The organism is Microcystis sp. LE19-84.1B, assembly GCF_027531875.1.
Classification (GTDB): Bacteria; Cyanobacteriota; Cyanobacteriia; order Cyanobacteriales; family Microcystaceae; genus Microcystis; species Microcystis panniformis.
In genome coordinates this window covers 1-56,390 of sequence record NZ_JAPZSR010000336.1, presented here as the reverse complement: position 1 = coordinate 56,390, position 56,390 = coordinate 1, and the positions used below count along the sequence as shown (strand labels likewise).

The following is a 56,390-nucleotide window of genomic DNA, read 5'->3' as shown; positions in this document are numbered from 1 at the left end:
CGGCCGTCGAGACGGAATGCCACTGGAAGGGGGTATGGGGTTTAGGGGTAAAATTCGAGATAGTTAGGGTAAAATCGAGGGGTTTCCGCTTCGGTAAACGACATTCCCGACGCAACCAACGCACCGTTTCCGCAATACCGATGACATCCACATCGGTTTCCCCTGGCAAACCGATCATAAAATAGAGTTTGACCTTATCCCAACCCTGTTCGACAGCAGTTTTTATCCCTCTGAGTAATTCTTCGTTGGTTAACCCTTTGTTAATCACATCGCGCATCCGTTGGGTTCCCGCTTCCGGTGCAAAGGTTAAACCCGATTGACGATTGCCCCCAATTATGTTAGCAATATTTTCGTCAAAGCGATCGACTCTTTGACTGGGTAACGATAGAGATATATTCTCATTCTGGAGACGGTTTTTAATCTCCATACCTACGGCAGGTAGAGCTAGATAATCGGAGCAACTGAGAGATAATAAGGAAAATTCATTATATCCCGTCGCTCGCATTCCTTTTTCAATCGATTCGATGACTGCTTCCGGTTGCACATCCCGCGCGGGACGGGTTAACATCCCCGGTTGACAGAAACGACATCCCCTAGTGCAACCGCGACGAATTTCCACCACCAGGCGATCGTGAACCGTTTCCACGAAGGGAACTAAACCGATAGAATAGGCTGGGATAGGAGTGGCTACCCGGCGTAAAATTCTCTTCGGTACATCGTCACGATTGGGGATAACTGCACCGATTGGGGTGACATCGTAGAAACGCGGTACATATACCCCCGGAATTTGGGCTAAATCTAGTAATAGTTCTTCTTTGCTTAGATTAGCTAGTTTACCTTCTTCTAAAATTAAACCGATTTCTGGCAATAATTCTTCGCCATCACCAAGGGCGATAAAATCAAAAAAGTCGGCGTAGGGTTCGGGGTTAGAGGTGGCAGTTTGTCCCCCGGCAAAAATTAGCGGATAGTTACCCGAGTCTCTTTCTCTCCAAGTCAAGGGAATTGCCGCTAGGTCGAGCATTTCTAAAATATTGGTGGCTCCTAGCTCGTAACTAAGACTAAAACCGAGAATATCAAAATCGGTGAGGCAACGACGGGATTCTAGGGCAAATAAGGTGGTTTTTGTCTGTTTGAGTTTTTGGGCTAAATCCGGTGCGGGTAAATAAGTGCGATCGCAGAGTTGGCGAGGTTGTGCATTGAGGATATTGTAGAGGATAATATGGCCGAGGTTAGATGCCCCCACTTCGTACACTTCCGGATAGGTTAACACCCAACGAACCACAGCACTTGCCCATTCTTTATGTTTAGCGCCTAACTCGTTGCCCAAATAACGCGCTGGTCGAAAAATGTCGGGGGTAAGCAGTTGGTCTAAAGCAATAGTCACGGCAATCTACCTCAGATATCGTCAGCAATGGGTGCTTTTCTACTATAGCAGCCAGAATCGAGTCAGTATTCAGGAGTCGGGAGATAGGGTTTTGGGGCGATAGGGTTTTGGGGTGATAGGGTTTTGGGGTGATAGGGTTTTGGGGTGATAGGGTTTTGGGGTGATAGGGTGATAGGGTGATAGGGTGATGAGACAGCTTCCCCACTTCCCCACTTCCCCACTTCCCCACTTCCCCACTTCCCCACTTCCCCACTTCCCCACACCCCACACCCCACTTCCCCACTTCCCTATCTACCCCACTTCCCCATCTCCCTAAAATTCCAGAGGCTATAAGATAATTAAGCGACGATGAAAGAACCGTTAATTGAATTGAGAGGAGTATCGAAAAGATTCGGGGATAATGTTATTCTCGATGGTTTAGATTTAACCATTTATCGAGGGGAGGCCCTGGTAATTATCGGGCCGTCGGGAACGGGAAAATCAACGGTTTTACGGTTAATTGCGGGATTAACGGGGATAAATGCTGGAGAAATTCGTATTAAAGGTCAATTGCGTCAGGGATTGCTAGAAGATGGTCGAGAAGCGATGCGAACTTCCTTAGTTTTTCAACAAACGGCCCTGTTTGATTCTCTCACCGTCGGGGAAAATGTCGGTTTTTATCTTTATGAACAAACTAATTTAAAAAAAGCCATAATTAGGGAATTAGTGGAAAAAAGCCTGGAAATGGTCGGTTTACAGGGAATTAGTGACCTTTATCCTTCGGAACTATCGGGGGGAATGCGTAAACGGGTGGCTTTTGCCCGCGCTATTATCACTAATCCCGATAATCCGGCCGATAATCCTGAATTACTGCTGTATGATGAACCTACCGCCGGATTAGACCCGATAGCTTCCACAATTATCGAGGATCTAGTGCGGACTCTCCATGAAAAATCGGGGTCTGCGAACACTTATGTGATGGTTTCTCACCAACAAAGCACCATCCGACGCACCGCCGATCGAGTAGTATTTCTCTATCAGGGAAAAGTGCAATGGCAGGGATTAGTGGCAGATATCGATCGTACCGATCATCCCATGATCCGGCAATTTTTTAGCGCCAGCATTGAAGGCCCGATTAGGACAATCGTTTAAGCTAGATTAAGCTAAATTAAGAACTATCGAGAATGAGAGAAAAATCATGCAGAGTTCGCGAGCTTTACGGGAAGGAAGACTAGGTTTGTTTGCCCTAGGCGGATTATTGGTCTTTGGGGCGCTCGCTATCTGGGTTCGCGGGGGGGGATTTGGTCAAAGAACCTATCAATTAATCTTCGAGTTTGCCGACGTGGAAGGGTTACAAGTCGGGGCGCCGGTGCGTTTTCGCGGGGTGAGAGTGGGAAGAATTACGAGTTTTATCCCGGGGAGTAATCAAGTGGAGGTTATTGCCGAGATAGCTTCTGCTACTTTAGTTATGCCTAGGAAGGTAACTGTTACTACCAATCTTTCCGGATTAATTGGGGAGGCAGCCATCGATATCACTCCCTTAGTTTCTTTAAGTGCTGAGGCCAAAAATCTCGACCCTCTGGCTCCCGACTGTGATCAACAGTTAATTCTCTGTAATAATACTCGTTTACAGGGGACAACAGGAACACAATTAATGTCTAGTGTTGGTCGTTTAGTGGATACTTTTACCAGTCCTGAATTTGTGGGTAATCTCAATGATGTCACCAAAAATACCGCTATAGCAGCTCAAAAAATCGCCCGTTTATCCGATGATACCTCCCAGACTATCCGTAATGCCCAAAGAGAAATCTCTCGTCTATCTTTGGAATTAGCTACCACCAGTCGCTCGGTCACTAATACGGCTAATAATGCCTCCCGTTTTGTCAATACTTTAGATAATACCGTTCAGGAAAATCGCAGTCAAATCAGCAGGACTTTTCAACAATCTTCCCAATTGGTCGCTAATCTCAATGCTGTTCTCAGCGAAAATCGCGGACAAATTGTTGATACTCTCGGTAATATTAATCAAGCTAGTTTAGGTATTGGTAGTCTCGCTAATAATCTCAATAATACCGCCCTGAGGTTGAATGCAGGTTTAGATGAAATTGATACTAAACAAGTCATGCAAAATATCGAGACTATTTTGAATAATGCGGTGGAAACATCGAATAATTTACGAGAAATTACTAAAACTATTAACGATCCTGCTACAATTGTCGTACTGCAAAAAACTCTCGAATCCGCTAGGGTTACTTTTGAAAATACTCAAAAAATCACCTCCGATATCGATGAGTTAATCGGTGATCCCCAATTTCGCGAGAATTTAAGACGTTTAATCGATGGCTTAAGTAATCTGCTTTCTTCCGGGGAACAATTAGAATATAATTTGCGTATCGCTCAAACTTTAGATACCATGACTCAAGAGTTAGCTAAACAAAAAGTTTTGACCATCTCTCGACCTTTAAATCCTAAGCAAATGCAACTCTATCCCCAATTTATCGTTCAACAACCACCCACGAGTGAAAAATGACAAAACAGCACAATTCAAGCGATTTTCAGTGATCAGTAAACAGTAATCAGTGAACTGATAACTAATAACTGATAGCTGATAACTGATAACTGATAACTGATAACTGATAACTGATAATAATATGTTGAAATCAATTTGTATTACTCTTGGAACTCGTCCTGAAGCGATTAAATTAGCTCCCGTTATTCGTGCTTTTCAAGAATCGGAACAGTTTCAAACCCATGTAATTCTGACGGGACAGCATAAAGAAATGGTAGCGCAGGTGATGGAATTATTTGCTTTAAAAGCAGATGAAAATCTGGATATTATGCAAACCCGTCAAACTTTAACCGATATTACTTGCCGCAGTTTACGGGGTTTAGAAACGGTTTTTGAGCGCATAAAACCAGATTTAATTATTGTGCAAGGTGATACTACCACGGCTTTTGCTGCTGCTTTAGCGGCTTTTTATCAACAAATTCCTATCGCCCATGTAGAGGCAGGATTAAGAACTAATGATATCTATAATCCCTATCCCGAAGAAGCTAATCGCCGCCTAATTTCTCAACTGACTACCCTACATTTTGCTCCCACTACTTTAGCCGTAGAAAATTTACAAAAATCTGGGGTGACGGGAAATATTCACCACACCGGTAATACAGTTATTGATGCTTTATTAAGCGTAGCCAAAACCGCACCAGAATGTCAAATTGCGGGCTTAAATTGGTCAGATTATCGGGTTTTATTAGCTACGGTTCACCGCCGGGAAAATTGGGGCGAACCCTTACAGGATATTATCAAAGGATTCACTTTGTTGTTAGAAAAATATGCCGATACAGCCCTATTATTACCCCTCCATCGCAATCCCACCGTCCGAGAACCAATAAAGTCCGCTTTGGGCAATCATCCCAGGGTATTTTTAACTGAACCTCTCGATTATGCCGAGTTAGTGGGGGCGATTCAACGCTGTTATTTATTATTAACTGATTCTGGGGGCATTCAAGAAGAAGCCCCTAGTTTAGGAAAACCGGTTTTAGTATTGCGAGAAACCACGGAAAGACCGGAAGCAGTACAAGCGGGAACAGCGAAATTAATTGGTACTAATCCAGAGCAAATTTTAGCACAAGCGGGAGAATTATTAGGGGATAAAATCGCCTATGATCGTATGGCTAATGCAATTAATCCTTTTGGAGATGGACAAGCATCCCAAAGAATCCTCCAAATCGTCCAAGATTTTTTGGCTTAATCTATGACTACTTGGTTGGGTATCGACCCCGGATTAGCGATTGTCGGTTGGGCTATTCTCCGGGATAATAGTGAGTTAATGCCGATTTTAGTCGATTACGGCACGATCGAAACTTCTAAAAATCTTTCTACTGCCCAGCGTTTGATTGAAATTGAACGGGATTTAAAGGAGTTAATCGCAGAATATAAACCGGGGGAAATTGCCGTGGAAATGCCCTTTTTTAACCGGCAAATCAAGGCAGCCGGTGGAGTCCTGCAAGCATTGGGAATTATCAATCTAGTTAGCTGTCGCGATGGGGGAATTGAACCGATTTTCCTCCATCAAGCTAGTTGGAAATGTCATCTGGGCCATGGTAGGGCCACTAAAGCGGAGGTGGCCGAACAAATTAAGTATTTATTCGGATTGACAAAAATGCCCATTAATGATGCTGTAGATGCTATAGCGATCGCATACGCTGCTTTCAGTGGCGTTCGCAATCAAATCTCTTGAAGCAATTTGACGAAATTGGCGCAAAAATTTAGCTGACAACTAAAAGCCATCTTTAAGCTTGCACTATCTTAGTTCGATGGGACGGTTGAAGATAATAAGGCCTTCAAATATCTTTGATTAGCGTTGGGTTTCCTTCCTCAACCCAACCTACCATATCAGCGATCGCACCAAAGGGTTTAAGTGTGGAATTGTGATAATTGTCATCGTCAATGCTAATAAAAATATGGTATAGTTCTTAAATGAGTATAAGTTTAAAATAATGAAAATAAATGAAAATAAAAGTTTCTCAAAAAAAGGGATCATCAAACGAAGTTAACCCTCAGTTAAAGCATATTGCCTATTCGATGGACGCACTGATTCCAGGCTTTTATATTTGGTTGGGTTCTTTCTGTTGGCGATTGGGGGGTAGTGATGCAGAAGAAAGTTATCCAGGAACAATACATAGTTTTGCGGGTATCAGCTTAGTTTTACCCGGTTATCAAATTTTTACAACCTATAAAGGGAGTTATGACCCTCGATAAGCATCAAATTGATGGTCTTTCTCCCATTTCATCTAAAACAATGCCAGCAGAAGTTTTTGAACAATTGATGTTCAATGCTGGTTATGCCGTTGTTGGGTCTGCTCCAGCCAAGGGAAATAGAATTAAAGTCTGGTGGAATCATTCTAGTTTTCGTCGTGTTGAAGCAATTTATGGTGACGATAGAAGTCTGGTTATTACGGCTTATCATCCATGAATCATGAGCTTTCTGTTACGAAAATATATTTATTGTTTACCCACAACGGGCCCAACCTACAAGATCAGCGATCGCACTGTAGGTTAAGGGGTTATTATCGGCATCGGTGGCGGTAATTGTGCCTACAGGAGTATTGATGGTGCAAGTTAATGTTGTCTGGCTCAGTGTCTGAACTATAATGGGGAATGACTAGAGTTTTCTCCCTCAAAAAGTATATGGCAAGAAGAACTAATCATCTCATGACTGGTCACTTAAAGACAAAAATGACGATTATAGGTGTTTTTGTCGCTATTTTCTGGATTGTAGAAATTTTAGACCAATTTGTTTTTGATCATCAATTAAATCAATATGAGATTATTTCTTCTTCTTTGCCTTTTGGGTTAAGATGGATTTTATTCGCCCCGTTTCTACATGGTAGTTTTAAATATCTTATTGTCGGTACTATAGGGTTTGTGATTTTAGGCTTGTCAGTCAAGTCCTATAAAATTCGTCATTTTTGGATTGTTACTATCATCACTAGGATTGTTGGAGGATTGGGGATTTGGATCTTCGCCCCGACTAACACTCCTCAGATTGGGTTGAGTAGCCTGATTTTTGGCTATCTAGGATTTTTAGCGTTAGGAGGTCAGAGTAATTTTGATCCAAATTATGATAAGGATGGCTTTCTGGTCAATTTTTTATATGTTTACCTTTCAATTTTTTTAGTTTTTGTTTTTATATATGGGCAACAAATTTCTCACTTGCTATCTGGATTTTTAACTGGCACTTTAGCGGCTGAGTTCATTGCTCAAGAAAAAGGAAGAGCCATGAGAAGTGTGTTTTTTCGTCTATTTTTCTTTATTTTTATCACTTTTTGGTTTGTAAATTGGCTATTGACTGGTGATAATTTCATCAATTTCATATTGGGAGTCATTGGTTTTATCGCTTGTGCAATAGCTGGAGGATCTTCAAGCACATCAGGGGAGCAGAAAGATACAATTCCTCAAGCGGGTCACGCAGAGGCGCGTCATCGTGATCGTGTAGAAGCAGAAGAACGATATCGCCAGTGGAAAGAACAAGAACAGCGCGATTGGGAAGAACAACAACGGCAAAATAATGAAGATCGTTGATGGTGATAAATTATATTATGCTTAAGTCAAACAGATTCAAGGTAAAGGAAGATAATCAATTCGGTCTTGATACTCATTATCAAATGAAGCTTCAGCCGCCAGAATTAACTCATCTATATTTTCCCCAATACTCAAATTAGGATTCAGAATAAAAATACCAGGAATATGACGATTTTTTGCTGTATGGTCAACCAAATGTACTGGCATAGAAGTCCGATTATTTGTTACCAGAATAAAATTATTTTCTTCACACCAGCAGAGAATTTCAGTATCTAATGTTCCTTTATCTGGTGTAACAGGTTCTCCAATCACTCTAATAACTAAATCAGGCTTGAGTCTTCTTAGTTGAGTCGCATAGAGAGGATCAACATTTTCATCTAAGAGATATTTCAGACTCATTTGCTTGTTTGATTGCTTTTTTTTGTTCCCTTAATTTTCTCAATTTTTCCGCAACAGGAGGAGGATTTTGTTTTTGTATTTCTCTCATTCTTTCTCCATGTTCGATCCATTCGGTTAAGTAATTGGTTATTTTTTCTTGCTCATGCAAATAGTACAGAATTGTTGCATAAACTTGTTCTAAGCTCAAAGATGAGTAAGTTTTAGCAATTTCTTCAGGTGTTTTGGCATGATAAATATAGTCATAGAGAATGGTTTCAATACCAATTCTTGTTCCTTTTAACCGAATGTCATTAGGGGCTAGAAAGTTAAAATAGTCTTCGAGTTGCATCATAAAATTTACCGAAGCTGTACTGAATCTAAAGGATAGTGTTAGTTATTTACACCATGCTGTACTTGTGCTTCCATCTAGCCCTGTGTAAGTTGTCCAAGTATGACATCTTACACCATTAAAATTAGCATCTGTAACATCGGCACCTGTAAAATTAGCCTGGCCTATATCAGCATTTATCAAACTTGCTACCTTTAAATTGGCATCCATTAATTTTGTCTCGCCCATATAAGAACTGTTAAGTCTTGCGCTAGATAGATTTGCCCCTATCAACTTGGCACCACCCAAGTTAGATCCCGTCAAAATTGCATTACTTAGATTGGCTTTTGTCAAATCAGAACCGCTTAGATTAACACCACTCAAATCCGCACCTTGTAAATTGGCTTGTCTTAGATTTAATCCCCTCAAATCCGCACCACTCAAATCACATCCTGGGCATTGTTTGGTTTACTTAAGTTTCTTAACATGATCAGGATTTTCTGCACGGCTAGGATTAGCTAAACTAACACAAGATAGGATAAAAATTGAAAAAAGAGTAGTTAATTTCATAACTGTTCCACCTCAATCAACTTGAAAACGGGATAACCAACGGACTATCGTAACACAGAATTTTCCTAAAATATTCAAGATAATGGCAAAATTTTATAATTCCCTGCTACCACCCAAATCTCATTCCCTGCTTGAGCCGCTGCACTAGAGCGCGACAGCATGACTTGAAAGAAGCTGACCGACGGGGTGACGGCTACCCACAACCAAGCTCTCTTGGACTGAGGATTTTGTCCATCGGCATTTCCTTGTGCAAAACCCGTCTCGTCGGCCCCCACTATCGGCGCGGCTTGGATGTAGGCTTCGGCTTCCGCCACAGAGGGCTGATAGTGCCTCACTTCCTTCCTTTCTCAGACGATTGACTGTCCCCAGAGACATCTTCACCCCAAATAAGTCGGACATCGTACAAACCACCATCCGATGGGAATGACGGTACATTCCACTCAAGACTGAGACGATGGATACCGCTCTCTCGGAGTAGCCGCTCTCTTCTACGTCTTTGGGGAGGAGGGATCGGGTTTTTTCGCCGCAGTAACGCACCAAATCCCCAAAATGGCTACTAGTGGACTGTTTCAGCTAAAATAGGGCAATAGCTCGAACAAGCAGAGGACATCAATCATGGGAAGAGGTCGGCGAGATAAAGTCAATCTAACAGGGGAACAAAGAGAAAACCTCGAACAAATCAGTCGTAATGGCTATGCACCAGCTAAAAAAATTCTCCACGCTCGGATTTTGCTGATGTGTGACGAGGGAGAACAGGCGAAAAGGAAATGGACAGATGAAGAAATAGGCGAAGCTTTAGAAGTTCATAGAAATACAGTGGGACGTATTCGTCAAAGATTTCTTCAAAAAGGCGAAAAACCAGCATTAGAACGGAAATCGAGAAAAACTCCCCCCACTCCGGCAAAAGTTGATGGAGCCGCCGCCGCCCAAATCATTGCCCTGTGCTGTTCGGAGCCACCATCTGGCCGAGCCGAGTGGACAATCCGACTATTAACCTCGGAACTCAAACAAAGACAAATTATCACCGAGATTTCCAGTCCAACGGTGTGGCGTACTCTAAAAAAAACCAATTACGCCCTTGGAAAACCCAAAGATACTGTATTCCGGAACAGGATTTAGCCCGATTTGTTGCCCAGATGGAAGTTGTCCTTGACCTGTATGGCACTCAGCCATCGGAAGAAGAACCGTTAATCGCGATGGACGAAGCATCAAAGCAACTACTTGGAGAAGTTTACCCTCCGATACCCATGCAACCTGGACAAGATAAAAAAGAAGACTATCACTATAGTCGTGAAGGGGTTCAAGCCTTGTTCATGTTTTTTGACCCCCATCGAGGATGGAGACGGGTGAGTAACCGAGATAGTCGAACCCGAATAGATTGGGCAGAAGAAATTCGTCAATTATTGGATGTGGACTATCCAAAGGCTCGAAAAGTCAAGCTCGTCTGTGATAATCTCAACACTCATAACATAGCCTCGCTTTATGAAGCATTTCCAGCACCCGTTGCTCATCGTTTAGCTAGAAGACTGGAAATTTATTACACACCTCGTAATGGTAGCTGGTTAAATGTAGCCGAAACTGAACTAAGCGTCTTATCGAGGCAATGTTTAGATAGAAGGATTTCTAGCAAGGAAGAACTGAAAAGGGAGATAGAAACCTGGCAAAAAGAACGTAATCAGACTGCATCTACAGTAATATGGACGTTTACGACCAGCGATGCTAGGGTCAAGCTGAAACATCTTTATCCTGTGTTTGAGGAGGAGGAATCGGGAGAATCTATTGCACCAAATTAGCTGAAACAGTCCACTAGATATTATAAGGCGATCGCCGCTTCGATTGACACAAGCAAAAACTTCAACAGATATAATGGGGCTTGACAGGTGGTATCAGTTATCAAAGCACGGCTCAAGGGATTGAAGGAGGAACTCTCATGAGTGAAGAACAATTTGAACTGGTACAAGGTAGCGGTAATGTGTACCGCGATTTTGGCGATGTAGATGCGGACGTGCGACAAGCGAAAGCACTGCTTGCTGCTGAAATTATCAAGGTTCTGGAGAAGGAAGACTTATCGAAAATTTGGGTTAAAACCCCGTCGTTTTACGACGGCTTTTCCTGATCTTTGATATAAGACTTAAGAACTTCCAGTGGCGCACCTCCTACAGAAGAGACGAAATAACTGGGCGACCAAAGAGCGTCTTTCCCGTACGGTTTAGGATAACCAGCTTGTCCATGCCTGCGACTAGAGACTCCCTTTAAAGAATTGACCATCACGGAAATAGATAATTTCGGTGGATATTCAATCAATGCGTGTACATGATCGGACTCCCCGTTAAATTCCAATATCTGAAAATTCATCTTTTCCGCAACTTCCCTAAAAGATTTTTCAACCAAAGTCAGACTTTTACCAGTAAAAACCTTACTTCTGTATTTTGTCACACAGACCAAATGTATCTTTAAATCGGAAACAGAGTTTCTTTCTCTTCGCAACTGACTTGATATTATTAACAGACCTAGTTAGAATAGAGTACAGACACACACATCTTAACCCAATGAAAGCGAGGTATCAATACCGTATTTACCCAACAGACCAACAAAAGAGGCTTTTGTCTCAGTTGTTCGGGTGTGTGCGTGTTGTCTGGAACGATACCTTAGCTTACTGTCAAGAACTCTATCGACAAGGGGAGAAAAAGCCAAAATATACTGAGTTATCTAAAAGACTAACTCAAGTCAAAAAAACAGAAGAAAAACGGTGGCTAACCGAGGTTTCTTCTATTCCTTTACAACAGTCTTTGAGAGACTTAGAGACTGCTTACTCTAACTTCTTTGCATCTTGTAAGGGAGAGAGAAAAGGAAGAAAAGTCAAACCTCCTAAATTTAAGAAGCGTAAATCTAAACAATCAGCAAGATTTACCGATAATGGTTTTACCGTTAACCAACACTGCGTTACTTTAGCGAAAATCGGTGATCTAAGAATAGTTTGGAGTCGTCCATTACCTTCTAAACCTTCTAGCGTCACCGTGATTAAAGATGCGGCGGATCGCTATTTTCTCAGCTTTGTTGTCGAGATTCAGCCCGAAATACTTCCCAATAATGGGGAGTCAGTGGGAATTGATCTAGGGATTGCTACCTTTGCTACCCTCTCAACAGGGGAAAAGATAGACGCACCGAAACCGTTAAAGAAACGATTAAAACGACTAAGAAAAGCACAGAAAAACCTTTCTAGAAAACAGAAAGGAAGTAAACGACGGGAAAAAGCTAGGAAACGAGTAGCTAAAATCCACGCAAAGATTAAAGACACTCGTACTGATTTCTTGCATAAACTATCCACTAGAGTTGTTCGTGAAAATCAAACGATAATTTTAGAGTATTTAAACACATCGGGAATGGTTAAAAATCGCAAGTTATCCCGTGCTATATCAGACTTAGGATGGCGTTCTTTCCGAGATATGCTATCGGCAAAATCTGATAAATATGGGCGTGATTTTCGGATAATTTCCCGATGGGAGCCAACGTCTCAGAGATGTTCCTGTTGTGGGAATATCGGCGGTAAGAAAGCGTTGAATATCCGTGAGTGGGAATGTCTTTTTTGTGGGACTTTCCATGATAGGGATGTAAACGCCGCAATTAATATCAAGGTCGCCGGTGGGCAATCGGAGACTTTAAACGGACGTGGAGGAAAGTGTAAGACTTCTGTTAAAGAAGCATCGTCCCGTGAAGCGTCAACCCATCCGAAGATCGTTCAATTAAGTTTGTTCGATCTGTAGGGAATCACCGTCCGTTCACGGCGGTGAGGATGTCAACAACCCGCGATGCTCAAGTGCGAACTGGAATTAATCACAGTGAATTTGTCCAGATTCGCCGTGCTAATTTGGGACGCTTTACTATTGACCGTTTGATCTCAATTTTGGGTCGTCTCAATCAACAGGTTGAAATTACTATTACGACCCATCCAAGAACCACTGATTCTTCACCAATGGCATCCTAACTGTAATTGAGTGTGGGTCGATGGGAACGACTGCGCCACCAAGCTAGTAGGGTACTAGCGATAAAAATACTCGAATAGGCCCCGGCTACGAAACCAATAATTAAAGCTGTTGACAGCGATCGATGTGGTATAAACTTGATATGTCCTTCAGAAGTTTAAGGGGAAATTATGGAACCTCGTAAAAGACTCCCTCAGAGTGTTATAGTCGTCGCTGTGATCCAGCTTATCTTTTCTCTGTTTGGTGTCATAGCAGGTTTACTTCTAATGTTTGGTGGAGCGATCCTTGGTGGACTGTTGGCTGGAAATACTTCAGACGCGGCCATATTGTCATTTATCGGATTTTTACTCGCTTTACTACTTTCTTCGCTTAGCATTGTCCAATTTGCCTCCAGTATTGGTTTATTCTCAATTCAGAAGTGGGCTTGGTATGGCACGGTAGTTACTCAAGCAATCGGCTTGCTTTTAAATGTTATTTGGATCTTCACGGGTAATCTCCCGGCTATTTTTGGAGTAGCGATCGGGATTGCCATTCTTTGGGTCATGCTTCAATTTGATACTCGGCGTGTTTTTGGATTAAGGATATGACCTAGTGAAAAGCTTTGAGAATTCTAATAAGGAAGCAATTAACAGATTTTGGGATTTAGGTAGTTTCATGGTTTTGTCCTCTGAGAAAAGTTAATTAAAATGGCACATTTTTGTTGGTAGCTTAGTAGTTGATTTGACGTTAAAAAAAGTAACTGTTGGTTGTGTTGGGTTTCGTTCCTCAACCCAACCTATACGCTAACCTACTATAATGTTACCGATCGACACTATATGAATTATGCACAATGATCAACCCCAGAATCTAGGCGGCAGCCGTTTGGCTAATGGGATTGATGACGATAAATTGTTCGGGATAGAGAATAACATTTTCATAATTATAACCCGTTACTGAACTATCATCAGGAATCCCTAAATCAACGGCGTAACCTTCAGGATTTTCATAGCATTCAATAATACTACCTTCTGTTCCTTTGGGAATAAGACGCTCACCAAAATCAGCACTAATATCTACTAATGTTACAATTCCATCATACAGTTTTGCTTTCATGGTATTTACCCATTGTTTTGATTAATTTTCAGCCAGTTTGTTATTAATCTAGGAATTTGTTTGTTTTTGTCAATTTGCCATTTTGTGACTAATGTTCCTTGAAGGTAATTAATCCCTATTATGGGTATTATAACCGTAAATCGAATTCCATATTCACTAGGTTCATCTAAGGTAGCTGGATTATTTTCTAAGTGTAGTCTGATTTGATTGATAATTGACTGAGCCGCTATTTGACGACCTTGAGAACTTTCTATATTATATCCAAGAATCATAAATGCTTGCCATTTTCCTTGATTGTTAGTATTGAATGGATTCATAGAGTATTCAGTGAATTTACGAGGATCGATCTCAGCTTGTTTTGCCATTGGTAATGGATTCCCCGATTGCCAATTTTGCTCCATGCTTATATCGTTTACCAAAGTGAATAGTAATGTCCATAATCAAGTTTTGTTTTGTTGTCAATACTCTGTTAATATATCTAATACTAAATCCGTTGAGTACAGGCTAGTTATGAGGAGAGGCAAAAGGCAAGAGGCAAAAGGCAAGGGGAATAAATAATCAGTTTTTAATAACTGGATTTAGTATAACCTATCAGCGATCGCATGATCATTATCAAATAGGCGATCAGATTTATTCTGTTAAATATTCTAAGAAAGATTGGCTATTTTTGTCCGCTCACTGGGCTGTAATTGTTGAATGACAGAAATGAGTTGTTCTAGGGTGATAGGTATTGTTATCATGGATTTCATGTCTCTTAGTTGAATAAAAACAGTCTGTAATCTCATTATATCAAGTATGATGAGGATCTTGGTCATGCGAAACTAGACGTTAATTTCAATAGGCAGTAATTGTTGGGTTTCGTACCTTAGCTAAAGCTACACGCCTAGACTTATTATATGCTAAAACTTACTGAATACCGCTATATTTTCATAGGCAGATTGAAACCCTTCAAGGTAATAGTCCGGGTGTCCCAGCAGGAACACACTTATTTAATTTTGTCGTTCCATCAGATTGAATGTAGTAATCTTCACCCCAATCTGATGGATATACACCAAAAGAAACTATAGCGGTATTACCACAATTAGCAACAATTTTATCCGTCCAACTTTTCATTAAAATTTTAGATTCCATAATATTAATAATTATGCTCTCTATTTTTGGGTCAGATCTAGTGGTCACACTCCAATCCACTGAACTTAATGCAATATTCAATACATCAGTTCTATTCGTTGGATTTCCCGTTCTATAACTATTAGCTGTTCCTTTATAAATACTAAACTTAACCCTTCTAACTCCCTTTGAGCGAATTTCTTCAAGGACTTTATTGACAGTAGCTTGACAGCCTAGCTTTGGTTCTGATTGTGCTTTAACCGAAGGATAGGAACCAGCAAAAAGCGTTGACAATCCTAATAAGGAAGCAATTAAGAGATTTTGGGAGTTAAGTCGTTTCATGGTTTTGTCCTCTGAGGAAACTTAATTAAATGAAACATTTTTGTTAGTAGTTGAATTGACGTTAAAAAAGTAACTGTTGATTGTGTTGGGTTTCGTTCCTTAACCCAACCTACACGCCTAGGAACTGTAGGGGCGCAAGGAACCTGCGCCCAGAATGTAACCTCTCTCAATTTATCAAGTCGGGTGAGTCAGCCTCACTTATTTGAATACCGCGATTATGATGTTTTTGAGATAGTTAAAGACTGTTCAATTACTTGAGGTTAACTATTTTGAATTAGGCGTAATAACAAACGTAATCCTTCATTAACGGCTGCTGAATCAGGAAAAATAGTAGCAACGTCGGGGTCTATTTCGACGGTTAAAGTAGTTCTTTTTCGCCCTTGACCTCTTGCTATGACTGGAAGTTTAGTAAAGTCATATTCGGGGCGTAAATCATCATCTAGATCACAGGTCTGATTCATAAGCTTTACGTTCTTGGGTGGTAGCTAAACGGGCACTAATTAAGCGTGTGGTTTCCGTGCGGTCAGTATAAGAAACAACTAGCAATCGTCCTTTGGCTGATTCTCCCATTATAATAAAACGTCGCTCCCCAAGAGAGTGTTCTGGATCGGCAAAGGTTAAAAATAAGGAATCATAGAACACGGATTTAGCTTCATCGAAAGAAACACCATGTTTGGCCAAGCTCCTTTTGGCTTTCTCCTCGTCCCAATCGAATAACATGGGTTACATTTATATGGGTTGGCTGAAAATTATAGCAGAATTTCTGGCTCTCCCGTACTTGTGGTGATAAGAAAAGGTTATCTAAGATAGGGCGTATACCATACGGCGCGACAGAAAACGAATTTGCCCTACTGTAGGGGCGCAAGGAACCTGCACCCAGAATGTAACATACACTAACATTTTACCCCATAATGTCGGGAGAGCCGATTTTCATAGGCAGACTGAAACCCCCCAAGGAAGAGGACTAGGAGCATTTTCTGGTTTAACACACTTATTTAATTTTGTCGTTCCATCAGATTGAATGTAGTAATCTTCACCCCAATCTGATTGATCATTACCAAAACCAACTATCGCTGTATTGCTACAATTAACAACAATTCTATCTGCCCAACTTTTCAATAAACTTTTAGAACCCATGATATTATCAATAATGGATTGACTTCGAGAATCAACAGTAGGTTTTTTAGTGAAATCCCAAGCACTTAAAATTATATGTAACTCGTCTGTTCTGTTAGTTGGATTACCCGTGTTATTTTCATTGGCTCTTTCCTCATAAAGCTTAAACCAAGTCCTTCTAACCCCTTTAGAGCGAATTTCTTGGAGGACTTTATTGACAGTAGCTTGACAGCCTAGTTTTGGTTCTGATTGTGCTTTAACCGAAGGATAGGAACCAGCAAAAAGCGTTGACAATCCTAATAAGGAAGCAATTAAGAGATTTTGGGAGTTAAGTCGTTTCATGGTTTTGTCCTCTAAGGAAACCTGTTATTGTGATTACCTTCTTTGCGTCTTTGCGCCTCTGCTCCACAGCTTGATAATTCCCTCCCCAGCCCCTGCAAGGGTTTGACCATCAGGGCTGTATGCTATAGACCAGACCGCGCCAGAATGACCAGTGAGAGTTTGCAGCAGCTTACCTGTCTGCGGATTCCACAACTTGATAGTATCGTCTCCACTCCCACTGGCAAGGTTTTGACCATCGGGGCTATATGCTATAGACCAGACCCAGCCAGAATGACCAGTGAGAGTTTGCAGCAGCTGACCTGTCTGCGGATTCCACAACTTGATAGTATTGTCTGTAGTCCCACTCCCACTGGCGAGGGTTTGACCATCGGGGCTGTATGCTAAGGACATGACGTAGCCAAAATGACCAGTGAGGTTTCGCAACAGCTTACCCGTCCTAGTATTCCACAGCTTGATAATACTGTTATCACGTCCATTTGCAATGGATTGACCATCGGGGCTATATGCTATGGAGTAAATAACGGCTTTCCGGGTTAGAGAGATTGTTCGCAGTAGCTTACCTGACCGAGGATTCCACAGCTTGATAGTGTTGTCCCCACTTCCACTGGCAAGGATTTGACCATCGGGGCTGTATGCTATGGAGTAAACATAGCCAGAATGACCAGACAGGGTTCGCAGCAGCTTACCTGACCGAGGATTCCACAGCTTGATAGTGTTGTCCGCACTTCCACTAGCAAGGGTTTGACCATCGGGGCTGTATGCTAGAGAATTAACATAGTAAGAATGACCAGTGATGGTTTGCAGCAGCTTACCTGTCTTAGGATTCCATAGTTTGATTGTGTTGTCCAAAATCCCACTGGCAAGGGTTTGACCATCAGGGCTGTATGCTAGGGATTGAACACGCAAATGAGTAGTGATGGTTCGCTGTAATTGGTAGGGTTCTGTAGTATTTTTAACAGCAATTCCATTAATTGCATTCAAAACTTGTTCAATTATTGCCTGATGAACCACATTAGAATCATCAATACTACCGTGATTTAGTGGATAACTATTGCTACTAATTAATTCATTTTTAAAGACACGATTTACATCTAAATTAGTAGAATTAATGACTTCTTGTTGTACCTTAAATCGTCCCAAAGATATAGGATTATCATCTGCTTGATAATAATTAATGCCTTTAGCAACATTACGGGGAAGAACATCATCACTACTACCTACCGAATCAACTTGAATAAGTAAGTCAACTCTTCTATTACGCTTTTTCAGTTCCTTGGCGAAGAGAATAGCTGTATCACCACCATAACTATGACCAATCACAATCAATTTATCATTATTATTTAGACCCAAGCTATTTAGATAACTGATAGCATCTTTTTTTTCATCCCAAGCAAAAATTGGTATCTTCAAATCTAATTGATCGAGTTTTGCTTCTTTGCGAAAAGCATCAACAAGTTTTTGCATTCCTGTTATTTCATTTAAGGTTTGACTGGCAAATCCAGTAAATACAATAATAACAACTCGGTTTTGCCGAGAAGGGATATTTGTTTCTTGCTTTTGAGCGATAAAGTTTGTTGGAGTTGCTTGAACTTGATGCTCAGTCTTACTGTCTAGTTGTTGGCTAGTTATCAAAGCTAATAAGCTGAAAGTACAGAAAATTTTGGTTAGCTTAGATTTGATGTCCATAATAACTAAGTCTCCTTATGATTTTTTCACGCTCCTTATAGGCATTGTTGTCCCCATATCTTACCCCACGGAAGAATAGATGGTGGTGTACTCACCTTAAGGCACTCCATTAATTTTGTCGTTCCATCAGATTGAACATAGTAACTTTCAGTCCAATCTGTTTGATCTACACCAAAAGAAACTATCGCTGTATTATTACAATTGACAACAATTTTATCCGCCCAACTTTTCATTAAAATTTGGGATGCCATAATATTCTCAATGATCTGATTATTTTTGGGGTCAGGAATCCAATTAATTCCATTGTATGGACTCAAAATAATATGTAGCTCGTCAGTTCTGTTTGTAGGATTTCCTATTCTACCTTCATTAGCAGTTCCTTTAGAAAGACGATAAATCCAAACCCTTCTAACCCCCTTTGAACGAATCTCTTGCATTACCTTATCAACAGTCGCTTGACAGCTTGCTTGAGGAGTAGGATTTTTAACCGCAATTGTATTCAAAACTTGTTGAATAATCGCTTGATGAATCACATTAGAATCATCAATACTACCGTGATTGAGTGGATAACTATTATTACTAATTAATTCATTTCTAAAGACACTATTTACATCTAAGTTAGTAGAATTAATGACTTCTTGTTGTACCTTAAATCGTCCCAAAGATATAGGATTATCATCTGCTTGATAATAATTAATACCTTTAGCAACATTACTGGGAAGAACATCATCACTACTACCTACCGAATCAACTTGAACAAGTAAGTCAACTCGTCTATTACGCTTTTTCAATTCTTTTGCCAAGAGAATGGCTGTATCACCACCATAACTATGACCGATCACAATCAATTTATCATTATTATTTAGCCTCAAGTTACTTAGATAATTGATAGCATCTTTTTTTTCATTCCAAGCAAAAATTGGTATCTTCAAATCTAATCGATCAAGTTTTGCTTCTTGACGCAAAGCATCCACAAGTTTTTGCATTCCTGTTATTTCATTTAAGGTTTGACTGGCAAATCCAGTAAATACAATAATAACAACTCGGTTTTGCCGAGAAGGGATATTCGTTTCTTGCGTTTGAGCGATAAAGTTTGTGGGAGTTGCTTGAACTTGGTTGTCAGTTTTGGTATTTAGTTGCTGGCTAGTTATCAAAGCTAGTAAGCTGAAAGTATAGAGGATTTCAGTTGGGTTAAATTTGATTGTCATAATAGTAAATTTCTCATTTTTTACTGTATAAGTACAAGTATATTTCAATATCCACAGCTAGGCTGATTTCTTAATACTCCCCATGAAAAAGGGGTGACGATATTATCATTTGTTAGAATACACCTCTCCCTTTTAGTTTTCTCATTTGATTGAATATAAAAGCTTTCCCACCAAACATGATAACCAGTCACTTCAATAGAACTGCTTACATCAAAAGTAACTATGGCTGTATTATCACAATTTTTAACAATTTGATTTGCCCAACTATTCAATAATCTTAGAGAGTTCATAATGTTATAAATTGGAGGACCAGGTTTGTTACGATTAGTATCAATTAGCCTAATAGTTAATTCGTCAGTTCTGTTTGTTGGGTTGCCAGTCATATCATTATTGGCAGTTCCTCTAGATATACTAAAATTGACTCTTTGAACTCCCTTAGAACGAATTTCTTGCATGATATTATTAACAGTAGCTTGACAGCTTGTTTGAGGTTGTTGAGTAGAAGTAGGTTTATTATTTGGAGAAGCAGAAGGTTGAGGTTTTGGACTCTCTATTGGCGTAATATTTGCTGTTACCTTAACATCCGACTGAACATAAGCAGACACATTAGCAAAAGAGCGATCGCCTGTCACCAACACATCAAACATACAGGATTCCAACATAGCAGAAGCAGTCACCCCCGCGCTACGACAAACCCGTTCCGCTTCTTGTTTTTGTTGCGTCGTAAAATCCGCTAAAGTCAACACCTTTTTCGGGAAATTCAAATTCGTAAAAGTTGTGGTAGTTTCGCCGACTTCATAGGCAAATAAAGACTCTTGCTGAGGAATACGCCAACTATTGCCATACTCCTTATACAACTGATCATAATTAAGCGCGATGCCAACAGCCTTTCCTTGGCGAGTTTTCAAATCATCGTTTGGGTTATTATTGTAGTTTCCGAGGAGACCATACATCTTTGAGAGTCGAGATTTGGGGACTGTCACCTTAATCGTTAAGACCGAACTTCCCGAAACTTCTACCCATTCCCCTGTCGGTGCAATAACTCTATATTCACCCCCTTCCTTATATACCCTTGCACCACCTTCAAGCACAATTGGCAAACTAGCCTCATTAACATTTCTATCATTAATTTTGAGCTTTCCTTGATAAATTCCGATTCGTTCACCACCCGCTTTGATCGCTACTGCTGAGGGTAAAGAAGCATTATCTCCCACCCCTTTAAAACGACCTTGTACTTCAAAATCTCCCCCTTCAGATTTCGCCATAATAAACTCGCCTACCGCTTGAAAACTATTGCGTAAGCCATCAAAGGTGACAATATGAGGGTCTCCATAAATAACGCCTGTATTTCCGTCCGGTTTACGGGGAATATCGGGGGTGGGTTCTGGTTTCAGTTCTTCTTGGGGTGGTGGACAACCTTCTTTAATTTTATCAGCGCCAGCAAAAGTTGCTGACCATTTCCAAGGGTTTAACCAACGTTGTCCTAATCCAAAACTTTCCCAGGTTATTCCCGCTATTTTAGAAATAGGTTGAGAAATTCCACTAATTTTCTTTAAATCTAAAAATGCAGGCCCACGAGGTGCGCTAGGACAACCTATATCTAGCCGTAATTTCGTAGTACAATTTTTGGGATTTCCCCATGTACCTGGATACAGCAACCAACTTTTATCACCTAAGTCTTCAATTTTCTCAACTCCGACACGGGGTAAATATTCCACTACTTCTCTTGATTTAGGGTCGGAAGATGAAATTAAAGATAAATTATCATGGAGGTTGTATATCTTCCCCCCTCGATGTTTTTCTTCACAACGAGGATCAATAGATGTGGGAATCGTAAATTTAGTACAGATACTTAATTCACTAATGTCCGACTTAGGATAACTCGCATGACCACCCAAACCGACAAAAACATTAGGTTGAGCAAGAATATCATTGCGGCTACCTAAGTTAGTTGAAAATAGAATATTGTTATCCTTAACTAATTCTGTCCATTCAAAAATTTCTCCTCCTTCGGAAATAAACTCACTCACCAAGAAAATGTGTTCGCCAAAAGCAACTCGACAAGGATAGTAGTATCCATCCCGATCCTTCTGTAAAAAGACCGTTATTCCTTCCCAATCTCCTTCATGATTATTAAATCCTTCGTGATCGTACCAATTGCTATGGGGATAGTGAAAATAATAGTTAATTGCTAATTCTTTAATTCCTGTTTTTTTGTTATCTATTTCTAAATTATCATTTTCAACGATTGAGGCATAAATTTTAGCAGGAGTTTTTTTACTTCGACTGTAAGCACCTTTGATATCGGTTTTAAATTGACTAAGATCTAAGTAATCATCTGCATTTCCTCTATCCTTAATAGTGGCTTTAGTTTCGGCTTTCCAAGTATTCTTGTTAACATCAAAAGGAACTTGATATTCTTCCTCTGGCTCAAAATTCAAAATCGGAGTAAAATAGTTAATTAAACCTTGTTTCGTCAGTTCTCTACTGTCGATCACTTTGTTTTGACTGTCAGGAACTTTGATCCTAAAATTTTTGATAGTAACTTCAGGACGGTCAGCAATAAAAAGAGTTTTTAGATAAATATCTTCGCCTAATTCACCCTTGTGTAATTTATTTAACTTAAACTCAATTTCTTCAACAACAGCTTCTCGAGGGACAACAAATTTGTCGATGGTGATCTGGTAAATACCTGGTTCTCGAAAACGAATCGATATTTTATCATCATATCCTGATGCTTCATAGCTAGAAACAGGTCTATTATAATCATCTGAAATCTTAATGGAAACCTTATCACTGAGCTTCCACTTTCTAAATCTTTTGATTACATCAAAATTTTCTAAATCTACACCTAGACGGAGATAATATTCGCCTTTTTCCTTAACTTCTACCGTCCAATTAACTGTAATTTCCTTATCTACTCCTGCGGTTGCCCACCAGCGATCGATCCCTAATTTGGGTGTACCATCTGGTTGAATGGGGCTAAAATAATTATCAATTTTCTGCTCTGTTTGAGATTGCCTAATAGCCGGTTGTGGAGTTTGAGCCACGACAGAAGCGCTATATTTAGCATCAGGCAGACAGTAACTCAACAGAAAAACGCCACAGAGAGAGAGTGCCAGCAGCTTTCTCAAGAATTCCTCGCCAATAATGGCAAGAAATGCCCCTAAAGCCACCCAAAACCAACGCAACCGAGTTTTCACGCTTCGACCTCCTGACAATTTGGCTCTCCATGCCACCGAGAGATAGCTAGTTAACGGCTCATTGTATCACCAAAGCCCTCGAAGCAATCTTAAAGCTCCCCTAGCCATAACAATTTTTTAACACTCCCCTGCCTAAAGTCTTGGGGATTCTTGGTTCACCGAGATTACTTGCTTAGACAGAATTTCTCCTGAGAAAGTAGAGGCATTCTCGACAAGTGCGCGCGGTTTTAGCCAACTGTACTTAGGGGCAAGTGTCATAAATCCACTGATCTATTAGTTATGATTGAGATAAACTTCTTAAAGTAGAGTTATTATTCACCTTATGTCTGAACCGCAGTATCCTGACTTTACCGCGCATGGCTACCAAGTGATTGAGCAACTTGGTCGCAACCCTTCTGCTGGCAGAGTATCATACAAAGCATTAAGTATTAATACTGGACAAATTGTGGTGATTAAGCAATTTCAGTGGGTAGGAGGAAGTAGCACTCTTGATGGGGAGAGACAAATTGAGAGGGAGATTCAAACTTTGCGGAGTCTCCATCATCCAAAAATTCCTAGTTATTTAGATGACTTTAAGACTGAATCTGCTAGTTTTTGTATCGTCCAAGAATTTATTGATGCACAAACTCTATCAGAAAATAATGATTTTACACCACAAGAGATTAAAAGTGTTGCTATTCAACTTTTAGAGATTCTTGTCTATCTTCAGAGTTTACTTCCTCCGATTATTCATCGAGATATTAAGCCCGAAAATATCCTAGTTGACGATAACTTAAATGTCTATTTAATTGATTTTGGATTCGCCAAAATTGGAGAAGGAAGGGCAACCGCATTAAGCAGTATTGCTTTAGGAACTCCTGGTTTTATGTCTCCTGAACAAGTAAAAAATCTTCCTCTCACCGAAGCAACGGATTTATATGGATTAGGTGCTACCTTAATTTGTCTTTTGTGCAAGATTAAATCTACAGATTTTGTGGATATAGTAGATTATAATTTTCAGATAAATTTTAAAACTCGTGTCTCTCATCTAGCTTTCTCTTTTATTGAGTGGCTAGATAAGCTTGTAAGACTTAACCCAGATCAAAGATTTCCTAACGCACAAGAAGCTTTAAATGCGCTTCTTCCCTTGGAGTTAATTCGGATTCCCGAGCTTCACTTGAGTCAAAGTAGTTTTACCTGTGAAGCTGGGCACTTAGGAGAAAAAATAAGAAAAAATATTAAAATTAATAATCCAATTCCTGAGACAGTTTTAGAAGGTTCGATTATATCTTATCGGCAAAATGAATCTCACCGCATTAATCGTCATGATTGGTTAACTATTTATCCGAAAAGGTTTAAGAGTAATCAAACCTCATGTACTTTGACAATAGATACCAGTAAGTTAACCGCTAATAAGGTTTATCAGCGTGAAATTATTTTTAAAAGCAATGCTCGTCAAAATAACACACCATTTAATATTAGTATTAAAACTGCCCCGCTGCCAAAGCCTATATTACCTCCCTATTTACTTTTAGCTGGAATCTATCTCATTTTTACAATTGGCTCTAAATTTGTTTGGATACAGGACAATCTTATCCTTCAGTTGAGCATTACAATTTTAGCAGCATTAGCCGTTCTTGGCATGGATTATTGTCTGGTGGTAATTAGTCTCAGTTTAATAATGTGGATAGCAGGAACATTGGGAACTATAATAGTATTATTCTTGCCTTATTTGTTAGTATTTGATACTGTTTGTTATACATCTCCAGAAGTTTTAGTTCTTCAAAAAATTCTTGGTTTTATAGCCTGTATATATATGGCTATTTCTTCGTATAAAAAAACCGACAAAAATACTAATCAAAATTCTAATGACAGCCATAAAGAAGATAATATATGGGCAAGTGGGGTGATAAGTGGGATAGTCGGTTGTTCCAGCTATTTTATATTGTCTGAGCCTATGATTGACTTTTTTAAGCCAATTGATGAGTATTGTAAACCCGCACCAGGGTTGATTCTTAACTATGGTTATGATTTTCTTATATTTCTTATAATTGTAATATTGTTGGGATTTTCATTTCCTGCTTTTATGTTTTTTCTATCCTTTCATTTGTCACCTTTAATATCAAAAATATCAAAATTTTTCTTACTTCCAATGGTTAATCTCAGCTTTGCAAAAAAAGGTTACACCAACAAAATAGTAATTCTTCTATATTTATATCTAACAATTGGATTTGCTATTGCTTCAGGTATTGGCTCACAAATTGGTTGGCATAATGTTTATATTCTAACAACTTTGCTAATGACTGGTATTCCTTTGTTAATACTATTGCTATTTCCGCCTATTTATTATACTCGAATAATCACTAAATACAGCAACAATATGTACTAAACTTAACACCAATAACCAAGAGGTCATCAAGCTATGGAAAACAACTATTATCATACCAACTTGCCGAATTTTCAGGACTATGGCTATCAAGTTGTCAGAGAGTTAGGAATAAATAGTTTAGGAGGAAGAATCACTTACCAAGCTATAATGACTAGAACTCAGACTCCCGTTGTTATCAAACAGTTTAGATTTTGTAATTCCAACGCAAATTGGACAGAATATAGGGCAATTGAGCGAGAGATTGATGTTTTAAAACAATTAAATCATCCACAAATTCCTCGTTATCTCGACCATTTTGACTCAGGGAATGGATTGTGTTTAGTCCAAGAGTTTAAAAATGCTCAACCTTTATCTAATCCTCGTAGTTATAATCCAGAACAAATCAAAAAAATAGCTATACAATTGTTAAATATATTAATTTATTTACAGGACAAAACAGGATACCCTGAACCAATTTATCATCGAGATATTAAACCAGATAATATTTTGCTAGATGATCAATTAAAAGTTTATTTGATTGATTTTGGCTTGGCAAAGATGGGCAGTAGAGAGGTAAATAATAGCAGTATTTTTGCAGGTACGCCCATTTTTATAGCACCGGAGCAATTTTTAAGAAAAAAATTAACAAAAGCCTCTGATTTATATGGATTAGGCTTAACTTTAATTTGCCTAGTAACGGGCATAAATTCTGATAGAATCAGTGAATTACAGGATCAATATAATGATTGCAAAATTCGCTTTAAACATCTCGTTCCCAAATTGAGTTTACAGTTTATTAGCTGGCTAGAAAAAATGGTAGAGCGAAACGTGGAAAAACGCTTTCAAAATGCTCAAGAAGCATTAGAAGCATTGAAACCACTCTACTTAATTCGCTCTCCAATAGTCCAGCTTAGTGCATCAAAATTAGAGTTAACCGCCAACGAAATAAATGAGAATATTACGTCATCCATTACAGTAATTAATGATATTCCTAACACTATTTTACAAGGAGAGTGGTCAATTGTATCTCATAAAAATGACGTTTCTTCAAGAAATAGTCATTCTTGGATTACAATTACACCTCATGCTTTTACAGGAAATCATCATGAATTTATTGTCACTGTTGATACTAGCCATTTGATGGCAGACAAAATATATGAACATGAGCTTATTTTAAGCAGTAATGCTGACCAAAAATCTAAAAAATTAAAGGTTATTATTAACACGGCTTCTCTACCTATTGAAAAAGTAAAACATCCTCCTTATTTACTTTTAGCTTCAGTGTTACTTTGGTTTGTATTTTGTGTAAAAGTTCCACTTGCGAATGACATTCTGAAAACTATTACATCTGAAGAATTATTGATTCCATTCAAATCTGACATAGATGTAATTAACATTCATGCTATTGCTTTTACATCAGGTAGTATTGGAGCCTTCTTGCCATTATTTAAAACTTGGAAATCAAAATTATTTTTCTTGCCATTTCTATCGTATTTTGTCTTTTGGTTAACTTATATTTCTTTTATTATCGTTGTTATTGTGTCTTCTATGGTTTCCATCAGTAACCAAGAAATTCTTTTTTGGGTTTACTTGCTTGTGGGTTATCGTCATGTAACAATTCTTGTATTACTAACATTCGGCTGGCTTTTTCTGGAGGTAGGTATATTTCCATTTATAGGAGGATTACTAGGAGAACTTTATACTTTAGTTATGATTGTAGCAGCGTCTAATTTTAACGAAGGAGCTATAGGATTCGCCAAAGGTACTATTATCGCTTCAATTACAAGTATATTGCTTTATTCAACAGAATCAAAATTCAAGAATAAGCAAATTGACAAAGGCTACATCTTTATCCTGTTAACGATAGGATTAGGTATTGCTATTGGTGCTGGTTCAGTGGTTGGATGGTTTAATCCTTATGTCCTATTAGCATTAGCTTTGACGAGTTTTTTATTGATTTTTATGATACTATATCCACATATCAACAGGGCTAGATTAGTTAATCAATATCGTCACTGGGAAAAGCGAAATGCCAATAAAAAATGAAGTGCATCAACTGGAAAGCTTGACGAAGGAAAGCTGATCATTTAAAGTCCGAGGTTGAAGAACGAGGCAAATATATTAAAACCGATATTTGACGAAATTGGCCAAAAAATTTAGCTGACAACTAAAAGCCATTTTTAAGCTTGCACAGCCTTGCTTCGATGGGAACGACCGCGCCACCAAGCTAGTAGGGTACTAGCGATAAAAATACTCGAATAGGCCCCGGCTACGAAGCCAATAATTAAAGCTAGGGCAAAATATTTTAAGGTACTGCCACCAAAGAGAAAAATCGCCACCAGAGGCAATAAAGTGGTCAGGGTGGTATTAATCGAACGACTTAGGGTTTGACTCACCGCATTATCGACAATTTCATCCACGGATAATTCGGGGGTATTGACAAAATTTTCCCGGACGCGATCATAAATTACCACTGTGTCATTAACAGAAAAACCCACAATTGTCAAGAGGGAAACCAAAAATAAACTATCCACTTCTACCCCCGCAATTAAGCCTAAAACCGCAAAGACCCCTAAAGTGATCAAAACGTCGTGCAGCAGGGCGACAATGGCAAAAAAAGCGTAATCCCGTTGAAAACGGAAGCTGAGATAGACAGCAATGCCAAAAAATGACACTAATAAAGCTAAAAACCCCGACCTAAATAATTCTTGACCAATGGTCGGCCCGACGGTATCGATTTGACTGGTTTCGGGGTCAAAGGTGCCAATTTTCTGGTTTAAGGTGTCGAGTAATTTCGTTCTCTGTTCTTCTACGAGGGTTTTCGTCCGCACCGATAAAGTATATTTATCCAACACCTGCACACTACTGTTACCCAATCCCTCCTCGTCTAAAATTGCTTGCACTTCGGCAGTAGTTAAGGGTTTCTCACAGTTATTCTTTTTGGCACAGGCTAATTCTATCTGAATTCTCGTGCCACCAACAAAATCTAAACTCGGTCGCAAAGGCGCTTGAATAGTGAACCAAGAAATTACCATGGCCAAAATACTACCAATCGTCAGCAGGGCCGAGACTGTCCACCAAAAATTACGCTGTTTTGTAACGCTAAATGCCATATTGATTAAGTAAAAAGTAAAAAGGAAAAAGGAATTTGGGGAGTAGGGAGTGGCAATCGGTGGGTTACGGCGAATATGAAATTATTGGTTAACAGCATAACTTGTCGTCGCCTAACCCACCCTACTGATTTACCGGTAAATTGGGGCAGAAAAGTTGGGGTTTTTGGCGAATGCTAGGGACGTTTAACACGGTGATTAACAGGAGAGTGCGACTACAGGTTAAAGCGGTAAACATACTCACAGCTACCCCAATGGCTAAAGTTAAAGCAAAACCTTTGACTAATCCTGAACCCAACCAAAATAAGGCAGCACAGGCGATTAAAGTAGTGACATTACTATCAAGAATACTGGAAAAAGCCCGATAAAATCCCGACTCTACTGCCCGAAATAGGGATTTTCCGGCCCTTAATTCCTCCCGGGTACGCTCAAAAATTAGTACATTTGCATCAACTGCCATGCCGATACTGAGGATAAATCCAGCAATACCGGGTAACGTCATGGTGACTCCCACTAAGGCAAAAGCCCCCAGAGAGAGAATAGTATAGATAATCAGGGAAATATCGGCGATAATCCCGGGTAAACGGTAATAGACCGCCATAAAGATTAAAACTAACAGTAAACCCACTAAACCAGCGTAGATACTGCGACGGATGCTATCCTGGCCTAAAGTTGCCCCGACGGTGCGAATTTCTTCCACTTTGACAGGGAAAGGTAGGGAACCACCGCGCAATTGAATCGCTAGATCGTTGGCAGTTTCGGCGGTAAAATTACCAGTAATCACGGCCCGGCCTCCTGTAATTCCCGTTTGGGCAAACTGCACATCGACTACAGGGGCGCTAATTAATTCATTATCGAGGAAAATCCCAATACTGCGACCAGTACCCGCGATCGCTTTAGTCAGTTCGGCAAATTTACTGCCCCCTTCCGAGTCGAAAGTAATGGCCACTTCCCAGTTAGTGCCTTGGGTGGAACTAATAGTGGCATTTTGCAGATTTTTTCCGGTTAAGTCCACCGATTCAAATAAATTTAAAATTGCCTCTTTAGATTTCTGGAGAGATTGTTCTAGTTCGGCAATTTTAGCGGCATTTTCGGGTTTATTCTCGGCTTTAAGGGCGGCTAATTCCACTTTTTTTTGTTGAAAAATTGAATATTCAGCCCGAAATTCTCCTTCTGTACCTTGTTTTTGCTGACGAAATTCTAATTGGGCCTGAACATTTAAGTTTCTCTCAGCTTCTTTGGGATCTGTGACACCGGGTAGTTGCACGATTACCTGATTTTTACTGTCCACAGTCTGCACTAATGATTCAGAAACACCGAGGGCATTAACGCGATTTTCAATCACATTTTGTACGGCTTTTAAATCATTAGGTTGAATGGTTGTCACGGTTTCAGTGGGTTTAACCTGAATGGTTAATTGACTACCACCGCGCAGGTCTAAACCTAATTGTAGGGGTAACTTAATCAGGATAAAGATCGAGGCAACAACTAGGCCGATGATCAGTAACAATAACCAATTTTGTCTCTGCATAACTTCAGTATCAAAAGGAGAATTTGTTAAATGCGATCGCCGACCATTTTTTGGACAGCTTCGACAATTTGATTAGGTTGAATAATCGTCAATCTTTCTAGATTACCGTTATAAGGTGTGGGGATATCTTGGGAAGATAATCTTAACACAGGGGCATCTAATTCATCGAATAACTGCTCGTTAATTAAAGCAATTAACTCAGAAGCAATTCCCGCCGTTTTCATACATTCTTCCACGATAATCACCCTATGAGTCTTGCGAATCGAAGCGGCAATCGCCTCCATATCAAAGGGTTTCAGGGAAATTAAATCGATAATTTCTGGATCATAGCCATCTTTTTCTAACTGTTTTAATGCCTGTAAACAGTGATGACGCATCCGCGAATAGGTGAGAATAGTTATATCTTCTCCCTTGCGAACGATTTCCGCTTTATCGAGGGGTAAAAGATACTCGCTATCAGGTAAATTTTCCTTGAGATTATAGAGAAGAACGTGTTCAAAGAAAAGCACGGGGTTATTATCTCTAATCGCCGATTTTAATAAACCTTTGGCATTGTAGGGAGTGGAACAAGCGACAATTTTTAGACCGGGTACCGCGTGAAAATAGGCCTCTAAACGTTGGGAATGTTCCGCACCTAATTGTCTCCCCACACCCCCCGGACCGCGGATAACCATGGGGATTTTAAAATTACCGCCGGAAGTATAACGTAACATCCCGGCATTGTTGGCAATTTGGTTAAAGGCAAGCAGAAGAAAACCCATATTCATGCCTTCAATAATCGGACGCAATCCCGTCATGGCTGCCCCCACTGCCATGCCCGTAAAACTATTTTCAGCGATGGGGGTATCTAAAACCCTTAAATCGCCATATTTTTTGTAGAGATCTTTGGTAACTTTGTAGGAACCACCGTAATGACCCACATCTTCACCTAAAACAAATACTGTCTGGTCGCGGCCCATTTCCTCATCGATCGCCTGTCGCAAAGCATTAAATAATAGGGTTTCTGCCATATCAAGTCCCCGCTTACAATTCGGTCATCTTATCACTAAACTTATTATCTTACCCCTTTTCTGGCCCGAAGGAGGTGGGGAAGTGGGGGAGTGGGGAAGTGGGGGAGTGGGGAAGTGGGGGAGTGGGGAGAGGGAATTATGAATTATGAATTATGAAGTGGGTAGATAGGGAGTAGGTAGGTGGAGGACGTAGGTTGGGTTGAAGCATGAAACCCAACGCTCGCATGGGTTACGCTACTGCTCCTATAAATAATTGTGCCTCCCTACTTCATAGATAATAGTCTATTCTAGTTCCCGACAATCGGCCGGCAAAGAACTAAGATCAAGATTAAGCAATCCCCTACCGTTAAAGCTGATGAAATTACCCCGTCTTGCCGCTTTAATCATTGGTCTGAGCTTTATTTTCGGATTAATGTTGTGGTTAGTCAACTCTATCTATCGTCTTTACATCCAGATCGCCTTTACCGCTCCTATCTTAGCTAATATTCTGCTTTTGCTGATTATCGGACTGCTGGGCTTGCTGATATACGTTCTTCTGTACTACTTTTATCTGCTGCCCCAGCAGCAAAAAAGTCGCCGCGGGTTGCGTTCTTCCTCCCGTCCACCCCTAAAATTACCAGTAGAAAAAACCGAGGCCGCCGGGGAAACCTTAAAAGCTATCCGGCAACAAGTGGAGCAAATTCAAGATAAAGTAACCCAACAGGTTTTTATTAAGCGTTCCCAAGAAATTGAGCGAAGTTTAGTTAGAAAAGAAGTTAAAATCATTGTTTTCGGCACAGGATCGGCGGGAAAAACCTCCCTAATTAACGCCCTCATCGGTCAAATGGTGGGCAATGTGGAGGCAACCATGGGAACCACGGAAAAAGGGGAAACCTATAATTTAAAAATGAAAGGTGTGAATCGGGAAATTCAAATTACCGATACCCCCGGCATTCTCGAAATTGGTGCAGCCGGAGGTCAAAGGGAACAGTTAGCGCGACAATTAGCCACGGAAGCAGATTTACTTTTATTTGTCATTGATAACGATATTCGACAATCGGAATACAGCCCTTTATTGCGTTTAATTGATATTGGTAAACGTTCTCTCTTAGTCTTTAATAAAATCGATCTCTATAGCGATGAAGATCGAGACATTATTTTAAAACAATTACGAGAACGTCTAAAAGGAGTGATTCTTTCCGCGGATATTATTGCCGTTACCGCTAATCCCCAACCAGTACAGTTAACCAGTGGACAAATCATCACACCAGAACCAGATATTTTAGCTTTAATTAAACGTTTAGCTTCAGTTTTACGGGCCGAAGGGGAGGATTTGGTGGCGGATAATATCCTCTTACAGTCCCAAAGATTAGGAGAAGAAGCTAGGAAAATTATTGATCGCCAACGTCGTCGCCAAGCTGATAAAATTATCGATCGCTATCAGTGGATCGGTGCGGGAGTGATTGCAGTGACTCCCTTACCAGTGTTCGATCTGTTAGCAACGGCGGCGGTTAATGCTCAAATGGTCAGGGAAATTGGTCAAGTTTATGGCTGTGAAATTAACAGCGATCGAGGCAAGGAATTGGCTCTATCTTTGGGCAAAACTCTAGTTAGTTTAGGAGTGGTAAAAGGAGCGGTAGAATTATTAGCCAGAATCCTACAATTAAATTTTACTACCTATATAGTCGGTAAGGCAATTCAAGGGGTCAGTGCCGCCTATTTAACCCGCATTGCTGGTAAAAGTTTTATTGAATATTTCCGTCATGATCAAGACTGGGGTGATGGTGGTATGACGGAAGTGGTGCAAAGACAATTTCAACTTAGTCGCAAGGAAGAATTTATTAAGTCTTTTGTGGCCGATGCGATCGGTAAAGTGGTACAACCTTTTCAGGATGATTGGCAGCAAGAAGAAGTTTTAGAAGCTAGTCGCGAGGATGATTGGTAAAGATCGAACCCGGGAGCGATAGGCAAAATTGTATAGTAATTGTTACAATCGTTTTGGGGTTCCACAAGGGCAAAAAAAAGATGCGACAGCAAGTTATCGACTGGTTAAAAGAAAACGTCAACGAACACCGTCTGCGACATATTCTCGGTGTAGAGACCATGTGTATTGATTTAGCTCGTCATCACGATCTCGATCCCGTCCAAGCAGGGCAAGCGGGGCTGCTACACGATCTCGCTAAATTTTTCAAGCCCAAAAAACTGCTAAAAATGGCAGAATCGGCGGGAATAGAGGTGGATAATATCTGTTTATCCCATCCCCACTTACTCCACGCCGACGTGAGTGCAATTGTCGCCCAAAAAGAATTTAACGTTACCGATGAGGAAATTCTCGAAGCGATTCGCAATCATACCCTCGGTCAACCCAATATGAGCGATCTTAGCTGTATAGTCTTTATTGCCGATGCCTTGGAACCCAATCGCGGCGATACACCCGAATTAAACGCCCTAAGACAACTCAGCTATCAAAATCTCCATAAAAGCGTTCAACAAACCTGCGATTATTCCCTAAAATATCTTTTAAGTAGCCATTGTCCCATTCATCCCCGCACCGTGCTAACCCGCAACTGGGCGTTACAAATTGTTAAAGAACAACCAACAAAAACTAAACCCATTGATTAACATAATCTCAAGACTCGCTTAAAACCACCTCAGTCAAAGGATAACCACAACCTGAATGACCAATCCCACTGGAATTATTACCCCTGTCGCCGAAAATCTCAAGACCGAAAAATTTCTGGAGACAATTGTTACCGCTGCCGAGGACAAGAAAGCGGGGGACATCGCCATCCTGAAGGTCGCCGATATCTGTTATTTGACCGATTATTTTCTGATTATTACCGGCTATTCTACCACCCAAGTGCGAGCGATCGAGGATGCGATCGAAGGTGCCATGGAACTAGAATGGCAACAATCCCCCCGACAAGTGGAAGGAAAAAGCGAAGGTAGCTGGATCCTGATGGATTATGGCGATATCATTGTCCATATCTTTTTACCAAAAGAGCGAGAATTTTATAATTTAGAAGCTTTTTGGGGTCATGCCCAACGTATTCCTCTGCCTAGCGACCATTTAGAGGAGTAGAATCCATGAAATCCTCCCTTGATTTCTGTCCCGTCCCGGAAGAACAGCAACCGGTTAACGAGTACGAACAATTAAAAGAATCTTGGTTTTTCCGTTGGGCGACGCTAGATGTAGCCTCTTATACAAAAAAAATTCTCTGGTTATGGTTATGGACATGGTTAATTGTCGGACCGATTGCCGCTGCTAGTTTTCCCCTCAAAAAAGCCCCTTTTCTCTTCTTCTGTGCGGGGATTTTTGGCTCGACAATTTTGGTAGGATTGGTGTTATTGCGCTTGTATCTAGGCTGGATCTACGTCTATGACCGCTTGCAATCAGAGAAAGTATTTTATGAGGAGTCCGGCTGGTATGATGGCCAAATCTGGACAAAAACCGCCGCTATTTTAACCCGCGATCGTTTAATCGTCTCCTATCAAATCCAGCCCATTCTCCAGCGTTTACAAAAAACCGCCCTGATTCTAGGGGCAATTATCGCTATCAGTGGTCTTTTCTGGCTATTTTTCACTCACTAACTGCAACCAATCTGAATGAATAGGGTAAAACGTTCACCAACCCACCGCTTAGAAATTCATCTCCTCCGGGAAGGTATCATTGAATCGGTCCATAATGTCGAGGCCGCTATTTGCGATGACCGCGGCAGGGTATTATCCACCGCCGGCAGCGCCGAAACTAGCGCCTTTATTCGTTCGGCCCTAAAACCTTTTCAAGCACTGGCTGTCATCAGTACCGGCACCCTCGAACGCTACGATCTCAACGATAAGGATCTAGCCATTATCTGTAGTTCTCACCAAGGCACAGTGGAACAGGCCCGTCAAGTCTTTAATATTCTCTGGCGCGCCGATATCGATCCCAACGCCCTGCAATGTCCCCTCCCGTCCGGTAAACCCAGTCGCTTGCAGTACAATTGTTCTGGTAAACACGCCGGGATGTTAGCGGTGTGTCAACAGCGCGGCTGGCCATTAAATACCTATCTGCGGCGTTCTAGTCCGATACAGAAGCTAATTTTAAGCAAAATTGCCGAATTATTGGGAATGCCGGGGGATGAATTAATCAGCGCCCACGATGACTGCGGTGCGCCCACCTATTCAATGCAGTTGGGGCAAATGGCCCATCTCTACGCCCAATTAGCCTCTGGCAACCGTTTAGACTTAGAAAGAATCGTCCGAGCTATGACCTATCATCCCCGCATGGTAGCAGGAGAAGGGGCTTTTGATACGGAATTAATGCAGATTAGCCAAGGGGAAATCGTCAGTAAAGCCGGGGCCGAAGGGATTCAATGTATCGGGCGCGTCGGTGAGGGTTTAGGATTAGCAATAAAAGCTTTAGATGGTTCCAAACGGGCTAAATATGCGGCCGCTTTGCAAATTCTTAAACAGTTAGGCTGGATTACTCCCAATGTGGCCGAATCTCTCTCGGAAAAATTCCTCAAAATCGGCAGTTATACCCGCTTGGAAGTGGTGGGAGAAATGGCTTTGTTATAAACAGTGGGTTGAGCAAGGGTAACACATCAAAAACTTTTTTTTGGTGTGTTAGGGCAGTATTTATAAGTAGCTGGTTATAATTAAATTAAAAATGGATTTTAGGTTCGATCCCCCCTGCCCCCCTTGATAAGGGGGGTGCCGATAGGCGGGGGGATATCCCCTTGATAAGGTAGGGTTGATTCATGAATCAACCCTACCCTTGATAACGGGGGTGTCTGATAATTTTTAACGCCTACCTACTTATCTTGATTTTTTTCCTCAAAAACCGAACTTCGGAGTACAATACAGATGACTAAATTAATTCAAGAAACTTTCGAGCAGATTGCACTGCTTTCTGAAGAACAACAAGATAGCCTGGCAACCTATCTAAAAAAACACCTAGCTGAATTTTTAGAAGAAGCGGAAAAAGAACGACGAATTGCAGAAGGGACTTATAACATAAGTGATTTTAACGAAGAAACTCAACAAGCTATTCAGAATATTGAAGAGCAAAAAAACTTAACTGTTTGCCAAGATCAAGTTGAACTGTATCAGCAGCTAGGAATTTAATGTTATTACCCATTTTTGAAAATCGCTTTAAGAAAGATATTAAACGACTGCAAAAACGGGGAAAAGATATGACCAAACTGAAAAATGTCATTGATAAATTACTTCAAAAGCAAGAACTAGAACCTAAATACAAAGATCACGCTTTGATGGGAAACTGGAATGGATATAGGGATTGTCACCTAGAACCAGACTGGCTTTTAATTTATAAAATCACAGACACCCATCTTTTTTTAGTGCGCTCTGGTTCCCATGGGGATTTATTTTAATATTCGGTCAATCGTTTAATTAGAGCTTGCTGAATACAAATGTAAGCTCTGCTAGAAAAGGGTTTTGAGCTTTTTTTCCAAAAAAGTGCCAGGAACAAACGTTGAGAAATCGCTCCGAGAGACTCAAAACCCTTGTACTTTTTTCGGCGAACGCAAAGCGATCGAAGAGCGATAACACCAGTTAACGGGCGATTTAACCTATTTTTGTGGTTTCTTTTTCGATAGAATGATTGCGTTTTACTTGGCGTTTTATGGTTGCACCAGCACCGAGTATTCCTAGAGACAGGAGGCCTAAAGTTGATGTGGGTTCGGGAGTTGTCACATCAGAAACACCGATAAACCCATTTCCATTAAAAATAATACCTGACGATATGGTAAGGTGAGTCTGCGCTATCTAGTCTCGTCGGTGGTCTTGGCTACTGGGGTTGAGATAAACTAGATTTAATAACTAAAAATCTGGGGTAATCACTCATGTTACAATCCCTAAAAATTGAAGGCTTTCGCGGTTTTCAAAATTTTGAGATGACCAATCTTGGTCAAATTAATCTCTTAGTGGGTAAAAATAATAGCGGCAAAACTTCTATTTTAGAAGCGATTCAGTTTTTATATGTTCAAAATAATCTAGATATATTTCTTGAAACTATTAGCTATAGAGGCGAGTTCGCTTGGTTGGAAAATAAGTTAGCTGGTCGCACTAAAGTTTTTGAAATTTGTCATTTATTTCCTGGGCATGAAATCCTCCCAAGTCAGGAAATTATCATCATTGGTTCTAGGGAATCACATCAGGAAAGTGTTACTATTTCTGTTAAAAGTATTCCTATACAACTATCTCCATTTTCAGACAAAAATGATGATTTAAATAATGATAATATTTTCGACGATGAGGAATGGAATAAACTTCTTTTAAGTATTAGATGGAGTCAATCACAAAAACCTATTGAACTGGAACTTCTTGCCAACGGTACTCTTGCCAGAGATTCCACAAGAAGAATGGCTAGTTTAAGCAGAATTTCCCATAAAATAGGTATTGATAATAAAATTGAATTGAAGTTCTTAACACCATTTTCTCTAACAAGTTCTGATATGGCAGCACTTTTTGACAACATTGTTCTCTCTCCTTTAGAAGATTTAATTATTGAATCTTTGAAAATTATTGAGCCAAAAATTGAAAGGATAGCTAGTATTGGTTCTGGCAAGTATTCAACTTCAAATAACCTAGGTGTTAGAGGTGGGTTTTTAATCAAAATTAAAAATCATGATCAACCTATACCTATTGGCAGTTTAGGTGATGGATTTTGGCGAATGTTAGGATTAGTTTTAGCGATGGTTAATCTTGAAAATGGAATTTTATTAGTTGATGAAATTGATAGCGGATTGCATTTTACTGTCATGACTGATATGTGGAAAGTAGTCTGGGAAACCGCAAAAAAACTCAATATTCAGGTATTTGCCACCACTCACAGCCGCGATTGTTGGCAAAGTTTAGGCGAATTAATTACCGAAGAAAAAATTACCGATAACGAGATTACTATTCAAAGGATAGATAGGGAAAAAAGCCAATCGGGAGCATCTCACCTTTGTAACCCCTAAATCAGGTTTTTATGTCAAGCTATTTTGAAAGCCTTGCTAGAAACCAGTTTTGGGGATAAGTATAATTACTCACTTGCATAAATGAGATGCTCCCAGCCAATCTGTAATCTTTGATCCAGAAGAAATTGTTATTGCCGCTACAAGTAATCTTGAGGTGCGGTAACAATGCCTAAAATAGAGACAAAAAAGTTATTAGTGGAAGGTGCGGAGGAATTGAGAGTTATTCCCCAATTAATGGCAGCAAATGGAGTTACTTGGAATAGAGGGGAAGAACCATTGAATATCATAAATTGTGATGGTGTTGAAAATTTACTAAAACCTAAATACATCTCTGCACAACTAAAAACTCCTAACGGACTAACTCATTTAGGAATTATTATGGATGCAGACGAAGAACCTGATAATCGTTGGCAAAGTTTATATAATGCCTGTTTACCAAATATCCCTAATTTACCTCAAAATTTACCAGCAGAGGGATTAATTATAACTCTAGAATCGGGGTTAAAATTCGGTGTGTGGATGATGCCCGATAATCAATCTAGAGGGATGTTAGAGACTTTTTTAGCCTATTTAGTTCCCGATAATAATCTTTGGCAATATACACAAAACAAGGTGATAGAGGCAAAACAACAAGGGGCAACCTATAGGGATTATCATCTAGATAAGGCTAATATTCATACCTATTTAGCTTGGCAAGATCCGCCGGGGAAACAACTTCACGATGCAGTCAAACAAAGAATACTTAATCAATCCCATCCCCAATCAGCCAATTTTTTGAGATGGTTACAGCAGTTATACGAGATTTGATAGAAGTATGGATCGAAATGGGAATGACAGCCCCATAATATTTCTCTGTGCTTTGTTAGATAAAACCTCTTGCAAAAAGACTTAAATTAATCGTGCCGCGGGGGTTTATTGGTCGCAGAACCCGCCGGAGCGACCTTGGATGTGGGGGGGATACCCTTGAGGGAAATGAGCGTATTCATCACCGTTTTGGCCACCGGAGCGGCCACAGTGGAGCCAAAAGTATTGGCACCCTTGGGTTCATCCACCACCACCAAAACCACATAACGGGGCGATTCGATTGGTAAAATCGCCACAAAACTGGTAATTTTGGCGTTAGGTAGATAACCCCCCGTCGGACTAGCTTTTTGTGCGGTTCCCGTTTTACCCCCGATGCGATAACCGGGGATTTGGGCTGCTACCCCCGTCCCCTTGCTGACGACGGTTTCCATCATTTCCACCACTTGCCGGGCTACGGTGGGAGAAAAGACTTTTTTGCTGGGATAATCGGGCTGCCAATGCAAACGGCCGCGGTCGTCGGCTAATCCTTTGATCACATGGGGAGTCACTAGGGTACCACCATTGGCCAGCGCACCGTGCAATTGTACTAATTTTAAAGGCGTTAGGGATAAACCTTGACCAAAAGAAGCGGTGGCCGATTCAATGGCATTATCCAGAAATTGTTGTTCGGGTTTGAGATATCCTGACACTTCTCCGGGTAAATCTACACCAACCCTTTGATTTATGTCCAATCCTAATAAACTTTTATAGAAATCAACTCGCCCCATTTTTTGGGCAATTTGCACCATGGCCACGTTACTAGAGGTTTGCAGAACTCGGGCCATATCTAGCGCCCCATAACCCTGTTTAGAGGCATTTTTAATGGTCCAGGGACCGACAGTAATTGCCCCCGGATCATTGACTACTGTACTAGCTTGAACTGCCCCTGCTTTCATGGCCAGGGCGATAATAATTGGTTTAAAAGTTGACCCCGGTTCGTACTGATCGGCTACAGTCCAATTTTTAAATAGAGCCACATTGGCTTTGTAGTATTCATTGGGGTTAAAAGTTGGCTCACAAACTAGGGCTAAAAGAGAACCATCAAGGGAGTCCATGACGATGACCGCTCCCCGTTTAGCATTAAATTTTTTTAGCTGTTCTCGTAGGGCCGTGCGGGCGGCTCTTTGTAGTTTTAAATCGAGGGTTACTTCTAACTGTAATTCATCAAATTGAAAGATACCATCGGGAACAAAAGCTGGTAAAATTCGCCCGTCTCCCATGCGTCTTGTATTGACAGAAAAGGGATCTCTTTCTAATAACTGACTGGAACCTCGTTCTAATCCTGCTTGACCACGATGTTCTTTATCTACATAGCCAATCACGTCGGCTGCCACATCGTCTTGGGGATAATAACGAGCGTATTTTTCCTCTAATTCTACACCGTCAAGAGATAATTGTTTTAAGCCCCTAGCCACGGATTCGGTTAATTGATTGGCTAAACGAATTCCTGTTTCTTTTTCTTTAAATCTTTGCATCAGTTGATTAGTAGGAATATTTAATAAAGGAGCTAATTTATCAGCCACTTCTGCTGGGGGAATAGCAAACAGTTTTGGGTGTACATAAAGAGTATAAATCAAGCGATCGGTCGCCAAAACATTACCATTACTATCGACGATCGCCCGCCGGGGAATATAGGGTCTAATACTGGTAGTTTGCTGTTGTCTGGCTCTTTTTTGCAATTCCTGCGCTTGTACTATTTGTAACTGGTACAATCGCCAAGCTAAACCCAAAATACCCATGACTAAAACCAACCACACCGCCACCAATCGCCCGTTACTCACAGGCATTTTTTTTAACTGTTGTTGCCGTTTTTTGGCGGTTAAATAGGACTTTCTGTCCCGGATCCTGCCCGAGGGCGATCGAGTTTCTTTACCTCTAAATCTGGGTCTTTTTGTGTCAGTCATGAGCAGTATCTTTCAGTGATCAGTGATCAGTAAACAGTAATCAGTAATCAGTGATCAGTAAACAGTAAACAGTGATCAGTAAACAGACAGTAGGAAACTTCTATTTAATACTGCACACTTAAAAACTCACATCTGATAACTGATAAGTGGGTGGGTGGAATTAAATATAAGATGAACGTAGGTTGGGTTGAAGCATGAAACCCAACGGCCGCATGGGTTACGCTACCGCTAACCCATCCTACACATAATTGTGCCTCCCCACTTAACTGATAACTGATAACTGCTAACTGTTAACTTACCCACTGATAACTGATAACTGCTAACCGATAACTTTTAATAGGCACTTCTGGGTCGAGAATTGACGGTAGATTGGGGTTGAGAAGTGGGTTCTGGTTTCAGGTTAGGAGCAGATTTACGCTGTAAAAAGATAGTTTGGAAGGGTTGGGGATGAGTTAAGCCAGTTTCGGGTTTTTCTGCTTGTTGAGCTAGTTGATGTTTAAGAGTTTCATTGGTGGCCAAAAGATTGCGCTCGTGACGTTGCAGTGTTTCCAGTTTACCAAATTCTTTGTCCCAAACCTTGGGAATATATACCGTCCAAGCATATATTCCCAGAGTCGAACCCAACAGACAAAAAGTAATCACAGCCACTATTCTTTCTAGGAGGCAAAGGGAACGTAATTGACGCGAGGCTAATTGTTTTTGTGTCGGGGTCACGGGAACTCTCACCACTGATTTAGTCGTCGGTTTGACGGTGGGAGTCGGGGAGGATTGAGTAACTGGTTTAGTAGTGGGGTTGGGGGAAGTTACCCGCAACTGGGGACGACGTTGAGTCGGTTGGCTTTTTTGGCGAGAAACGGGAACGGGAATATAGGACTTATGGGCAGCAGACATGATTTTCTCTCAATATTTCTAGCTAGTGGTCGTTGTCAAAAATTAAGTTTCTAAAATTAGGAGTCGGTCATTAGGAGTCGGTCGTCAGTGGTTCGTGTTAGGCAATGGACGGGTTGATAAGGGATGAAACCATTATAGAGAAAGACATTACTGCGATTTTTGTCAATTGTTTTCGCTCTAGAACGAACTAATCAATTAACTCTCTTGCCAGATAACAATTTAGTCGATTTATGCCATCCGCTCAAACCAGACCAAGTAACGAAGAACCATATTTAATTGATCACTGTTGCCTTTTTTCCTGTTTCCTTTTTCCTTTTTACTTTAAAATCACTGTTCTAGCTCTAGACGTAAACGATATAAGATAGTTTGCGGATGAACTTGGGCGAGAATTTGATTAATCACCGTACTCGGTCCAGATGCCCCCCAACTACAACCGCGTTCTAGATAGATTTTAGCGGCTTTCCCGATGATATAGGTTCCATAAGCAGCAATTCCTCCCTGTAGGAGGGCGGTGCTACCGTAGAGAGTTAAAGAGGTGGGATTTTCAAAAATACTCGCCGCTGCCGCTGCCGTTTTGCCCAAACCGATAATCACAGTGCTGAGGATTTCCCCCACCAGCAACCCCCCACTGCTCAAAAGTAGAGTCCGCCAGAGTTGACCGGCTTGGTGACTGGTAATTGGCAGGCCGTACAAACGAGCTAAAGCCCGAACTAGAGTTAAATCGACGATTGAAGCCCCTAGGAGGTCTAAAATAGCGATCGGATTGGCCGCAATCGCTAAAGCCTTATATTTCGCGTATTGCCAGATAATTTCCTCCGCTTGACTGTCCCGCAGTTCTAGGGTTTTTCTGGCGATATTTTCCTCCGCTTCTTGTCCTTGTACTAAAGCATTTAAGGCCAGCAGCGATCGCCCTTCCCGATTTAAAATCGTTAAGAGTTTATCTTGCAGCTCCTCAATTTGGGGGGGAGGGGTTTCCCACTCAGTCACCACGCGCCCATCGGGGTATTCCACCCGGACGGGAATCGGTTGCGGTTCGGCGGCTACCATAACTATCTCATCGCTAGTTAACAAATCTTCTAACGTTTTTTCGTCCCGATTGGTTCCTAATCTCTGTAACTGCTGAAAAATCTGACGGCGATCGGCTTCTGGATAGAGATCAATCTTATTAAACACCAAAATAATCGGTTTTTTCGCCTGGCGCAATTCTCCTAAGGCCTCGTATTCGGTGCGGGTAATATCCCCCGCAACGATAAATAAAATCAAATCGGCACTTTTAGCGACTTCTCTGGCCATATTCGCCCGCGCTTCCCCTTCAATCTCATCCAATCCAGGGGTATCGATTAATTCTATCTGAATTTTACCCGTGGCTGGTGTCCAACGCACCGATCGCGGCCAGCGTGTCACCCCGTGCAGGGGGCCGGTTGCCAGGACTTTTTGACCGACTAAAGCGTTTACCACCGAGGATTTACCGCGACTGACTAACCCGAAGGCCGCCACCCGAATCACTGTTTCATCCAGTTTATCTAAGGCCGATTTTAAGGACTGCAAATCCTGTTTAACGGCGGACTGAAGTTGGGGATCGGGGGGATAATTCCAATGACGGCGAAAACTGGCATACCAAGTTAAGGCCTGTTGTAAACTAGCTTTAGCCTGATTGTAATGAGTTTCCTCGAGGGATGGGGTCTTGGTCACGGTTGATTTTCTTTACTGTTTATTAACGCTGCTGCCTTTATTGTAGAGTTTCGGGGCGGTAACTGAGACGCGGTTATCTGGGGTTAGGGGAGATGGGGAAGTGGGGAAGTGGGGTAGTGGGGAAGTGGGGACGTGGGGAAGTGGGGACGTGGGGACGTGGGGACGTGGGGAAGTGGGGACGTGGGGACGTGGGGACGTGGGGAGCAGGAGAGATGGGGGAATTTCAACTAAAACCCTAAAACCTTAACACCTAACATCCTACTCCGCCAATCCCAATTGGCCCAATAGCTGAAGGATAGTTTTTCCGGTTACGGGATCTCGCCAATCGGGGGCAATTTCTGCCAGGGGAAGCAGCACAAAGGCCCGTTCTCGGCAGCGGGGATGGGGTATCTGTAATTCGGGCGTTTCTAAGATCAGGTCCTCATAAAATATTAAGTCTAAATCGAGGGTACGCGGTCCCCATCTTTCCCGTCGGACTCTCCCGAATAACTGCTCGATTTCTAATAATTTATGCAGTAAATCTAGGGGCGATAAATCCACTTGCACAATGGCGCAACCGTTGAGATAATCGGGCTGAGGCGGCCCGATGGCTGCGGTTTGATGCCATTGGGAATGAGCTTCTAGTTTAATTCCTTTGACTCGCTCTAATTCCCCTAAAGCTTGCCCTAAAATTGTCGCTGAATCTCCTAAATTACTGCCTAGAGCGATCGCTGCCCGCTTCATCTACATCCTTCCTCAACAATAATTTGGGCTAATTCCCCCGTCGCTCCCAAAGATTTACCTAAAAATATATTGACATTTGGATGCTTTTGTGCTAGTTCAAAAACTTGGGCTTTGATCGCATCCGTAATTCCACCAGCAAAGAGGAAATAGGGCAGTATAGCGATTTTTTGGCTACCTTGAGCGATTAAACTCTCGATTTGTTGGGGTAAACTCGGTTCTATTGACCAATAGGCTGTAATTGCTCCAAAAAACGCCGCTAGATTCTCCACCTCCCGATTACCCCCGGGGCGACGACTACCGTGGGACAGTAAAATGCGGTTTTGGGGGCTTAAATCGGCAAATTGTCGGGATAACAGCGATTTTATGCCCTGATAACTGCCTAAATGGGGCTTTAACTCTAGCTTAATCGGCGATCGCACTTTGTCCACGGCCGCGGGAATATCTTCTTTAACGTGAACCCCCGACAGGAGAAACAGGGGGATAATCTGCAACTGGTTACATCCTTGGCTTTGTGCTTGTTGGGCAAAAGCTTCTATTTGTTGATGGAGTGGTGTTATCGCTAATTCTAGGGCGGCAGTCCCTACTAATACCCGATTATCTGCTTCTAGAACCGCTAGAGATGGGCTAAACTCCGATTTACTCGCTAATCTTTCGGCAGGTTGACTAATTTTTTCCTGAACCAAGGCTGCTAATTGCGTCACCGCCATGGCTGGACGCGGATCGCGACTACCGTGGAAAACCAATAAGTAGGCTGAGGAGGTCTTCAAAGAAATCTGGCCAAAATAGTTTAGTTTTTAGCCTAATACATTTTCTCTCCCTTTAGGCATCAATGCCCCTGATATTCTCAATTTAGCTGGTAAGCGGAAAAACGTCCCCATTAGCCCCAAGTGCTACCATTTTAGGCAATGTAAAGTGTGAGCCAATCAGCCCGCCGGCTTTAGTTAGTCTAGGTATTGAGGTATAATTGCTATTGACAGAAACTGCCAGAGGTATATTTGTATTATGCGGGTAATTAGCCGTCGAATACTTCGCGATTTCTGTATCACTAATGCTAATTCCTGCGAGTCTCTCTATGATTGGTATAGAGTCGCTAGTAAAGCGGCATGGCAAAATCTAATCGATGTGCAAGCCACTTATAAAAGTGCTGAATCTGTTGGTAATTTCACTGTTTTTAACATTAAAGGAAATCACTTTCGTCTAATTGTAGATATAGTTTATAGCCGACAGACTATCTATATTAAATACATTCTTACCCATGCCGAGTACGATAAAGGAAATTGGAAAAATGATGCTTACTTTTAATTCTAAAACCTATGGAGAATTACTCGCTCACTATCAACCAAAAGCAATCACCACAGAGGTGGAAAACGAGCGAGCGATCGCAATTGCCCAAGAGTTAGAACATCGCTCGGAACTTAGTTTAGAGGAGGAGGCTTTACTGGAGTTATTGATTAGTTTGATCGAAAGATTCGAGGCGGATAATTATCCAATTCCTGATAGAAATCCTTTAGCAACCTTACAGCATCTGATAGAAGCTAACGAGATAGAATATCCAGAGCTAATTACTATTTTGGGTTCCCCTGATGCGGTGGAGCAAATAATTAATGGACAACGCAGCATCAATCAGTCAGAAGCTAGGTCTTTGGGGGCATATTTTCGGGTTGATGCCAGTTTATTTACTTAATAAGTACCTAAGCAAAATTAATTACACATCTCAAGGGAAATTAATTTGACACGACTACTTAACAAATTATTGCGATAGCTTGCCATTAACTAATTTTCAGCGATAATCTAAAGTCAGAGTCCATCGGGAGATAAGATCATGAACTTTCGTCTAGTTCTATTTTCAGGCCTAGTAACGGCTTTAGTTGGTGCTGGTATCGGTTATGGCATTAGCCGCATTGAACGCAATCCCAGCCAAGTCAACTATAGAAATCCCCATCACTATCAAATCATCTATGGACGTTATTTTGCCGGTGCCGGGGCAGCCCTAGGCTTCTGTGTGGGTGCGGGTTTACAAATGGTCAAAGAACTCAAAGAAGAAAGAGATAGAGAAATGGGCATCCTAGATGATGGCTCAGAATTCTAGTCTTTTGGGGCTAATTCCTCAAGAATGATAAATTGAACGTGATTAATCGCTAAATCGCCGATGGGAACTTGGGTTTTTAACACCGGTTGTCCTTGACTGAGCATTCGTTCAAAGGGGATATCTTTGGCAATTTCCGTGTGATACCAAGCTAAACCCATAAAGAAACGATTGGGATAGGGACCGCCTTCAAAAATATCATCGGGATTGGACTCCATGGGAACCCAACCGATAGAGGGCAGATAAAATTCCATCCAGACGTGATTGTAATCCGGTTCGAGGGGTAAATTACGTTCGAGGGGATGGGGGGGGCATTTATAGCGTCCTACCGTGCGACAGGCAATACCATTGAGACGACACAAAGCCAATAATAAACCCACATATTCCCCACAGGAACCCACTCCGCGTCGCAGGGCAATATCAGGGGTGTCGATGTTGGGTTTGATACCGTAGGAAAGCTGATCATAGACGTAATTACGAATACTATAAACTTTTCTGAGGAGATTGGTTTCCCGACCGATCGCTTCTTCGGCAGCATTGAGGATAATTTCTGTATTCATGGCCAGATCATCATTATCGATCAAATAGCGATCGGGAAAATCGGCGGGTAAGGGGGGTAAATCTTCGCAATCTTGGGGAGTAATTTGGTATTTAATACCCCATACTTCTAAGACTACTTTCCACCCAAAAATATGACGTTGTTTGCTGGTTATTTGCTCGAACTTAAATACTGCCACCCGCTGCCCGTCCTGAATTTCTTCAATAAAAGGCAATCCCACCGCTTCGACGCTGCGAATTTTTTGCCGTGGTGTTTCTAAGGGTAAAGCGATGCGCCATTCCACATTTTTAAGTTCGATATTATAGAGAGGTTCTAATTCCTCGACGTAGGATAATTCAATCAGATAACCGTTAGAAAGGGCGTATTTTTTAGCGGGATCGTAGTGAAAATATAGAGGATGGACAAAAGTACGCGGACGATAACTAAGTTCGTGAACCTGTTCGGAATTGGGATTATCGCGGATACAGGGTTCTTGGAAAGTATATGCTACATATAGGATATCCTTGCCACTGTTAGCATCGCGATAAAATGCTAATCCCGTCGGTGATTCAAAAGGAGTTATCATGCTAAAAAGCTGTTCTCCCGTGGCGCGATCAAGACAGTAAACCGTTTGTTCTAGGGTATCCGTTAGCCAAAGTTCTTCCCCGCGAATGGTGATATTTTCGATGCCGATACCCGGCGCGTATAAACGAGTAATTTCCTGTCCCGATTGGCGATCAAATATAAAGATTTGTCCAGAACGTTGACAAGTGACATAAATTGTGTTACCAGTTACGGCGACTCCGTTAGCGGTGTAGGGAAGACGGGTGAAAAATTTCGGGGTAAAATCTTCGAGAGTGCAGCAGTAGAGATTTTCGCGAGTAGTAAACCAGAGGTTATTTTGATCATCGATTGCCAATCCCGTCGTCCCGACGAATTCCTGCCAGCGATGGGAATTAAGTACGCTTGTATGACCAGTATCGAGGGCAATTTGGTATAAATAGCCGTTTTTTGCGTCGATGGCGATTAATTTGTCATCTTGAAATACAATTCCGTGCAGAGCCGTGGCACTAATCGGACGAATCGTTTGACGATGGGAGGGAAGACTGGCAGGATCGAAAATCATAGGAGGAAACGAAAAGGGAGAGCGTTTTTAGGTGAATAAAACAGCAATTCTCCCCACGATAGCAAATTTTCTCGCCCTTGAATGCTCGTAATGAACTGCAATCCCGAAAAAAATGTCAAGAATTGTCACCTATAGTCCCTCTCATACCCTTGTACCTACCTACGAGTGTTTCAATCGTTGCAGTTATTGTAATTTTCGCAGGGATTTAGGCACTGATGGCTGGTTAAGTTTGGAAAAAGCCAAAGAGATTTTAACTGCTTTGCAGGGTTCGGAAATTACGGAAATTTTAATTCTTAGCGGCGAAGTTCATCCTTTAGCAGCCAATCGAGAGTTATGGTTTCGGCATATTTATAATTTGGGAGAATTGGCTTTAAATATGGGTTTTTATCCCCATACCAATGCGGGGATTTTAACTTTTGCTGAGATGGAAAACCTGAAAAATGTCAATCTATCTATGGGCATAATGTTAGAACAAATGACGGTGAATTTATTAAATACTGTCCATCGTCAGGCTCCCAGTAAAGTGCCATCCCTGCGCTTAGAACAGTTACAATGGGCGGGAGAACTAGCAATTCCTTTTACCACGGGGTTATTATTAGGAATTGGTGAAACAGAATGCGATCGCTTAGTGACCTTAGAAACTATTGCCACTATTCATCAACGTTGGGGACATATTCAAGAAGTAATCCTACAACCCTACAATCCGGGTAAAAGAGAACAGTGGCAAAATAATCCTTTTGATCTGCAAAAATTACCCGCTCTAGTTAGACAAGCTAGGGAAATTTTGCCCCCAGATATTGTCATTCAAATTCCCCCGAATCTAGTACCCGATCCTCTTTTTCTCTTGGATTGTTTAGCGGCAGGAGCGCGGGATTTAGGCGGTATTGGCCCTATCGATGAAGTTAATCCCGATTACCTTCATTTACACCCCGATAAATTAAAGGAATTTTTAGCAGTTTATGGCTGGGAATTAAAGCCGCGTCTGCCGGTTTATCAGTAAACATTAATCAGGTAAAAGATAGCACTGTTAATGCCATTTAACACTCCTTACTTAATACCCCTTAATTGATTAGGGACTTGCGTGGGAATAATATCCCAATCGATCGGAGGGCGCAAGCTTTGCGCCCCTACAGTAACGGATTTTGTCCACAATGTAGGGGCGAACTGCGTTCGCCCAAAAGGTACATTATCAAAGCGCAAGTCCCTTATTATTCATTTTTAATTCTCCTGACGACCGACGACCGAGGCTGCATCTCATTTTTGTCAATCTACCAATTGGAGTTTTTACGAGGAAACTTTCGGCTAAGATTGGGCATTACTTCCGATTTTATCACTCAATCCAAGCTTTTGGGGGGTAGAACCCCCCAAACCCCGGAGCGCATTAGTTTTTCGGTGGGATGCTTACACGCAGCTGCTGATACATTTGTAATCATCTAAGAGTTACTGATAATTGCTGATTGTCGGTATTCCTGCAAATGTGAGATGCACCGACGACCGACTCCTAACCCTCACAACAATTTTTGATTTTTACCAGAGGTCTTATGATTCCCTCAAGCGAGCGCTACTGGCTCAAAAATGCCCATATTCCCATTTCCCTCCTAGAAAATGAGAGTTTTTCTCCCCAAACCTCCGAGGGATTAACCTTAGTTAATCTGGAAATTAATGACGGTAACATTAATCGCATTACCTCAACCATCCCCCCCGAAGATAATATTCCCGTCATCGACCTCAAAAAAAAGATTATTTTGCCTTGTTTTATCGATATGCACACCCATCTCGATAAAGGTCATAGTTGGCAGCGTTGTCCTAACCATGATGGCACTTTTGACAGTGCCTTAAAAATGGTCCTAGAGGATTCCCGACGGGAGTGGCGCTTAGAGGATGTGTATCGTCGCATGGAATTCGGCGTTAAATGCAGTTATGCCCACGGAACCGCCGCTATTCGCACCCATATCGACTCTTTTGGTCAACAGGCACAGATTAGCTTAACCGCTTTGGGAGAATTGCAACGACAATGGGCCGGTAAAATCACCCTGCAAGCGGTTTCCCTAGTTTCCCTTGACTACTATCAAACCTCCGAGGGAGCGGCCTTAGCCGATAAAATTGCCGAATTTGGAGGCATATTAGGGGGAGTAGCCTACACAAATCCTGATTTACAGGCACAAATTGATATTACCTTCAAATTAGCCCAAGAAAGGGGCTTAAATCTCGATTTTCATCTAGATGAAAACGGCGACCCCGATTCTACCTGTTTAGCAGCGATCGCCCGTACTGCTATCAAAGAGCAATTTTCTGGACAAATCATCTGTGGTCACTGTTGCAGTTTAGCGGTACAATCCCCTGAAATAATCCAAGAAACCCTAAATTTAGTCAAAAATGCGGGCATTGCTATCGTTAGCTTGCCGATGTGCAATCTCTACCTACAGGATCGTCAAGAGGAAAAAACCCCCTTTTGGCGCGGGACAACTAAGATAAAAGAGATGAAAAAAGCGGGAATTCCGGTTGCTTTTGCCAGTGATAACTGTCGCGATCCCTTTTATGGTTTTGGGGATCACGATGGTTTAGAAGTCTTTACCCAAGCGGTGCGGATTGCTCACCTCGATACACCCTACGCTGACTGGGTAAATAGTGTCACCCTCACCCCAGCAAATCTGCTCGGATTGCCCCATTTAGGGCGCATTAAGACGGGTCTAGAGGCAAATTTGTTAATTTTCAAGGCTCGCTACTTTAGCGAGCTATTATCGCGACCACAGTGGGATCGCCTCGTGATTCGGCGCGGGTTGAGCATCGATACTACTCTCCCCGATTACCAAGAGTTAGATGATTTAGTTCTAGGAATTGAGCAACTCCTCTAGGGGTTTGACAAAAACTACCGATTCTAGGTTGATAGCACCGTAAATATGGGGAAAGGTCTCTTTTTCTAGATGAAAGTAGGTTGGGTTGAAGCATGAAACCCAACGCCCGATCATGTTACGCTACCGCTAACCCATCCTACAAATAATTGTGCATCCCTACTTAGGAATTGAGCAACTCCTGTAAAGGTTTGACAAAAACCACCGATTCTAGGTTGATAGCACCGTAAATATGGGGAAAGGTCTCTTTTTCTAGCTCTAAAGTGGCATTTTCTGGGTTAGGATGCTGGGGCTGCTCCCATTTGACCGGGGCCTGCAATTGTTCAGGAGAAATGGCTAAAACCAGCAAATCTGGCTGATTTTGATAAAAAGCGGCGACAACTTTCGGAATTTGTTCTAAGGTGGAACAATGGATAAATCCCTCATTTTTTAGGGAATGCGCCCGATATTCCCCCATTTCACGAGCTATTCGCCAACCTCTTTCCGTGGTGATGTGATAGATCATCGGTTCGCCTCCTAGTGTTACCTTATTCCTAATTTCAGGATATAGCCTGAAGCTGTCAGCGGCCCTCAATTCTCTTAAACTAGAGGTCAGGGAATAAAGACAAGGAATTTGTCCGACCACTTACCGGAAAAAAATTGCCGGTAACGTCCTCAAAATCTCTTTATAGTCTCCTTTTACCTGATATTAACCATTCCCCCTTAAAATGAGCTTACCGAGCCAGTAACTGCAAAAATCTATGCTAGATAAAATATTTACTCCCAATCCCTACGCTGAAAAACCCGCTCCTCTGCGTCCTCGCAAGGGGGTAATTATCGGTGTTGGTCAGGTGGGGATGGCCTGCGCTTACTCGATGTTAATTCAAGACTGTTTTGATGAATTAATTCTCCAGGATATCGCCACCGATAAAGTCGAGGGGGAAGTGATGGATTTAAGGCACGGAATGCCTTTTATTGAACCCACGGACTTGAAAATGGGAACCGTGGCCGATGTGGGACAAAATGCCGATGTGGTGATTATTACTGCTGGGGCCGCCCAAAAAGAGGGAGAAACCCGATTACATCTCCTTGGACGAAATGTGGCGATTTTTCGCCGTATTCTTGCGGATGTGGCTGTTTACTGCCCCAGTGCTTTAATTTTGGTGGTGAGTAATCCCGTCGATATCATGACCTATATTACCCTGAAAATAACCCATTTTCCGCCTTCTAGGGTGATTGGTTCGGGTACGGTGCTAGATTCTGCCCGTTTACGCTCTCTTTTATCCACCCAACTCCATGTAGATGCGCGTAACGTCCACGCTTATATTATCGGTGAACACGGGGATAGTGAGCTTGCTGTCTGGAGTTCGGCTAATATCGGAGGAGCAAGGTTACTCGAAGGAGATTGGCAGGATTTAAGCGCAACTGACCAAGAAAGCTTAACAGAAATTTTTCTTCAGGTTAAAAACGCCGCCTATGAAATTATCAAACGCAAGGGTTATACTAGCTATGCGATCGGTTTAGCTACCACGGATATCGTTAAAGCGATTTTACGTTCCCAAGAAAGAATTCTCACTATTAGCACTCTCCTCGATGGTCAATACGGTCTCAAAGATGTGTGTTTAAGTATTCCCTCGGTGGTTAACGAGAAAGGAGTCATAAAAACCCTGAATCTTGCTCTCAGTCCCAGAGAAACCCAACAGTTACATAATTCGGCCAAAATCATGCGCGATTTAATCGATCAACTCGAAATTTAACTTAGGGTTGGTTGCATAAATCTAAAAACATTGTTGGCTAAGATTTTTAGATTTTTTTGCCCTGAAAAAGTGCCGAACATAAGAGCGATCAAGGGGGAAATTTTAGGCACTTTTTCCCCGAAAATTAGGTAATTGTGGGGTGAACTGAAGCAATTAGTCCTAGACTTCCCGAAAAGTCTATTTTATTTCAGCTTGTTGTTAGGAATCTACTTAAAAGAGTTTGTTTAATCTGGCTAATACGCTTTTGGGCGTGATATAGGGAAAAGTTCTGGCGATCACGCCCAAATGGGGTGATATGCTGAAAGTTGACCCATATCGTTACTCTCAGAAGTGTTATACAGAAGGTTTCTGTATAATCAATGGTTAGACTTATTTATAATTGAGATGGAAGAAAGAAAATTATGGGATGGCTAATTCTATTAATTGTCATAACGGCACTTACTTTAACTATTATTGTTTTTATTAGTCCTCACTTTGTTGCTAGTAAAGGTTCCGATGTATCAAAGCAAAAATACTCTTATCAAATTCGTGGAACATTACTAACTCCATCTGAAATTAAGTTCTATCATGCTCTAAAGCAGGCAGTAGGGGATGAGTTCATCATTTTTAGCAAGGTTCGTGTTGCCGATGTTCTTACCCCTGAAAATGGTTTAAACAAAAGTCATTGGCAGCGTGCTTTCAATAAAATTTCAGCGAAACATTTTGATTTTGTTTTATGTAATCTAGAAGACTTAACAGTTGAAGCTGTTATCGAACTAGACGATAAGACTCATCAAAAGTCTGGTCGTACTGATCGAGATAACTTCTTGAATCAGGCAGCTCAATCATCAGCACTAAAAATGTTGCGATTTGCAGTCAAGCCCTCATATTCTATCTCGGAGATAAAATCTAAAATCCTCTGATTTTATCACGAATGGAAGTCTATCAACTCACGTTTCAAGTATTTGAAGAAGGCAGCGTAGCCGCTCTGGTAGAGTGTGTTAATGAAATCTAACACACCTCTTTTTTCTCTAGTCAAACTATTTTTGACTAATCTCGAATGCTAAGTCGTATCTGTAAAAACAAACATCAAAGGCAAGAAAAAAATTCATCTGTCCTAAGATTTGCAGAAAAGGTTTTTAGATTTATCCAGCAAACCCTAATTAGCGATAAAATGGCTGTGATCTTCAAATTTGACCTGTTATATGACTAATCACTCAGAAGTTGAGTCGGCTATTAAGCAACTGCCAGAGAGTGAAGTCCGCGCTCTGGCAAACTGGCTTCAAGACTATCTTGATGAGATGTGGGATAGACAAATTGAAGCGGACCTAGCATCGGGAAAATTAGCTCCCCTCATCGCTCAGGCAGAAGAGGATATGGCAACCAACAACGTCAGAGATATTGATGAAGTCCTTCGCAACACCCCAGCCAAATTCCAAGTAACTTCTCCTCCTTTTCGTTGGGATGAAGCGGGAGGTATCCGTATAGGTTCGAGCCGAGTGACTCTCGATAGCATACTTGCCTCATACCACAACGGCTCCACTCCTGAAGAAATCGCTATTCAGTTTTCAGTTCTTCGTTTGGAAGATATATACAGTGCCATTGCTTATTATTTAAATCACCGTCAGGAAATTGACAGTTATTTGGAACAACGCGACCAACAAGCTCAACAACTAAGACAACAACTAACTCAAAAACACAACTTAGTCGATTTAAGACAGCGCTTGCTTGCTCGTTATCAGTCAAAAGGAGAGTCGAGGCAAAGTGCGCCTTCTAACTGACGAAAATTTTAATGGAGCCATCTTGCGTGGACTGGTGAGGCGTTTACCTGAATTAGATATAATTCGCGTCCAAGATGTAGGACTGATGAACACTGACGATCCAGATATTTTAGAATGGGCAGCTAATGAGGGACGCATCCTGCTCACCCATGATGTAGCCACTATTACGATGTATGCCTACAATCGTGTCAATCAAGGACTACCTATGACTGGAGTTGTTGAGGTGATCTCAAAAGCACCCATTGGTAAGATTCTTGATGATTTAGAACTATTTATTTGTTGTAGTGAACCTGAAGAATATGAAGGTCGGGTTCTTTTTATTCCTTTCGCTTGATGCAATCTCTATCATTTTCTACTCCAGAAATCTAAGTGACCTAACCGTTAGACCGCAAGACCGAAACTAAGTCAGTGTCGAGAGGAACATTTATGAAAATTAGATTTCTTTACCGCGTAGTTTCCATCAGAGTCTTAGGTTAGGTTGCCGAAAAAACATCTAGCCTACGATTCCTCTAGCCACTAGATGCCATGATCAAGTCATGTCTGTCCCTTACTAAAATAGAATCAGCGATTTCCCTAAGAGACTTAATTCCATGACGATTATCACTCTTTCACGTTATGTCACCAGAAACAATGAGATTTTAGGTGGAGAGCCAATTATTGAAGGCACTCGCACATCCATTCGCGCAATCGTAGGTCTGTGGCGATTAGGTGTGATGCCAGAGGAAATTCCAACTCATTTACCTCATTTGACCTTAGCACAAGTGTTCGATGCCTTGAGTTTTTATTTGGATCATCAAGCGGAAATTAACGAGTACATTGAGCGTAACCAAGTCCCCGATGAGTTGGTGCATCCTTCTGTAAAGGCGGCTTTGGGTGAGCTATGAGCATATTTGCTTCCCTTTACATGGACGAAGATATGTCGGCGTTAGTTGCAACACTTCTGCGTTCTCGTGGTTTAGATGTCACCACTGTTCCTGAGCAGTCAACTTTAGGCAAAACTGACAGCGAACAATTAGAATTTGCAGCTTCTTTAGGTAGATGCCTTGTAACCCACAACCGGGTTGATTTTGAACGATTGCATCTTCAATTCATAGAGGAAGGCAGAGAACATTGTGGAATTATTGTTGTCCCTCAGAAAACTGCCTACGAGGTCGTGCAACGGGTTGGTATTTTAGTTAACACTTTGACTGTTGATAGTATTAATAATCAGTTACTATACGCATGATTTCTCCGCAAACTTACACTCTAAGCAGAAGCCAGCTAACAAGTCGATGAAGCGGCAATGTTCTAGTTCATCCATCGCCGCTCTGGTAGAGTGTGTTAATGAAATCTAACACACCTCTTTTTTCTCTAGTCAAACTATTTTTGACTAATCTCGAATGCTAAATCGTATCTGTAAAAACAGACATCAAAGGCAAGAAAGAAGTTCATCTGTCCTAGTATTAGCGGCGCATATTTATCTTGTGTCCAAGCAAAGGCTAAATCTACGGTGGGGAATTGCTCAACAGTAGCTTTAACAACCAATGCACGAGCTTCAAATCTAGCTAAATTACCTCCTAATGGCAGAGATAGCCTTTGGTTTTCCCAGACTGCACCTAAAGCTAAACCCATTTCATAAGGCAACACATTAACACTAGAACCAGTATCCAAGAGACCCGAAACATTCAAGGATTGACTTTGATAAGTTAATGTCAATGGTAAATAAGGAAGCGCACTTAATGCACCAAGACTGGGATCTACCTCAGTGAAAGCAAATCTTACCTTATTAGCCATGAGTCAATTCTTGTTTCTCTTTTAATGCTTGAGCAAGAATGGCGGCAGCCTCAAAAGAGTCATGTAAACCTTGTCTAGAGAGATCATCTTGAATAGACATCGGTACAATACCAGAATCCTTGAGCAACTCGGCTACAAGAAAGTTAAGTAATAAGAGCTTATCGGAGTAAGACAATTGCTTTAGTAGGGGCGCAAATTGAGTAGTTGTCAGCATGGATTCAAGAAAGTTACGGATTTTGACTTTCTGCACTTTGTCTGAGTATAACACCACCTTTGCGCTAATCCCTGCCCCAAAAGCAGGCTAACTTTGCCCTTGGACAGAAATTACAGCGATCGCTGTAGGGTGAGTTCCCTAATGTGGCTCCTACTGCTCCACTAATAGATTTTTGGGGAACGCACCATGCACATTTATACTAAATCCGGTTATTGAAAACTGATTATTTATTCCCCTTTGCCTTTTGCCTCTTGCATGAGCAGAAAACGGGTTTCTCGGAGAAACCCGTTTTCTGTGCCTTACTCAACGGATTTAGTATGAGATATTATAGAGAGGTCTCCAGAAGTCAAATCGCCATCGGGAGTTAGTATATGCAAGCAATCCTTTTAAGCCGTGAAGAAGTTGCTCAACGTGCAGAGAAACTGTACGAAAGCAGAATCCGCCAAGAGGTGGAAGTTGAAGAAAACATTGGCAAGATGGTCATCATTGACATTGAAACAG

General features: G+C 41.3%; 64 protein-coding genes and 2 pseudogenes (1 of these 66 running past the window's edge). 35 read left to right on the top strand and 31 right to left on the bottom strand.

The genetic code is table 11. From position 1 onward, the window contains the following. Positions 1-1,384: part of a TIGR03960 family B12-binding radical SAM protein coding region (locus tag O9324_RS19535; protein WP_288141064.1), annotated on the bottom strand (this coding region is incomplete at its 3' end). 1,076 nt of the annotated region lie to the left of the window's left edge; the window shows 1,384 of its 2,460 annotated nt. 69 nt (positions 1,385-1,453) lie between these two features. Then, complete coding sequence (locus O9324_RS19530) at positions 1,454-1,645, bottom strand: hypothetical protein (protein WP_288141063.1); 192 nt, start codon at positions 1,643-1,645, stop codon at positions 1,454-1,456. A gap of 87 nt (positions 1,646-1,732) precedes the next feature. Here O9324_RS19530 and O9324_RS19525 point away from each other — a divergent pair, with 87 nt between their 5' ends. The 7 genes from O9324_RS19525 (at position 1,733) to O9324_RS27555 (ending at position 7,451) form a co-directional block, all read left to right on the top strand. Continuing rightward, positions 1,733-2,515: an ABC transporter ATP-binding protein gene (locus tag O9324_RS19525; protein WP_002739028.1), complete on the top strand. Its 783-nt coding sequence runs from the start codon at positions 1,733-1,735 to the stop codon at positions 2,513-2,515. A 46-nt stretch (positions 2,516-2,561) separates the two neighbouring features. Further along, positions 2,562-3,893 (top strand): MlaD family protein, encoded by a 1,332-nt coding sequence (locus O9324_RS19520; RefSeq protein WP_012264207.1) that lies wholly within the window; start codon positions 2,562-2,564, stop codon positions 3,891-3,893. 121 nt (positions 3,894-4,014) lie between these two features. Beyond that, positions 4,015-5,118, top strand: coding sequence for a non-hydrolyzing UDP-N-acetylglucosamine 2-epimerase (wecB, locus tag O9324_RS19510; RefSeq protein ID WP_147072124.1), 1,104 nt, complete (start codon positions 4,015-4,017; stop codon positions 5,116-5,118). A gap of 3 nt (positions 5,119-5,121) precedes the next feature. Further along, positions 5,122-5,607, top strand: coding sequence for a crossover junction endodeoxyribonuclease RuvC (locus tag O9324_RS19505; protein ID WP_002763127.1), 486 nt, complete (start codon positions 5,122-5,124; stop codon positions 5,605-5,607). A 269-nt stretch (positions 5,608-5,876) separates the two neighbouring features. Further along, entirely contained in the window at positions 5,877-6,128 is a 252-nt protein-coding gene (locus tag O9324_RS19500; protein ID WP_002778026.1) for a hypothetical protein, read from the top strand. Beyond that, positions 6,115-6,342, top strand: a complete 228-nt coding sequence (locus tag O9324_RS19495) for a hypothetical protein (RefSeq protein ID WP_002778028.1) — start codon at positions 6,115-6,117, stop codon at positions 6,340-6,342. Before O9324_RS19500 ends, O9324_RS19495 begins: the two co-directional genes overlap by 14 nt. 185 nt (positions 6,343-6,527) lie before the next feature. Further along, positions 6,528-7,451 carry a rhomboid family intramembrane serine protease gene (locus O9324_RS27555; protein WP_502846592.1) on the top strand — a complete coding sequence of 308 codons (924 nt, stop codon included), beginning with the start codon at positions 6,528-6,530 and terminating at the stop codon, positions 7,449-7,451. Between the two features lie 36 nt (positions 7,452-7,487). Here the strand turns inward: O9324_RS27555 and O9324_RS19485 are convergent, their stop codons facing one another. The 4 genes from O9324_RS19485 to O9324_RS19465 all read right to left on the bottom strand — a co-directional run bounded on the left by O9324_RS19485 (position 7,488) and on the right by O9324_RS19465 (position 9,062). Further along, positions 7,488-7,850 carry a DUF5615 family PIN-like protein gene (locus tag O9324_RS19485; RefSeq protein ID WP_147072118.1) on the bottom strand — a complete coding sequence of 121 codons (363 nt, stop codon included), beginning with the start codon at positions 7,848-7,850 and terminating at the stop codon, positions 7,488-7,490. Then, positions 7,825-8,178: a DUF433 domain-containing protein gene (locus O9324_RS19480; protein WP_288141066.1), complete on the bottom strand. Its 354-nt coding sequence runs from the start codon at positions 8,176-8,178 to the stop codon at positions 7,825-7,827. Before O9324_RS19480 ends, O9324_RS19485 begins: the two co-directional genes overlap by 26 nt. 45 nt (positions 8,179-8,223) lie before the next feature. Next, entirely contained in the window at positions 8,224-8,601 is a 378-nt protein-coding gene (locus tag O9324_RS27300) for a pentapeptide repeat-containing protein (RefSeq protein ID WP_242034480.1), read from the bottom strand. Positions 8,602-8,801: 200 nt separating this feature from the next. After that, positions 8,802-9,062, bottom strand: a complete 261-nt coding sequence (locus tag O9324_RS19465; protein WP_147072116.1) for an IS66 family transposase — start codon at positions 9,060-9,062, stop codon at positions 8,802-8,804. A 280-nt stretch (positions 9,063-9,342) separates the two neighbouring features. Here O9324_RS19465 and O9324_RS19460 point away from each other — a divergent pair. Together O9324_RS19460 and O9324_RS19455 are read left to right on the top strand one after the other, a co-directional pair. Continuing rightward, a protein-coding gene (locus tag O9324_RS19460) for an IS630-like element ISMae25 family transposase (RefSeq protein ID WP_125730803.1) occupies positions 9,343-10,520 on the top strand; the annotation gives its coding sequence in 2 pieces (ribosomal slippage) (positions 9,343-9,784 and positions 9,784-10,520; 1,179 coding nt in all). Positions 10,521-10,657: 137 nt separating this feature from the next. Next, complete coding sequence (locus tag O9324_RS19455) at positions 10,658-10,843, top strand: helix-turn-helix domain-containing protein (RefSeq protein ID WP_261779590.1); 186 nt, start codon at positions 10,658-10,660, stop codon at positions 10,841-10,843. Here O9324_RS19455 and tnpA read toward each other — a convergent pair. Next, positions 10,825-11,226, bottom strand: coding sequence for an IS200/IS605 family transposase (gene tnpA / locus O9324_RS19450; protein WP_149985688.1), 402 nt, complete (start codon positions 11,224-11,226; stop codon positions 10,825-10,827). The genes O9324_RS19455 and tnpA overlap by 19 nt on opposite strands. Positions 11,227-11,276: 50 nt before the next feature. Here tnpA and O9324_RS19445 point away from each other — a divergent pair, with 50 nt between their 5' ends. Together O9324_RS19445 and O9324_RS19440 are read left to right on the top strand one after the other, a co-directional pair. Beyond that, a complete protein-coding gene (locus tag O9324_RS19445; RefSeq protein ID WP_149985689.1) occupies positions 11,277-12,491 on the top strand; it encodes an RNA-guided endonuclease InsQ/TnpB family protein in 1,215 nt (404 codons plus the stop codon). A gap of 29 nt (positions 12,492-12,520) precedes the next feature. After that, positions 12,521-12,712, top strand: a complete 192-nt coding sequence (locus O9324_RS19440; RefSeq protein WP_288141062.1) for an XRE family transcriptional regulator — start codon at positions 12,521-12,523, stop codon at positions 12,710-12,712. Here the strand turns inward: O9324_RS19440 and O9324_RS19435 are convergent. Further along, positions 12,709-12,819, bottom strand: a pseudogene (locus O9324_RS19435) (protein translocase subunit SecF); the annotation flags it as partial. The gene O9324_RS19440 and the pseudogene O9324_RS19435 overlap by 4 nt on opposite strands. A 61-nt stretch (positions 12,820-12,880) precedes the next feature. Between O9324_RS19435 and O9324_RS19430 the strand changes: the two are divergent. Then, positions 12,881-13,297, top strand: coding sequence for a hypothetical protein (locus O9324_RS19430; protein ID WP_002800709.1), 417 nt, complete (start codon positions 12,881-12,883; stop codon positions 13,295-13,297). A gap of 259 nt (positions 13,298-13,556) precedes the next feature. Here the strand turns inward: O9324_RS19430 and O9324_RS19425 are convergent, their stop codons facing one another. From O9324_RS19425 to O9324_RS19385, 9 genes are all read right to left on the bottom strand, one after another. Then, positions 13,557-13,802: a hypothetical protein gene (locus O9324_RS19425; RefSeq protein ID WP_147069444.1), complete on the bottom strand. Its 246-nt coding sequence runs from the start codon at positions 13,800-13,802 to the stop codon at positions 13,557-13,559. A gap of 5 nt (positions 13,803-13,807) precedes the next feature. After that, a complete protein-coding gene (locus O9324_RS19420) occupies positions 13,808-14,167 on the bottom strand; it encodes a DUF6883 domain-containing protein (protein WP_288141061.1) in 360 nt (119 codons plus the stop codon). A 583-nt stretch (positions 14,168-14,750) separates the two neighbouring features. Continuing rightward, complete coding sequence (locus O9324_RS19415; RefSeq protein ID WP_002800714.1) at positions 14,751-15,254, bottom strand: hypothetical protein; 504 nt, start codon at positions 15,252-15,254, stop codon at positions 14,751-14,753. A 260-nt stretch (positions 15,255-15,514) separates the two neighbouring features. Further along, positions 15,515-15,715, bottom strand: a complete 201-nt coding sequence (locus O9324_RS19410) for a hypothetical protein (protein WP_002800716.1) — start codon at positions 15,713-15,715, stop codon at positions 15,515-15,517. Next, positions 15,699-15,974: a BrnT family toxin gene (locus O9324_RS19405; RefSeq protein WP_288141060.1), complete on the bottom strand. Its 276-nt coding sequence runs from the start codon at positions 15,972-15,974 to the stop codon at positions 15,699-15,701. Before O9324_RS19405 ends, O9324_RS19410 begins: the two co-directional genes overlap by 17 nt. A gap of 210 nt (positions 15,975-16,184) precedes the next feature. Then, the gene (locus O9324_RS19400; protein WP_288141059.1) at positions 16,185-16,712 is read right to left on the bottom strand and encodes a hypothetical protein; all 528 of its coding nucleotides are present in this window, start codon (positions 16,710-16,712) and stop codon (positions 16,185-16,187) included. Positions 16,713-16,745: 33 nt separating this feature from the next. Next, positions 16,746-18,398, bottom strand: coding sequence for a WD40 repeat domain-containing protein (locus O9324_RS19395; protein WP_288141058.1), 1,653 nt, complete (start codon positions 18,396-18,398; stop codon positions 16,746-16,748). Positions 18,399-18,433: 35 nt separating this feature from the next. Then, positions 18,434-19,606, bottom strand: a complete 1,173-nt coding sequence (locus O9324_RS19390; protein WP_288141057.1) for an alpha/beta hydrolase family protein — start codon at positions 19,604-19,606, stop codon at positions 18,434-18,436. A 44-nt stretch (positions 19,607-19,650) separates the two neighbouring features. Next, complete coding sequence (locus O9324_RS19385; RefSeq protein WP_288141056.1) at positions 19,651-22,809, bottom strand: VWD domain-containing protein; 3,159 nt, start codon at positions 22,807-22,809, stop codon at positions 19,651-19,653. A 322-nt stretch (positions 22,810-23,131) separates the two neighbouring features. Here O9324_RS19385 and O9324_RS19380 point away from each other — a divergent pair, with 322 nt between their 5' ends. After that, positions 23,132-25,177 carry a serine/threonine protein kinase gene (locus O9324_RS19380; protein WP_288141055.1) on the top strand — a complete coding sequence of 682 codons (2,046 nt, stop codon included), beginning with the start codon at positions 23,132-23,134 and terminating at the stop codon, positions 25,175-25,177. Between the two features lie 33 nt (positions 25,178-25,210). Then, positions 25,211-27,202 (top strand): serine/threonine protein kinase, encoded by a 1,992-nt coding sequence (locus tag O9324_RS19375; RefSeq protein ID WP_288141054.1) that lies wholly within the window; start codon positions 25,211-25,213, stop codon positions 27,200-27,202. A gap of 134 nt (positions 27,203-27,336) precedes the next feature. Here the strand turns inward: O9324_RS19375 and secF are convergent, their stop codons facing one another. The 3 genes from secF to O9324_RS19360 all read right to left on the bottom strand — a co-directional run bounded on the left by secF (position 27,337) and on the right by O9324_RS19360 (position 30,807). Next, entirely contained in the window at positions 27,337-28,269 is a 933-nt protein-coding gene (gene secF, locus O9324_RS19370; protein WP_194016301.1) for a protein translocase subunit SecF, read from the bottom strand. Positions 28,270-28,390: 121 nt separating this feature from the next. After that, positions 28,391-29,797, bottom strand: coding sequence for a protein translocase subunit SecD (gene secD / locus O9324_RS19365; RefSeq protein ID WP_288141053.1), 1,407 nt, complete (start codon positions 29,795-29,797; stop codon positions 28,391-28,393). Between the two features lie 26 nt (positions 29,798-29,823). Next, positions 29,824-30,807 (bottom strand): alpha-ketoacid dehydrogenase subunit beta, encoded by a 984-nt coding sequence (locus O9324_RS19360; protein ID WP_288141052.1) that lies wholly within the window; start codon positions 30,805-30,807, stop codon positions 29,824-29,826. 355 nt (positions 30,808-31,162) lie between these two features. On the opposite strand from O9324_RS19360, the gene O9324_RS19355 reads away from it, so the two are divergent. From O9324_RS19355 to O9324_RS19325, 7 genes are all read left to right on the top strand, one after another. After that, positions 31,163-32,731 carry a YcjF family protein gene (locus O9324_RS19355; RefSeq protein ID WP_288141051.1) on the top strand — a complete coding sequence of 523 codons (1,569 nt, stop codon included), beginning with the start codon at positions 31,163-31,165 and terminating at the stop codon, positions 32,729-32,731. A gap of 80 nt (positions 32,732-32,811) precedes the next feature. Further along, positions 32,812-33,408, top strand: a complete 597-nt coding sequence (gene yqeK / locus O9324_RS19350; RefSeq protein WP_288141050.1) for a bis(5'-nucleosyl)-tetraphosphatase (symmetrical) YqeK — start codon at positions 32,812-32,814, stop codon at positions 33,406-33,408. A gap of 55 nt (positions 33,409-33,463) precedes the next feature. After that, positions 33,464-33,868 carry a ribosome silencing factor gene (gene rsfS, locus O9324_RS19345; protein ID WP_002771419.1) on the top strand — a complete coding sequence of 135 codons (405 nt, stop codon included), beginning with the start codon at positions 33,464-33,466 and terminating at the stop codon, positions 33,866-33,868. Positions 33,869-33,873: 5 nt separating this feature from the next. Next, a complete protein-coding gene (locus O9324_RS19340) occupies positions 33,874-34,377 on the top strand; it encodes a CGLD27 family protein (RefSeq protein WP_002771421.1) in 504 nt (167 codons plus the stop codon). A 15-nt stretch (positions 34,378-34,392) separates the two neighbouring features. Beyond that, complete coding sequence (locus O9324_RS19335) at positions 34,393-35,346, top strand: asparaginase (protein ID WP_002771423.1); 954 nt, start codon at positions 34,393-34,395, stop codon at positions 35,344-35,346. A 288-nt stretch (positions 35,347-35,634) separates the two neighbouring features. Beyond that, positions 35,635-35,895, top strand: coding sequence for a hypothetical protein (locus tag O9324_RS19330; RefSeq protein ID WP_288141049.1), 261 nt, complete (start codon positions 35,635-35,637; stop codon positions 35,893-35,895). Beyond that, entirely contained in the window at positions 35,895-36,161 is a 267-nt protein-coding gene (locus O9324_RS19325; RefSeq protein WP_002763162.1) for a type II toxin-antitoxin system YafQ family toxin, read from the top strand. Before O9324_RS19330 ends, O9324_RS19325 begins: the two co-directional genes overlap by 1 nt. Positions 36,162-36,354: 193 nt before the next feature. Here the strand turns inward: O9324_RS19325 and O9324_RS19320 are convergent, their stop codons facing one another. Continuing rightward, positions 36,355-36,483, bottom strand: a complete 129-nt coding sequence (locus O9324_RS19320; RefSeq protein WP_002771433.1) for a PEP-CTERM sorting domain-containing protein — start codon at positions 36,481-36,483, stop codon at positions 36,355-36,357. A 149-nt stretch (positions 36,484-36,632) separates the two neighbouring features. Between O9324_RS19320 and O9324_RS19315 the strand changes: the two genes are divergently transcribed. After that, entirely contained in the window at positions 36,633-37,751 is a 1,119-nt protein-coding gene (locus tag O9324_RS19315; protein ID WP_288141048.1) for an AAA family ATPase, read from the top strand. Positions 37,752-37,916: 165 nt separating this feature from the next. Next, positions 37,917-38,558, top strand: a complete 642-nt coding sequence (locus tag O9324_RS19310; protein WP_287627833.1) for a DUF3226 domain-containing protein — start codon at positions 37,917-37,919, stop codon at positions 38,556-38,558. Positions 38,559-38,644: 86 nt separating this feature from the next. Here the strand turns inward: O9324_RS19310 and O9324_RS19305 are convergent, their stop codons facing one another. The 3 genes from O9324_RS19305 to O9324_RS19295 form a co-directional block, all read right to left on the bottom strand. Then, the gene (locus O9324_RS19305) at positions 38,645-40,498 is read right to left on the bottom strand and encodes a peptidoglycan D,D-transpeptidase FtsI family protein (RefSeq protein WP_288141047.1); all 1,854 of its coding nucleotides are present in this window, start codon (positions 40,496-40,498) and stop codon (positions 38,645-38,647) included. 333 nt (positions 40,499-40,831) lie between these two features. Then, positions 40,832-41,389: a hypothetical protein gene (locus tag O9324_RS19300; protein WP_288141046.1), complete on the bottom strand. Its 558-nt coding sequence runs from the start codon at positions 41,387-41,389 to the stop codon at positions 40,832-40,834. A 327-nt stretch (positions 41,390-41,716) separates the two neighbouring features. Further along, positions 41,717-43,081: a GTP-binding protein gene (locus O9324_RS19295; protein ID WP_288141045.1), complete on the bottom strand. Its 1,365-nt coding sequence runs from the start codon at positions 43,079-43,081 to the stop codon at positions 41,717-41,719. A gap of 92 nt (positions 43,082-43,173) precedes the next feature. On the opposite strand from O9324_RS19295, the gene O9324_RS19290 reads away from it, so the two are divergent. Further along, positions 43,174-43,320, top strand: coding sequence for a hypothetical protein (locus O9324_RS19290; RefSeq protein WP_288141044.1), 147 nt, complete (start codon positions 43,174-43,176; stop codon positions 43,318-43,320). A gap of 19 nt (positions 43,321-43,339) precedes the next feature. On the opposite strand, the gene folK is transcribed toward O9324_RS19290, so the two are convergent. Further along, positions 43,340-43,804 carry a 2-amino-4-hydroxy-6-hydroxymethyldihydropteridine diphosphokinase gene (gene folK, locus O9324_RS19285; protein WP_052600865.1) on the bottom strand — a complete coding sequence of 155 codons (465 nt, stop codon included), beginning with the start codon at positions 43,802-43,804 and terminating at the stop codon, positions 43,340-43,342. Then, complete coding sequence (locus O9324_RS19280) at positions 43,801-44,571, bottom strand: sirohydrochlorin chelatase (RefSeq protein ID WP_502846591.1); 771 nt, start codon at positions 44,569-44,571, stop codon at positions 43,801-43,803. The genes folK and O9324_RS19280 overlap by 4 nt, the downstream gene beginning before the upstream one ends. A gap of 235 nt (positions 44,572-44,806) precedes the next feature. Here O9324_RS19280 and O9324_RS19275 point away from each other — a divergent pair, with 235 nt between their 5' ends. The 3 genes from O9324_RS19275 to O9324_RS19265 all read left to right on the top strand — a co-directional run bounded on the left by O9324_RS19275 (position 44,807) and on the right by O9324_RS19265 (position 45,893). Continuing rightward, positions 44,807-45,106 (top strand): type II toxin-antitoxin system HigB family toxin, encoded by a 300-nt coding sequence (locus O9324_RS19275; RefSeq protein ID WP_002788112.1) that lies wholly within the window; start codon positions 44,807-44,809, stop codon positions 45,104-45,106. After that, on the top strand, positions 45,093-45,488 hold the full coding sequence (locus O9324_RS19270; RefSeq protein ID WP_196219718.1) for a helix-turn-helix domain-containing protein: 396 nt from the start codon (positions 45,093-45,095) through the stop codon (positions 45,486-45,488). The genes O9324_RS19275 and O9324_RS19270 overlap by 14 nt, the downstream gene beginning before the upstream one ends. 138 nt (positions 45,489-45,626) lie before the next feature. After that, positions 45,627-45,893, top strand: a complete 267-nt coding sequence (locus O9324_RS19265; protein WP_002771454.1) for a hypothetical protein — start codon at positions 45,627-45,629, stop codon at positions 45,891-45,893. Here the strand turns inward: O9324_RS19265 and O9324_RS19260 are convergent. Further along, positions 45,890-47,554: a transglutaminase domain-containing protein gene (locus O9324_RS19260; protein ID WP_288141043.1), complete on the bottom strand. Its 1,665-nt coding sequence runs from the start codon at positions 47,552-47,554 to the stop codon at positions 45,890-45,892. The two genes, O9324_RS19265 and O9324_RS19260, sit on opposite strands and share 4 nt — an antisense overlap. 112 nt (positions 47,555-47,666) lie before the next feature. On the opposite strand from O9324_RS19260, the gene cofG reads away from it, so the two are divergent. Further along, on the top strand, positions 47,667-48,554 hold the full coding sequence (cofG, locus tag O9324_RS19255; RefSeq protein WP_288141042.1) for a 7,8-didemethyl-8-hydroxy-5-deazariboflavin synthase subunit CofG: 888 nt from the start codon (positions 47,667-47,669) through the stop codon (positions 48,552-48,554). Positions 48,555-49,095: 541 nt separating this feature from the next. Further along, complete coding sequence (locus O9324_RS19250) at positions 49,096-50,409, top strand: cytosine deaminase (RefSeq protein ID WP_288141041.1); 1,314 nt, start codon at positions 49,096-49,098, stop codon at positions 50,407-50,409. On the opposite strand, the pseudogene O9324_RS19245 reads toward O9324_RS19250, so the two are convergent. Continuing rightward, positions 50,386-50,478 (bottom strand): annotated as a pseudogene (locus O9324_RS19245) (DUF952 domain-containing protein); the annotation flags it as partial. The gene O9324_RS19250 and the pseudogene O9324_RS19245 sit on opposite strands and share 24 nt — an antisense overlap. Before the next feature lie 91 nt (positions 50,479-50,569). Further along, positions 50,570-50,911, bottom strand: a complete 342-nt coding sequence (locus O9324_RS19240; RefSeq protein ID WP_288141040.1) for a DUF952 domain-containing protein — start codon at positions 50,909-50,911, stop codon at positions 50,570-50,572. 235 nt (positions 50,912-51,146) lie between these two features. Here O9324_RS19240 and O9324_RS19235 point away from each other — a divergent pair, with 235 nt between their 5' ends. From O9324_RS19235 to O9324_RS19210, 6 genes are all read left to right on the top strand, one after another. Beyond that, the gene (locus tag O9324_RS19235; protein WP_002771461.1) at positions 51,147-52,142 is read left to right on the top strand and encodes an L-lactate dehydrogenase; all 996 of its coding nucleotides are present in this window, start codon (positions 51,147-51,149) and stop codon (positions 52,140-52,142) included. A 401-nt stretch (positions 52,143-52,543) separates the two neighbouring features. Continuing rightward, on the top strand, positions 52,544-53,044 hold the full coding sequence (locus O9324_RS19230) for a DUF2726 domain-containing protein (protein ID WP_002771463.1): 501 nt from the start codon (positions 52,544-52,546) through the stop codon (positions 53,042-53,044). A 282-nt stretch (positions 53,045-53,326) separates the two neighbouring features. After that, on the top strand, positions 53,327-53,902 hold the full coding sequence (locus O9324_RS19225) for a DUF433 domain-containing protein (protein WP_002771465.1): 576 nt from the start codon (positions 53,327-53,329) through the stop codon (positions 53,900-53,902). Then, a complete protein-coding gene (locus O9324_RS19220; protein ID WP_002771467.1) occupies positions 53,886-54,236 on the top strand; it encodes a DUF5615 family PIN-like protein in 351 nt (116 codons plus the stop codon). The genes O9324_RS19225 and O9324_RS19220 overlap by 17 nt, the downstream gene beginning before the upstream one ends. 256 nt (positions 54,237-54,492) lie before the next feature. Beyond that, positions 54,493-54,786 carry a DUF433 domain-containing protein gene (locus O9324_RS19215; RefSeq protein WP_002771469.1) on the top strand — a complete coding sequence of 98 codons (294 nt, stop codon included), beginning with the start codon at positions 54,493-54,495 and terminating at the stop codon, positions 54,784-54,786. Beyond that, complete coding sequence (locus O9324_RS19210; protein ID WP_158198844.1) at positions 54,783-55,127, top strand: DUF5615 family PIN-like protein; 345 nt, start codon at positions 54,783-54,785, stop codon at positions 55,125-55,127. Before O9324_RS19215 ends, O9324_RS19210 begins: the two co-directional genes overlap by 4 nt. A 134-nt stretch (positions 55,128-55,261) precedes the next feature. On the opposite strand, the gene O9324_RS19205 is transcribed toward O9324_RS19210, so the two are convergent. Both O9324_RS19205 and O9324_RS19200 read right to left on the bottom strand, forming a co-directional pair. Then, the gene (locus tag O9324_RS19205) at positions 55,262-55,675 is read right to left on the bottom strand and encodes a pepsin/retropepsin-like aspartic protease family protein (protein ID WP_002771473.1); all 414 of its coding nucleotides are present in this window, start codon (positions 55,673-55,675) and stop codon (positions 55,262-55,264) included. Next, positions 55,668-55,889: a hypothetical protein gene (locus O9324_RS19200; RefSeq protein WP_002771475.1), complete on the bottom strand. Its 222-nt coding sequence runs from the start codon at positions 55,887-55,889 to the stop codon at positions 55,668-55,670. Before O9324_RS19200 ends, O9324_RS19205 begins: the two co-directional genes overlap by 8 nt. Between the last annotated feature and the right edge of the window lie 501 nt (positions 55,890-56,390).

Bases quoted from the DNA above. Each gene is read 5' to 3' on its own strand.
- O9324_RS19525 (WP_002739028.1), top strand. From the start codon at position 1,733: ATGAAAGAACCGTTAATTGAATTGAGAGGAGTATCGAAAAGATTCGGG.
- O9324_RS19520 (WP_012264207.1), top strand. From the start codon at position 2,562: ATGCAGAGTTCGCGAGCTTTACGGGAAGGAAGACTAGGTTTGTTTGCC.
- wecB (WP_147072124.1), top strand. From the start codon at position 4,015: ATGTTGAAATCAATTTGTATTACTCTTGGAACTCGTCCTGAAGCGATT.
- O9324_RS19505 (WP_002763127.1), top strand. From the start codon at position 5,122: ATGACTACTTGGTTGGGTATCGACCCCGGATTAGCGATTGTCGGTTGG.
- O9324_RS19500 (WP_002778026.1), top strand. From the start codon at position 5,877: ATGAAAATAAAAGTTTCTCAAAAAAAGGGATCATCAAACGAAGTTAAC.
- O9324_RS19495 (WP_002778028.1), top strand. From the start codon at position 6,115: ATGACCCTCGATAAGCATCAAATTGATGGTCTTTCTCCCATTTCATCT.
- O9324_RS27555 (WP_502846592.1), top strand. From the start codon at position 6,528: ATGACTAGAGTTTTCTCCCTCAAAAAGTATATGGCAAGAAGAACTAAT.
- O9324_RS19485 (WP_147072118.1), bottom strand. From the start codon at position 7,850: ATGAGTCTGAAATATCTCTTAGATGAAAATGTTGATCCTCTCTATGCG.
- O9324_RS19480 (WP_288141066.1), bottom strand. From the start codon at position 8,178: ATGCAACTCGAAGACTATTTTAACTTTCTAGCCCCTAATGACATTCGG.
- O9324_RS19455 (WP_261779590.1), top strand. From the start codon at position 10,658: ATGAGTGAAGAACAATTTGAACTGGTACAAGGTAGCGGTAATGTGTAC.
- O9324_RS19445 (WP_149985689.1), top strand. From the start codon at position 11,277: ATGAAAGCGAGGTATCAATACCGTATTTACCCAACAGACCAACAAAAG.
- O9324_RS19440 (WP_288141062.1), top strand. From the start codon at position 12,521: ATGTCAACAACCCGCGATGCTCAAGTGCGAACTGGAATTAATCACAGT.
- O9324_RS19430 (WP_002800709.1), top strand. From the start codon at position 12,881: ATGGAACCTCGTAAAAGACTCCCTCAGAGTGTTATAGTCGTCGCTGTG.
- O9324_RS19425 (WP_147069444.1), bottom strand. From the start codon at position 13,802: ATGAAAGCAAAACTGTATGATGGAATTGTAACATTAGTAGATATTAGT.
- O9324_RS19420 (WP_288141061.1), bottom strand. From the start codon at position 14,167: ATGGCAAAACAAGCTGAGATCGATCCTCGTAAATTCACTGAATACTCT.
- O9324_RS19415 (WP_002800714.1), bottom strand. From the start codon at position 15,254: ATGAAACGACTTAACTCCCAAAATCTCTTAATTGCTTCCTTATTAGGA.
- O9324_RS19410 (WP_002800716.1), bottom strand. From the start codon at position 15,715: ATGAATCAGACCTGTGATCTAGATGATGATTTACGCCCCGAATATGAC.
- O9324_RS19405 (WP_288141060.1), bottom strand. From the start codon at position 15,974: ATGTTATTCGATTGGGACGAGGAGAAAGCCAAAAGGAGCTTGGCCAAA.
- O9324_RS19400 (WP_288141059.1), bottom strand. From the start codon at position 16,712: ATGAAACGACTTAACTCCCAAAATCTCTTAATTGCTTCCTTATTAGGA.
- O9324_RS19395 (WP_288141058.1), bottom strand. From the start codon at position 18,398: ATGGACATCAAATCTAAGCTAACCAAAATTTTCTGTACTTTCAGCTTA.
- O9324_RS19390 (WP_288141057.1), bottom strand. From the start codon at position 19,606: ATGACAATCAAATTTAACCCAACTGAAATCCTCTATACTTTCAGCTTA.
- O9324_RS19380 (WP_288141055.1), top strand. From the start codon at position 23,132: ATGTCTGAACCGCAGTATCCTGACTTTACCGCGCATGGCTACCAAGTG.
- O9324_RS19375 (WP_288141054.1), top strand. From the start codon at position 25,211: ATGGAAAACAACTATTATCATACCAACTTGCCGAATTTTCAGGACTAT.
- secF (WP_194016301.1), bottom strand. From the start codon at position 28,269: ATGGCATTTAGCGTTACAAAACAGCGTAATTTTTGGTGGACAGTCTCG.
- secD (WP_288141053.1), bottom strand. From the start codon at position 29,797: ATGCAGAGACAAAATTGGTTATTGTTACTGATCATCGGCCTAGTTGTT.
- O9324_RS19360 (WP_288141052.1), bottom strand. From the start codon at position 30,807: ATGGCAGAAACCCTATTATTTAATGCTTTGCGACAGGCGATCGATGAG.
- O9324_RS19355 (WP_288141051.1), top strand. From the start codon at position 31,163: ATGAAATTACCCCGTCTTGCCGCTTTAATCATTGGTCTGAGCTTTATT.
- yqeK (WP_288141050.1), top strand. From the start codon at position 32,812: ATGCGACAGCAAGTTATCGACTGGTTAAAAGAAAACGTCAACGAACAC.
- rsfS (WP_002771419.1), top strand. From the start codon at position 33,464: ATGACCAATCCCACTGGAATTATTACCCCTGTCGCCGAAAATCTCAAG.
- O9324_RS19340 (WP_002771421.1), top strand. From the start codon at position 33,874: ATGAAATCCTCCCTTGATTTCTGTCCCGTCCCGGAAGAACAGCAACCG.
- O9324_RS19335 (WP_002771423.1), top strand. From the start codon at position 34,393: ATGAATAGGGTAAAACGTTCACCAACCCACCGCTTAGAAATTCATCTC.
- O9324_RS19330 (WP_288141049.1), top strand. From the start codon at position 35,635: ATGACTAAATTAATTCAAGAAACTTTCGAGCAGATTGCACTGCTTTCT.
- O9324_RS19325 (WP_002763162.1), top strand. From the start codon at position 35,895: ATGTTATTACCCATTTTTGAAAATCGCTTTAAGAAAGATATTAAACGA.
- O9324_RS19315 (WP_288141048.1), top strand. From the start codon at position 36,633: ATGTTACAATCCCTAAAAATTGAAGGCTTTCGCGGTTTTCAAAATTTT.
- O9324_RS19310 (WP_287627833.1), top strand. From the start codon at position 37,917: ATGCCTAAAATAGAGACAAAAAAGTTATTAGTGGAAGGTGCGGAGGAA.
- O9324_RS19305 (WP_288141047.1), bottom strand. From the start codon at position 40,498: ATGACTGACACAAAAAGACCCAGATTTAGAGGTAAAGAAACTCGATCG.
- O9324_RS19300 (WP_288141046.1), bottom strand. From the start codon at position 41,389: ATGTCTGCTGCCCATAAGTCCTATATTCCCGTTCCCGTTTCTCGCCAA.
- O9324_RS19290 (WP_288141044.1), top strand. From the start codon at position 43,174: ATGGGGAAGTGGGGAAGTGGGGTAGTGGGGAAGTGGGGACGTGGGGAA.
- folK (WP_052600865.1), bottom strand. From the start codon at position 43,804: ATGAAGCGGGCAGCGATCGCTCTAGGCAGTAATTTAGGAGATTCAGCG.
- O9324_RS19275 (WP_002788112.1), top strand. From the start codon at position 44,807: ATGCGGGTAATTAGCCGTCGAATACTTCGCGATTTCTGTATCACTAAT.
- O9324_RS19270 (WP_196219718.1), top strand. From the start codon at position 45,093: ATGCTTACTTTTAATTCTAAAACCTATGGAGAATTACTCGCTCACTAT.
- O9324_RS19265 (WP_002771454.1), top strand. From the start codon at position 45,627: ATGAACTTTCGTCTAGTTCTATTTTCAGGCCTAGTAACGGCTTTAGTT.
- O9324_RS19260 (WP_288141043.1), bottom strand. From the start codon at position 47,554: ATGATTTTCGATCCTGCCAGTCTTCCCTCCCATCGTCAAACGATTCGT.
- cofG (WP_288141042.1), top strand. From the start codon at position 47,667: ATGTCAAGAATTGTCACCTATAGTCCCTCTCATACCCTTGTACCTACC.
- O9324_RS19250 (WP_288141041.1), top strand. From the start codon at position 49,096: ATGATTCCCTCAAGCGAGCGCTACTGGCTCAAAAATGCCCATATTCCC.
- O9324_RS19240 (WP_288141040.1), bottom strand. From the start codon at position 50,911: ATGATCTATCACATCACCACGGAAAGAGGTTGGCGAATAGCTCGTGAA.
- O9324_RS19235 (WP_002771461.1), top strand. From the start codon at position 51,147: ATGCTAGATAAAATATTTACTCCCAATCCCTACGCTGAAAAACCCGCT.
- O9324_RS19230 (WP_002771463.1), top strand. From the start codon at position 52,544: ATGGGATGGCTAATTCTATTAATTGTCATAACGGCACTTACTTTAACT.
- O9324_RS19225 (WP_002771465.1), top strand. From the start codon at position 53,327: ATGACTAATCACTCAGAAGTTGAGTCGGCTATTAAGCAACTGCCAGAG.
- O9324_RS19215 (WP_002771469.1), top strand. From the start codon at position 54,493: ATGACGATTATCACTCTTTCACGTTATGTCACCAGAAACAATGAGATT.
- O9324_RS19210 (WP_158198844.1), top strand. From the start codon at position 54,783: ATGAGCATATTTGCTTCCCTTTACATGGACGAAGATATGTCGGCGTTA.
- O9324_RS19205 (WP_002771473.1), bottom strand. From the start codon at position 55,675: ATGGCTAATAAGGTAAGATTTGCTTTCACTGAGGTAGATCCCAGTCTT.
- O9324_RS19200 (WP_002771475.1), bottom strand. From the start codon at position 55,889: ATGCTGACAACTACTCAATTTGCGCCCCTACTAAAGCAATTGTCTTAC.